The 57,671-nt window shown below is 48.3% G+C and carries 44 protein-coding genes (1 of these 44 running past the window's edge); 25 read left to right on the top strand and 19 right to left on the bottom strand.

What is annotated here, in order from left to right:
- Window positions 1–175, top strand: partial view of a GNAT family N-acetyltransferase gene (locus ACMA1I_RS16910; protein WP_337069602.1) — the 3' end only. The gene continues 776 nt to the left of window position 1, outside the view; only the last 175 of its 951 coding nucleotides appear in the window; its start codon lies off the left edge, out of view; its stop codon occupies window positions 173–175.
- A 37-nt stretch (window positions 176–212) separates the two neighbouring features.
- Here the strand turns inward: ACMA1I_RS16910 and ACMA1I_RS16905 are convergent, their stop codons facing one another.
- From ACMA1I_RS16905 to dusB, 4 genes are all read right to left on the bottom strand, one after another.
- Window positions 213–2,192, bottom strand: a complete 1,980-nt coding sequence (locus ACMA1I_RS16905; RefSeq protein WP_337069601.1) for a Na+/H+ antiporter NhaC family protein — start codon at window positions 2,190–2,192, stop codon at window positions 213–215.
- Window positions 2,193–2,471: 279 nt separating this feature from the next.
- Complete coding sequence (locus tag ACMA1I_RS16900; protein ID WP_337069600.1) at window positions 2,472–7,961, bottom strand: S8 family serine peptidase; 5,490 nt, start codon at window positions 7,959–7,961, stop codon at window positions 2,472–2,474.
- Window positions 7,962–8,331: 370 nt separating this feature from the next.
- The gene (locus ACMA1I_RS16895) at window positions 8,332–9,249 is read right to left on the bottom strand and encodes a DMT family transporter (RefSeq protein ID WP_337069599.1); all 918 of its coding nucleotides are present in this window, start codon (window positions 9,247–9,249) and stop codon (window positions 8,332–8,334) included.
- A gap of 241 nt (window positions 9,250–9,490) precedes the next feature.
- Window positions 9,491–10,474, bottom strand: coding sequence for a tRNA dihydrouridine synthase DusB (dusB, locus tag ACMA1I_RS16890; RefSeq protein ID WP_337069598.1), 984 nt, complete (start codon window positions 10,472–10,474; stop codon window positions 9,491–9,493).
- 53 nt (window positions 10,475–10,527) lie between these two features.
- On the opposite strand from dusB, the gene ACMA1I_RS16885 reads away from it, so the two are divergent.
- The 4 genes from ACMA1I_RS16885 to ACMA1I_RS16870 all read left to right on the top strand — a co-directional run bounded on the left by ACMA1I_RS16885 (window position 10,528) and on the right by ACMA1I_RS16870 (window position 14,370).
- Entirely contained in the window at window positions 10,528–11,451 is a 924-nt protein-coding gene (locus ACMA1I_RS16885) for a CPBP family intramembrane glutamic endopeptidase (RefSeq protein WP_337069597.1), read from the top strand.
- Between the two features lie 187 nt (window positions 11,452–11,638).
- Window positions 11,639–12,640, top strand: a complete 1,002-nt coding sequence (locus ACMA1I_RS16880) for a CPBP family intramembrane glutamic endopeptidase (protein WP_337069596.1) — start codon at window positions 11,639–11,641, stop codon at window positions 12,638–12,640.
- Window positions 12,641–12,706: 66 nt separating this feature from the next.
- Window positions 12,707–13,534, top strand: a complete 828-nt coding sequence (locus ACMA1I_RS16875; protein WP_337069595.1) for a phosphatidate cytidylyltransferase — start codon at window positions 12,707–12,709, stop codon at window positions 13,532–13,534.
- A gap of 152 nt (window positions 13,535–13,686) precedes the next feature.
- On the top strand, window positions 13,687–14,370 hold the full coding sequence (locus ACMA1I_RS16870) for a phosphatidylserine decarboxylase family protein (RefSeq protein ID WP_337069594.1): 684 nt from the start codon (window positions 13,687–13,689) through the stop codon (window positions 14,368–14,370).
- A gap of 176 nt (window positions 14,371–14,546) precedes the next feature.
- Here ACMA1I_RS16870 and ACMA1I_RS16865 read toward each other — a convergent pair whose 3' ends face one another.
- The 4 genes from ACMA1I_RS16865 to ribD form a co-directional block, all read right to left on the bottom strand.
- Window positions 14,547–15,239, bottom strand: a complete 693-nt coding sequence (locus tag ACMA1I_RS16865) for a hypothetical protein (RefSeq protein WP_337069593.1) — start codon at window positions 15,237–15,239, stop codon at window positions 14,547–14,549.
- Window positions 15,240–15,448: 209 nt separating this feature from the next.
- Entirely contained in the window at window positions 15,449–15,877 is a 429-nt protein-coding gene (locus ACMA1I_RS16860; protein WP_337069592.1) for a hypothetical protein, read from the bottom strand.
- Window positions 15,878–15,987: 110 nt separating this feature from the next.
- Entirely contained in the window at window positions 15,988–16,470 is a 483-nt protein-coding gene (locus ACMA1I_RS16855) for a GAF domain-containing protein (protein ID WP_337069591.1), read from the bottom strand.
- Window positions 16,471–16,780: 310 nt separating this feature from the next.
- Window positions 16,781–17,824: a bifunctional diaminohydroxyphosphoribosylaminopyrimidine deaminase/5-amino-6-(5-phosphoribosylamino)uracil reductase RibD gene (gene ribD / locus ACMA1I_RS16850; RefSeq protein ID WP_337069590.1), complete on the bottom strand. Its 1,044-nt coding sequence runs from the start codon at window positions 17,822–17,824 to the stop codon at window positions 16,781–16,783.
- Window positions 17,825–17,986: 162 nt separating this feature from the next.
- Here ribD and prmC point away from each other — a divergent pair, with 162 nt between their 5' ends.
- The 5 genes from prmC to rfbA all read left to right on the top strand — a co-directional run bounded on the left by prmC (window position 17,987) and on the right by rfbA (window position 23,272).
- Window positions 17,987–18,841 carry a peptide chain release factor N(5)-glutamine methyltransferase gene (prmC, locus tag ACMA1I_RS16845; RefSeq protein WP_337069589.1) on the top strand — a complete coding sequence of 285 codons (855 nt, stop codon included), beginning with the start codon at window positions 17,987–17,989 and terminating at the stop codon, window positions 18,839–18,841.
- Window positions 18,842–19,256: 415 nt separating this feature from the next.
- Window positions 19,257–20,279, top strand: a complete 1,023-nt coding sequence (gene galE, locus ACMA1I_RS16840; protein WP_337069588.1) for a UDP-glucose 4-epimerase GalE — start codon at window positions 19,257–19,259, stop codon at window positions 20,277–20,279.
- Window positions 20,280–20,306: 27 nt separating this feature from the next.
- Window positions 20,307–21,356: a dTDP-glucose 4,6-dehydratase gene (gene rfbB / locus ACMA1I_RS16835; protein WP_337069587.1), complete on the top strand. Its 1,050-nt coding sequence runs from the start codon at window positions 20,307–20,309 to the stop codon at window positions 21,354–21,356.
- A 13-nt stretch (window positions 21,357–21,369) separates the two neighbouring features.
- Window positions 21,370–22,377, top strand: a complete 1,008-nt coding sequence (locus ACMA1I_RS16830; RefSeq protein ID WP_337069586.1) for an SDR family oxidoreductase — start codon at window positions 21,370–21,372, stop codon at window positions 22,375–22,377.
- Window positions 22,378–22,411: 34 nt separating this feature from the next.
- A complete protein-coding gene (gene rfbA / locus ACMA1I_RS16825; protein WP_337069585.1) occupies window positions 22,412–23,272 on the top strand; it encodes a glucose-1-phosphate thymidylyltransferase RfbA in 861 nt (286 codons plus the stop codon).
- A 97-nt stretch (window positions 23,273–23,369) separates the two neighbouring features.
- On the opposite strand, the gene chrA is transcribed toward rfbA, so the two are convergent.
- Window positions 23,370–24,542 (bottom strand): chromate efflux transporter, encoded by a 1,173-nt coding sequence (gene chrA / locus ACMA1I_RS16820; protein WP_337069584.1) that lies wholly within the window; start codon window positions 24,540–24,542, stop codon window positions 23,370–23,372.
- 67 nt (window positions 24,543–24,609) lie between these two features.
- Entirely contained in the window at window positions 24,610–25,593 is a 984-nt protein-coding gene (locus tag ACMA1I_RS16815) for an isopenicillin N synthase family dioxygenase (RefSeq protein WP_337069583.1), read from the bottom strand.
- Between the two features lie 105 nt (window positions 25,594–25,698).
- On the opposite strand from ACMA1I_RS16815, the gene ACMA1I_RS16810 reads away from it, so the two are divergent.
- Window positions 25,699–26,544, top strand: coding sequence for a hypothetical protein (locus tag ACMA1I_RS16810; protein WP_337069582.1), 846 nt, complete (start codon window positions 25,699–25,701; stop codon window positions 26,542–26,544).
- Between the two features lie 655 nt (window positions 26,545–27,199).
- Here ACMA1I_RS16810 and floA read toward each other — a convergent pair.
- The 3 genes from floA to proS form a co-directional block, all read right to left on the bottom strand.
- Entirely contained in the window at window positions 27,200–28,180 is a 981-nt protein-coding gene (gene floA, locus ACMA1I_RS16805) for a flotillin-like protein FloA (protein WP_337069581.1), read from the bottom strand.
- A 9-nt stretch (window positions 28,181–28,189) separates the two neighbouring features.
- Complete coding sequence (locus ACMA1I_RS16800; RefSeq protein WP_337069580.1) at window positions 28,190–28,663, bottom strand: NfeD family protein; 474 nt, start codon at window positions 28,661–28,663, stop codon at window positions 28,190–28,192.
- Window positions 28,664–29,092: 429 nt separating this feature from the next.
- Window positions 29,093–30,571, bottom strand: coding sequence for a proline--tRNA ligase (gene proS / locus ACMA1I_RS16795; RefSeq protein ID WP_337069579.1), 1,479 nt, complete (start codon window positions 30,569–30,571; stop codon window positions 29,093–29,095).
- A 195-nt stretch (window positions 30,572–30,766) separates the two neighbouring features.
- Between proS and ACMA1I_RS16790 the strand changes: the two genes are divergently transcribed.
- The 3 genes from ACMA1I_RS16790 to ACMA1I_RS16780 all read left to right on the top strand — a co-directional run bounded on the left by ACMA1I_RS16790 (window position 30,767) and on the right by ACMA1I_RS16780 (window position 35,971).
- Window positions 30,767–31,885 (top strand): hypothetical protein, encoded by a 1,119-nt coding sequence (locus ACMA1I_RS16790; protein WP_337069578.1) that lies wholly within the window; start codon window positions 30,767–30,769, stop codon window positions 31,883–31,885.
- A gap of 18 nt (window positions 31,886–31,903) precedes the next feature.
- Window positions 31,904–33,442 (top strand): hypothetical protein, encoded by a 1,539-nt coding sequence (locus tag ACMA1I_RS16785; RefSeq protein WP_337069577.1) that lies wholly within the window; start codon window positions 31,904–31,906, stop codon window positions 33,440–33,442.
- A gap of 294 nt (window positions 33,443–33,736) precedes the next feature.
- Entirely contained in the window at window positions 33,737–35,971 is a 2,235-nt protein-coding gene (locus ACMA1I_RS16780) for a S9 family peptidase (RefSeq protein ID WP_337069576.1), read from the top strand.
- 568 nt (window positions 35,972–36,539) lie between these two features.
- Here the strand turns inward: ACMA1I_RS16780 and ACMA1I_RS16775 are convergent.
- Entirely contained in the window at window positions 36,540–37,196 is a 657-nt protein-coding gene (locus tag ACMA1I_RS16775) for an HPP family protein (protein ID WP_337069575.1), read from the bottom strand.
- Window positions 37,197–37,422: 226 nt separating this feature from the next.
- Entirely contained in the window at window positions 37,423–38,694 is a 1,272-nt protein-coding gene (locus tag ACMA1I_RS16770; protein WP_337069574.1) for a chloride channel protein, read from the bottom strand.
- A 211-nt stretch (window positions 38,695–38,905) separates the two neighbouring features.
- Between ACMA1I_RS16770 and ACMA1I_RS16765 the strand changes: the two genes are divergently transcribed.
- The 3 genes from ACMA1I_RS16765 to ACMA1I_RS16755 all read left to right on the top strand — a co-directional run bounded on the left by ACMA1I_RS16765 (window position 38,906) and on the right by ACMA1I_RS16755 (window position 40,657).
- The gene (locus ACMA1I_RS16765; RefSeq protein WP_337069573.1) at window positions 38,906–39,442 is read left to right on the top strand and encodes a sigma-70 family RNA polymerase sigma factor; all 537 of its coding nucleotides are present in this window, start codon (window positions 38,906–38,908) and stop codon (window positions 39,440–39,442) included.
- A 3-nt stretch (window positions 39,443–39,445) separates the two neighbouring features.
- Window positions 39,446–39,664 carry a hypothetical protein gene (locus tag ACMA1I_RS16760; protein ID WP_337069572.1) on the top strand — a complete coding sequence of 73 codons (219 nt, stop codon included), beginning with the start codon at window positions 39,446–39,448 and terminating at the stop codon, window positions 39,662–39,664.
- A gap of 276 nt (window positions 39,665–39,940) precedes the next feature.
- Complete coding sequence (locus ACMA1I_RS16755) at window positions 39,941–40,657, top strand: ATP-dependent Clp protease proteolytic subunit (protein ID WP_337069571.1); 717 nt, start codon at window positions 39,941–39,943, stop codon at window positions 40,655–40,657.
- On the opposite strand, the gene ACMA1I_RS16750 is transcribed toward ACMA1I_RS16755, so the two are convergent.
- From ACMA1I_RS16750 to ACMA1I_RS16735, 4 genes are all read right to left on the bottom strand, one after another.
- Window positions 40,654–41,199 (bottom strand): hypothetical protein, encoded by a 546-nt coding sequence (locus ACMA1I_RS16750; protein WP_337069570.1) that lies wholly within the window; start codon window positions 41,197–41,199, stop codon window positions 40,654–40,656. The genes ACMA1I_RS16755 and ACMA1I_RS16750 overlap by 4 nt on opposite strands.
- A 2-nt stretch (window positions 41,200–41,201) precedes the next feature.
- Complete coding sequence (locus ACMA1I_RS16745) at window positions 41,202–42,644, bottom strand: aldehyde dehydrogenase (RefSeq protein WP_337069569.1); 1,443 nt, start codon at window positions 42,642–42,644, stop codon at window positions 41,202–41,204.
- Between the two features lie 241 nt (window positions 42,645–42,885).
- Window positions 42,886–43,674, bottom strand: a complete 789-nt coding sequence (locus tag ACMA1I_RS16740; protein WP_337069568.1) for an SDR family oxidoreductase — start codon at window positions 43,672–43,674, stop codon at window positions 42,886–42,888.
- 165 nt (window positions 43,675–43,839) lie between these two features.
- On the bottom strand, window positions 43,840–47,586 hold the full coding sequence (locus ACMA1I_RS16735) for a metallophosphoesterase (RefSeq protein WP_337069567.1): 3,747 nt from the start codon (window positions 47,584–47,586) through the stop codon (window positions 43,840–43,842).
- Window positions 47,587–47,848: 262 nt separating this feature from the next.
- Between ACMA1I_RS16735 and ACMA1I_RS16730 the strand changes: the two genes are divergently transcribed.
- The 8 genes from ACMA1I_RS16730 to ACMA1I_RS16695 all read left to right on the top strand — a co-directional run bounded on the left by ACMA1I_RS16730 (window position 47,849) and on the right by ACMA1I_RS16695 (window position 57,375).
- Complete coding sequence (locus ACMA1I_RS16730; RefSeq protein WP_337069566.1) at window positions 47,849–48,376, top strand: 3-hydroxyanthranilate 3,4-dioxygenase; 528 nt, start codon at window positions 47,849–47,851, stop codon at window positions 48,374–48,376.
- Window positions 48,377–48,510: 134 nt separating this feature from the next.
- Window positions 48,511–49,599, top strand: a complete 1,089-nt coding sequence (locus ACMA1I_RS16725) for an amidohydrolase family protein (RefSeq protein ID WP_337069565.1) — start codon at window positions 48,511–48,513, stop codon at window positions 49,597–49,599.
- Between the two features lie 227 nt (window positions 49,600–49,826).
- Window positions 49,827–51,116 (top strand): kynureninase, encoded by a 1,290-nt coding sequence (kynU, locus tag ACMA1I_RS16720; RefSeq protein WP_337069564.1) that lies wholly within the window; start codon window positions 49,827–49,829, stop codon window positions 51,114–51,116.
- A 188-nt stretch (window positions 51,117–51,304) separates the two neighbouring features.
- A complete protein-coding gene (locus ACMA1I_RS16715) occupies window positions 51,305–52,765 on the top strand; it encodes a potassium/proton antiporter (protein WP_337069563.1) in 1,461 nt (486 codons plus the stop codon).
- Between the two features lie 44 nt (window positions 52,766–52,809).
- Window positions 52,810–53,247 carry a hypothetical protein gene (locus ACMA1I_RS16710; RefSeq protein WP_337069562.1) on the top strand — a complete coding sequence of 146 codons (438 nt, stop codon included), beginning with the start codon at window positions 52,810–52,812 and terminating at the stop codon, window positions 53,245–53,247.
- 227 nt (window positions 53,248–53,474) lie between these two features.
- On the top strand, window positions 53,475–53,669 hold the full coding sequence (locus tag ACMA1I_RS16705; protein ID WP_337069561.1) for a hypothetical protein: 195 nt from the start codon (window positions 53,475–53,477) through the stop codon (window positions 53,667–53,669).
- Between the two features lie 184 nt (window positions 53,670–53,853).
- Window positions 53,854–56,103 (top strand): cation:proton antiporter, encoded by a 2,250-nt coding sequence (locus tag ACMA1I_RS16700; protein ID WP_337069560.1) that lies wholly within the window; start codon window positions 53,854–53,856, stop codon window positions 56,101–56,103.
- A gap of 375 nt (window positions 56,104–56,478) precedes the next feature.
- Window positions 56,479–57,375: a mechanosensitive ion channel family protein gene (locus ACMA1I_RS16695; RefSeq protein WP_337069559.1), complete on the top strand. Its 897-nt coding sequence runs from the start codon at window positions 56,479–56,481 to the stop codon at window positions 57,373–57,375.
- Window positions 57,376–57,671: the final 296 nt, after the last annotated feature.

Genomic DNA, 57,671 nt, shown 5'->3' with positions numbered 1-57,671 from the left:
TTTAGATGCCATTATACATGAGTTGCTGACTCAGGTGTACCCGCACAAAAAATACTTCGATTTTGGCATATCCACAGAACAGCAGGGGCAGTACCTGAACGAAGGCTTGGTCAGTAACAAGGAAAGCTATGGTGCCCGTGCAGTAGTGCACGACTTTTATGAACTGGCGCTGTAGTTTTTGCAGCGGCCTTTCTATCTAAGCTTGCTTCTTTCTACTGAACAGCCGCAGGGGCAGCCTCCACTTTTGTTCCCAAAAATCGGATAATAAGCCAAAGCGCACCCGCCCCGATCAGGTATACCAGGAACCAGTGCACGCCCCAGCTCGAGAGGTTAGTGCAAATAAGATTCGCTACTAAGGCTACTGTAATGGCATAAGGCATTTGTGTTTTTACATGATCTATGTGGTTGCACCCGGAGGCAAGCGAACTTAAAATAGTTGTGTCGGAGATAGGGGAGCAGTGGTCGCCAAAAACAGAGCCCGCCAGCACCACCGAAATAATATTGTAAATAATAGGCATTGTTTCTTCCTGCGACATGCCTAACTGCTGGCACACATACCACGTTGCCGGCAGCATAAGCGGGTATAGTATGGCCATGGTGCCCCAACTGGAGCCTGTAGAAAAAGCAATAATAGCAGCCAGAAAAAAGGTGATCTCTGGCAGAAACCGTGGCGACACATTGCCTGAGAAAAGAGAGGTGAGGTATTCGGCGGTATAAAGCTCTTTGGTAACCGATGCCAGCGACCAGGCCAGCACCAAAATTAAAATAGCCGGTAGCATAGACTTAAAGCCGGTAACCAACGATTCCATGGTTTCATATAAGCTCATGATGCGCTGGCTGATTGTGAGTATGGCGGCTACCAGCACGCCCATTAGAGAGGCCCAGATAAGGGCGACATAGGAATTGGAGTCCCCGATGGTAACTGAGAGCTTCCGGAAGAAACCAAGCGAGGTGTCGTCCCAGGTGGACTGGTCGTAGCCGGTATACAAAAGTCCTGCTACTGTTCCGAAAATAACGATGAGCACCGGCAACAGGGCATTTATAGCTCTGCTGCGGTCCGGATCTACGGGGGCGAACTCTGCCATTTCCTGTTGTTGCTTCTCTTCAGATTTCTCGCTGAGGCGCACCGCACTTACAGCACCTGTACTCCTAGCCCTTGTCTCTGCTTTGTGCATGAGGCCAAAATCGCGGTTCATGAGAATGAGCATCAGCATAAATACCAGCGTCAGCACTGGGTAATAGGCATATTCCAGCGAGTTGAAAAATAAAGAATAAGCTCCCTCCTGAATACCCAGGGTGCTGGCAGCATCTTTAATATATCCTAACTCAGCGCCTACCCAGGTGGTAACAAAGGCAATAGCAGCTACAGGGGCAGCGGTGCTATCTACGATGTAGGCTAGTTTCTCGCGCGAGATATTGTGCTTATCTGTGACCGGGCGCATGGTATTCCCTACGATCAGTGTGTTGGCGTAATCATCGAAAAAAATCGCAATTCCCAGTCCCCAAGTTACAAGCTGTGAGCTTTTAGCCGACCTGGCATAGCGCGAGAGCAGGTTTACCACACCGGCCATGCCTCCATTCTTCGATATAATAGCCACCATGCCACCTATCAGCATTGAGAACAGAATTACTGATACGTGGTCAGGATCGGTAAGTGCTCCAACCAGGTAAGTATCGGCTACAGCCAGCAGACCCGTGAACATCGATTTAACAGAAAGGCCATAGATCACAAAGCTGCCAACCCAGATGCCTGCAAACAGCGCCAGCAACACCTCCCTGAAAATAAGAGCCAGCACAATAGCGAGCAGCGGCGGCAAGATGGAAACCCACATCGGAAATTCTCTTACACCGCGTTCTGTTTCGGCATTGGGCTGGTAGAGGCGTGCAATGGTATGAGTACCCAGGTTTGCGGTAACCTGAAGGAGCCTGGCTGGAACCTGCAGGGAGAGTGTTGCTTCGCCTTCGGTAAAGCTTGTTTCCTGTAACTTTCCATTAATGCGCAATGGCAGGAGGCCGTTGTATTTAACCAGGTTACCAGTTTCGGTGGTGGTGCGCACTGTAAAGGCCGTGTCGTTTACGGCCTGCAGCTTCAGTTCCTCTATTGTAGCTTTTATGTCTTCTTGCTGTGCGTAGGCCTGAAAAGCTGTTGTAAGCAAAAGCAAAAGACTCAAAACTGTCCGGAATAATATCATTTAGCAGGGATGGTAAATTTTTAACTCCTCAAATAAGTAAATAATATGCGTAAACGAAAACATAGGCCCCGCAGATAGATTATTTTCGCATACATCAGAATAACAGCCCCAGCACCAGGTAGCACAGGGGTTGTTATTGCTATTTCAGGCAAACTAAAAGACCCTAAAGGCTGAAAGGTAGGTGCAATCACAATTATTCTAATAAAATTGGCCTTCCAGAGGAAGAACAGACAAAATCAGGCTTAGGGATAACCTCAACAATTGAATTCTTCTGCAGCACTATCGCTTTAGCACAATTTTGCGTGTCTCCACTTTGTCAGCATACTGCACCTGCAGCATATAAATGCCGGAAGCTGCGTGCTTCAGGTCGAGCTTCTTCTCATAAATGCCATTAAAATCGGTCAATATTTCTTCCAGTACCACCTGACCAGTTGAGTTGATAGCTCTAATATGCACATCAGTTCTTGTCTCCAGGTTGAAAGATATGGAAAAGGCACCGGCCGTCGGGTTCGGATAAACTTCCAATGCTTTTAAACCGGCTGCAGGCTCAGGAAGTGCAGTAAGTATAGCCGGGGTCAGCACCTCCGACATAGCCGAGGCACAGCTGCCTGTTGTTACCTGCACCGTGTAGTTGCCGCGTTCTGTCATGGTAAAGGTTTGTGCCGTGGCACCCGGTATGGCAGTGCCATTGAGGAACCACTGGTTGCCTGTTGCTGCACTGGATGTTAGTTCATCATCGGTTTGTGAGATAACAGGTTTGGGAGGACTTGGTTGAATTGTTACCGCCACAGCTTCTGAAGTAGTTTCGCAGCCGCCAGCGTTTTTAACAGTAACGGTAAAGTTGCCTGCTGCCGCCACTGTTATAGCTTGGGTGGTTTCGCTGGTGCTCCAACGATAACTCACTCCTGTTGGTGCCGTCAGGGTTAAACTGCTGCCTTCGCAAAGGGTTGTGGCCCCGGAAACGATTACTGTTGCTACTGGCAAAGCAGTAACAGTAATCGTTTTGCTTATAGATGTTCTGGCATTGCAGGCATCAAAGGCAAGTAAAGTTACAGTATAGGTGCCTGGTGTATGGTAGGTTAGGTAAAGCTGGTCGTCCGTTGTTCTGGCTTCATCTGCGCCAGCATGCACCCACTCCAGGCGGGTGGCACCTGTTGTTTGTGCCGCACTAAATACCATTTCTGTTCCTACACAAACCTCTGGTTTAACCAAAGGAGCCGCTAAGGTTAAAGAAGCCGCAAACGGATTTAGCCTTCTGGAAAGAGTAGGCTGAATAAACATAGCCAGATCTGTTCCCCAACCGGCAAGCAGCGTGTTCCAGGAGCCGTCTTTTTGTTGCTCCCAGCCCTGCACTCCTTCAGCCGGTTGCTGAGTAGTACTATGCGTGGCAATAGCTACCTGGTTATCGGTTCCCTGATTTAACACAACCCCAACCATAAAATGATCAGGTACTGGCACCGCTGCATCAAATGGTACTTCTGTGGTTCTTTGCGCAGCTATGTCAGCGGCAATATCTTTTAGGTTGATATTTTTTGAGGCAATGATTTTGTCTGGTATACCACCTGATACAGACCACACCGCTACCTGCAAAGTTGCCGTGGCACCGGCAGCAGGAGCGACATAGCCAAAGCGGATGCTGGTACCCATAAGGTAAGAGTAACCTGCACGATTATAGGTAAACAGATTGGCCTTAGCCAGATGGGCACGCGTGCTGTTGCCTGTTATATAATCATCACCTGATTTGTAGGTTTCTATGGAGCCAATAAAAGGCGTATTTAACTTCTCGCAATGGTAGTCGGCTACGGAAATATATTCTTCCTTAACAAGCTGCTTACTATTTCCGGTGTTTGCTTTTTTAGCTACCAGACTCACTTTATAAGTGCCGGGAATTTTGTATGTTACAGTCGGAGATGCTTCTGTTGATGTTGTCGTTTCTGCTCCTTCAAATTCCCATTCATAGGCATCGGCACTGGTGGAGGTGTTCCGGAAAGTAATAGATGATCCTGTGAGCACAGTGGTATAGGCTGTAGTAAAGTCAGCCACAAGTAAACCGCGCACTGTCAGGTTCACATCAACTACGAGTTCAGGATAGTCGGCCTTGTCTGTTTTTACCAGCACCTTCGCCTTATACTGCCCGGCAGTAAGCTCACCGGCCTGTAGTTGCGCCTCAAAGTTAGCCTCTTCTCCGGCGGCTATGGTGCCCTTTACTGGCGTTGTTGTAAGCCAGGTAGGTGCACCCAGAGCCCTTATTTTAAAGGTGTTGGTGTTATAGGCGGTCCAGGAGGTGCCATTGGCGCTGTGAAAGCTTCGGTTTGTACTAGTGCCGCCGCCTGTGTAACCCTGCGGATATGGTACACCTGTAAAGGTAAATACTACCCAGAATACATCATTTTTTACAAATTGAAGCGGCTGCTGCAGCGGGATGGTTATAAAAGCACCTTGGTTAGCAGAAGCCTCTGACGAAAAGATTTGCTCTGCCAGCAAAGTGCCGTTAGCAGGGTTAGTACCTCCTTTATATACTTTAAGGGTTATGTTGCGGTTTATTGCGGCTTCGGTTCTGTAATAGTTCTGTACCTGTAGCAGGCTGAAGGTGGGGCTTGTAACATCAAACTTCATGGCTGTGTGGATGGTAGCCGTGGTGCTGTTGAGGCCTGTAAAACTATCGGGTGCCTGATCGGCATCGTACTTTAGAGTTTGAGAAACCTCCTGTTGTACCTGAAGCGTATAGTCAAAACGCTTATCGCCAGTGTTGCTGATGGTAACTGCTTTGGTGATGGCAGTGGCTTTGTCTTCTTCATCCAAAATTACACTCAGGGTAGCCGGTGTAACGGCTATAGGTGGCGTAGTGGCTGTGGCACTCAGGTTGATAACTGCAGTGGGAGTAGCAGGCACATTGGACGTAAGGGTAAGGGTTGCAGCCATATTGCCAACGGCAGAAGGTTTGAAAGTAACAGAAAACACCTGTTGCGAACCCGGCTTAATAGTGGCAGGAGCGGCAGGAGAGAGCGTAAAGTCTGCTGCTGAAAAGGCTCCTCCAGCAAAGGTGGCGGTGTTCAGTACCAAGTCAGCTATACCTGTATTCTGAACTGTAAACTGTTTCGTAACGCTGGCATGCGCATACAAAGAACCAAAATCCAATGCTTTATGCTCCAGGAAAATCTCTGGCTCGCCACCCGTTAAAGTAACTGTTAGTGGCCGGTTTACAACTGGTTCAATAGGGTCGTTGCTTACAATCTGTATATATGCCTGGTAGGTGCCGTTCACTTGGCCATCTGTGTCTATGGCTAGCGTTAAGGGTTGCTGTTGTGCTGCGGCAACAGTGCCAGAAGCCGGACTTAACAAGAATCCGCTTGCACTAAGTGCTCTAACTTTAAAAGCAGCTGTGGCTAAGAATGCTGCCAATAGCTGTGCATCGTTGTAGTTCTTGCCATCCCCACTAATAAAGAAGGTAGCTGGTTTTTCACCAATTTTATCGTAGCCTTGGGGGTAGTCCAGGCCTTGCGGCATTTTAAAGTCTACCCAAAACACCTCGCCAGGCTGGAACTGCTGTGGCTCCTGTAGTGTAAAAGATTGTAAGCTTCCGCCAGCTACCACCGGGCCGGATGCAGTTTGTGTAGTGAGTAAGGTGGCATTGCCTGGCGAAGTGCCGCCTTTAAATATCCGTATACCAATAGCGGCACTGGTTACAGTCGTTGTATTACCTACCACGTTTTGAACGTGTGTCAGCAGAAAGCCTCTGGGGCCTGCCACAAACTTAACAGCTGTGTAAAAGCTTGCTCCGCCAAATCCTACACTTCCTTCTGAACCAGATGTTTCTTTGTCGTGAGCAAGTATATTACTGCCCGATGCCGGTATAACCGTGGCCGTGTACTGCAGTGGCTCTGAACCAGCGTTGCCGATAGCGAGTTGTTGCGTGCCAGTTTTACCGGTTTCTCTGTTTAATGATAAAGTGATAGCCGACTTGTCGAACTGCAGCCTGGGGGCTGCCAGTGTTTTGGCGCTAATAATATTAGAGAGGGTGCCGTCGCCATAAAAAGAACGAGCCATAACGGCCAAGTAGTAGGTGGTGCCAGGGAGGAGATCTTTTACAAGAAGCTCCTGTTGCGTACCTGGTGCAGCAGGTGCTACACTGCTGGTTGTTCTGTTTGCAGTTCCAAAGTTGGCTGCTGTAATAGGTTCAAAGGCGTAGCGTACGTCATACAGGGTAGCCTTCTCCGTACTATTAACGGTAGGAGAGGTCCAGGACAATTTCAGGCTGGTAGCTGTTACGTTACTGGCAGTTAGGTTAGCAATGGCAGCAGGAGCCACTTTGTTAGTAAGCCCTTGTATGGTTTGAATGGCTTTAAGTACATTAATACGGCCGGCACCTAGCTTGCCCAAATACTTTTTATTCTGCCCGATTATATGATCAATGGGGTCTGCAGAGCTTTTTAGAATTTCCAGAACAGCCTGCGGCGTAAGATTTGGATTTTCTGAGAGCATGTAGGCAACCATACCTGCTACCAGCGGAGTGGCCATAGAGGTGCCGCTGTAGGTGGTGTAAGACCCTGCAGCACCACCGGCCACGGTGCTCATAATAGCAGAGCCGGGAGCTGTAATATCTACCCAGGTGCCGTAGTTTGTGAAGGAACTGGCCAGGTCCTTACTGTCGGAGCTGGAAACCGCAATTACATGATTGTAGGCGGCAGGGTAGGTCTTGGTTTCCACGGCTTCGTTGCCGGCAGCCGCTACTACCACTATGCCGTTGGCAGTAGCTTCGTTGAACAGGTTCTGATACGTTGTGCTGCTACCGATGCCCCCCCACGACAGACTTAGCACACGCGCGCCCTGGTTTATGGCATAAACCACGCCTTCGTAAGCACGTTCCACGGCTCTTGTGTTGACTGCCTCATCGGTGGTGCATTTCACACCCATTATCCGGATGTTGTTATGGCTCACCGCGCTAATGCCTATACCGTTATTGGTTACGGCCCCGGCAATACCGGCGCAATGTGTTCCGTGCGAAAATACTTGAGCACCGGCTGCATTTAAACCTGTAAACGGTGGTCGCGGGTCGTTGTCGTTGTTGGCTACATCATAGCTTTTTTCAAGATCTATATTAGCCGCCAAGTCGGGGTGCGACACCAGTACGGCATCGTCTATAATGGCGAGCAGTGTTTTATTAGTGCCTGTATGAATGCCAAATGCCTGTGCCGCCTTTGTCAGGTTTAGGGCATATTGGCTGTTGTTGGTAAAGTAGGGGTCGTTTGGAACAGCCGATGTTACATAGTAGGGCACCCGCTCGGCATAAGCCACGTCCGGCATTGCGTTCAGTTCAGACAAAAGGTCGTTTACCGCCTCCGGCTTTTCTACCACTACCTCATATAGTTTTCTGGTAGAGGCTAGTTTAGCAGAAACAGGCAGTGCTGATACACTGCTGGCCTCGTAGCGCTGAAACGTGCCACTGATTTTATTGCCTGCTACTTTAGGGCGTGCTGCCTTTGTTTTGAACGTCTGCAACTGAACCTCCGACTGGTCTTTCAGTTTTACAAACACCCGGTCTGGCCAATATGCCTGGGTGCTGGCATCCTGTAGTGCTGTAGCTGCTAGGTAGCTGGTTTGGTTATTGGTACTTGCGGTGCTGTTAGCTCTTTGCTGAAGCTTTGGTTGCAGAGCTGGCTTGGCTGTAATCAAGCTATCTGCTTTTTTAATAATGGGTAGCCGGGTAGGCTGTGCCATTGTTTGCCCCCACACCAAGAGCATCAGGCACAAGAGTAAAAGTTTACTCATATAAAAAAGAATATTATTAACATGAAAATGATAAAATAACCGCGGCACCCGGAACACTAAAGAATATTATGCACAGGTAGAGCCGGAGGCAAAACAGTGTTGCTTTGAATTATATAGTAAATTATATATTTAATGTAGAAGCCTTACCTTGTTGGGGAGCGATAACAGAAAACATCTTAGCCTAATGTAAATTTACAGCGATTTTTATTTAAGAAAATAATATTTTCTTTTAATACTGCATTAACCGGCGCTGTAGACCTTTTTTCTTTTTAATTTTTTGAAAGTAAGCTTAATACATGGTAAAGCCACATCCGAATTATTCTAATAAAAAGGGCCTTCCGGAAGTGTTTTTCGTAAAAATAGCGCAGTGTTATCGAGCCCTGTTCACGATAAAAACTCCAATCAGAATAACCACCATGCCTAAGTAGTGCCACAGCTGAATAGTTTCGCCATCGAGCACCCCCCACATGAGCGCTACAATCGGGATCAGGTAATTAATGGTGCTGGCGAAAACGGGCGTGGAAATATGAATAAGCTTGTTGAGCAAAATAAGGCCGATGGCGGTACTGAAGACAGCCAGCAAGGCAATGTATAGCAAAGCTTCCCAAGCTCCATCGGTTACCTGCAGCTTCAGAAAAGCATCTGTTGTGAAAAGGTATACCGCTGCCATAGGGCCAACCGTAAGCAAAGCCATACTCGACATAACCACCGGGTGGATGCCCTGCAACCGGAATTTAATGATGTTTGCACTGCCGCCGTAGCAGATGGTGGCAATTACGATAAATAACCCATAAAAGGCATTGCTCGTTTCGTCATTTCCGTTTCCGGTAAAAATGAGCATGGCAGTGCCTGCTATGCCCACTAAAATGCCTGCCATACGCAGCCAGGTAATGCGCTGCCGGAAAAGGGCTGCTCCAATCAGCAGTGTAAACAGGGCCGTGAGCGAATTGAGCACACCCGCCAGTCCGCTTGCCAGCTCAGTTTCGGCATAAGCAAACAAAAATGCCGGTAGTAAATTGCCCAGCAGGCCGCTCAGCAGCAGAAACTTCCAGCGATCTGGGGCTATCTTGCGCAGGTTTGCAATGGCAAAGGGCAGCAGCGAGAGGCACGCGATCACGATTCGGAGTGCGCCCAGTTCATCGGAGGCAAAAACAACGAGCCCTTTCTTTATCAGGATGAAAGAAGTGCCCCAGATAAAGGTGAGCACAATAATGAGCAGCCAGGTAAGTGCCGGTACGGTGGCTTTGTCCTGTACGGGAGGAGGCGTAGTGGTTTTGATGGAATTCACTTTTTTAATTCAAAAGAAAGCAAAATAGATAATGCCGGTTGCGCACCCATTGGCGCAGATGACCTGCAGGAATTATTCTAATGAAAATGCCCTTCCAGGGCCCAAATGAATAGTTTAGGGCTCATGCCTCCTGCCTGTTTTCAGGAAAACTCCTCCTGGCCAACAAATGGTCAGGACTGATTAGAAGCCGAAACACCTCCGGAAGGGCATTTTGATTAGAATAATTTAAAAACAGCCTAACTTATACGAAACTCATGGTTTGCGCAATCTCCTCCAGCGTATCGTAAATTTCGTTAATGTCTTCGGACTGCACCAGGCGCATGCGCAGCGGCTTAAAGTGCGACAGCCCTCTAAAGTAATTGGTGTAGTGGCGGCGCATCTCAAAAATGCCCAACTTTTCGCCTTTCCACTCCAGCGAGTGCGTGAAGTGCTGGCGACAAACAGCTACACGCTCCTCCAGTGTTGGCCCTGGCAGTTGCTCGCCGGTGGCCATAAAGTGCTTGATCTCGTTAAAGATCCAAGGGTAGCCAATGGAGGCGCGACCAATCATGATGCCGTCTACGCCGTAGCGGTTGCGGTACTCCAACGCTTTTTCAGGTGTGTCTATGTCGCCGTTGCCGAAGATTGGGATCTTCATGCGCGGGTTATTCTTCACTTCAGCTATCAGGCTCCAGTCGGCTTCGCCTTTGTACATTTGCACGCGGGTGCGGCCGTGTATACTGAGGGCTTGTATGCCGATATCCTGCAGGCGCTCGGCCGTTTCTACAATATTCTTGGTGTTGTCGTCCCAGCCGAGGCGGGTTTTAACGGTAACGGGCAGGTGCGTGGCTTTCACGATTTCAGAAGTCATTTGCACCATTTTCGGAATATCGCGGAGCAGGGCAGCACCGGCGCCTTTGCAGGCCACATTTTTCACGGGGCAACCGTAGTTAATGTCAATCAGGTCGGGGCCTGCCTGTGTCGACACAATGGCGGCTTCGCGCATCGAGTCTATCTCGGAACCGAAAATCTGAATGCCGATCGGGCGCTCGTAATCAAAAATATCGAGCTTCTGCAGACTTTTAGCTGCATCCCGAATCAAACCCTCCGACGAGATAAATTCCGTATACATCAAATCAGCGCCATTTGCTTTGCATACCTTCCGGAACGGCGGATCGCTTACGTCCTCCATAGGTGCCAGCAGCAGCGGAAACTCGCCAAGTTCTATGTTCGCTATCTTTACCAAAGCTTAATTTATTTTTTCACGTAAATTTACATCAATTAAACCTAAACTTCTCCATGAAAGGTTTCATCCTGAAAGAAACAAGTCCATTTTTGGTACTGCTGCTGTTAATGGCTTTTGTTTTAGGAGGGGCTTTTATAGCTACTTTTGTATATGCCGTGTTAGGCGAGCTGTTGTTCGGGGTGAGCCTATTCGAGCTGGAGAAGATCTTCAGAAACCCAGCTGAAATTACGCAAGGGCGTGATACGGTTTTGTTTTACCAGGGTATTATGGCATTTTGTATGTTCGTGCTGGCCCCACTTTTGCTGCTGCGATCGCTACACTTAGAGGCAGACTATTACCTGAACTGGAAAAACCGTTCTTCGTTAGGACTTATTCTGCTCAGCGGCCTGCTGGTTATTTTTATTATGCCTGTCAACTCGCTTATTATTGACTGGAATGCAGAAATAAGCTTTCCGGAATCGATGAAGGCATTTGAGCAGTGGACCCGCGCAAAAGAAAGCGAAGGTGCCGAGCTTATAAAAATGTTCGTTCAATTTAACTCTTTCACAGATTTTTTAATAAGTCTGGTCGTAATGGCTGTTATAGCAGGAGTTGGAGAAGAGCTCATTTTTAGGGGTGTGGTGCAAAAGCAGCTTCAAGGCTGGCTCGGAAACCAGCATGCAGCAATCTGGCTTGCCGCCATTGCATTTAGTCTGATCCATGTGCAATTACTACGGTTTTGTGCCCCGGGTGGTGCTGGGAGCGCTGCTGGGTTATCTTTACTGGTGGTCCGGGCGTATTATAGTGCCTATTTTAGCGCACTTTGTGAACAACGGTTATCAGGTGCTGCTGTTGTACTTGTACCAGACAGGGCGCTTAAATACAGATATTCACTCAAGAGAGCCGATGCCTTCTTATTATGTAGTGCTGTCGGTGCTGATAAGTGCGGCCACTTTATACTACCTGCACCAGCAGTTTATGCGGGTGCCAGCGCGTAGGGTGCCTTTGGCAGTCGTGTCAGGAGAGGGATAGCGTTTGTAGCAGGTTAGAAAGAAGCCTTTTTATTGTATCGCCTTTGCCTTTGCACATCTGGCGTTTTAACTGCCTGGTAGTTCTGACGCGGAGAATCGAAGAGAAGCCTGGGCGACTTTATTTTTTACACCAATTAAACCTAAATTTCATTCTATGAAAGGTTTCGTTAAGAAAGAAACAAGTCCGTTTCTGGTACTGCTGTTACTAATAGCATTTGTAATAGGTGGGGCTTTTGTAGCCACTTTTATATATGCCGTTTTAGGCGATATGCTGTTTGGAGTAGGTATGTTTGAGCTGGAGAGAGCGCTCAAGAATCCAACTGAGTTTCCGCAAGGGCGTAGTGCCATTATGTTTTACCAGGGTATTGTGTCGCTCTGCATGTTTGTGTTTGCTCCTTTGCTGCTCATACAGTCGCTGGGCTATAACCTGGGCCGCTACCTGAACTGGAAAGACCGCCCTATGCTGGGTCTGGTGCTGCTGAGCGGCCTGCTGATTATCGCCATTATGCCAGCCAACTCCTTAATTATATACTGGAATGCCAATATGTCGCTGCCCGATTTTATGCAGCAGTTTGAGGATTGGGCACGACAGAAAGAGGAATATGCTGCCGAACTTACTAAACTGTTTGCCAAGTTTACCACTATTCCGGAGCTGTTAGTGGGGCTGCTCGTTATTGCCGTTATTCCGGCCATAGGCGAGGAGCTGCTGTTCAGAGGAGTGGTGCAGCGGCAGATTCAGCGATGGTCCGGCAATGGGCATGTAGGTATTTGGGTGGCTGCCATTGCCTTTAGTGCTATACACGTGCAGTTTTTCGGGTTTGTTCCCCGCATGGTGCTGGGTGCTTTGTTTGGGTACCTGTATTGGTGGTCGGGCAGAATAAGTGTGCCTATTGTGGCACACTTCGTAAACAACGGATTTACGGTGCTGCTCCTGTATCTGTATCAAACCGGCTCCATAGAGGCCGACATTGAGTCGTCGGAGCCCATGCCTGTTTACAGTGTTGTTATGTCTGTTGTGCTGAGTGCAGGCTTGCTTTACTACCTGTACAAGGAATTTATGAAGCTGCCCCTCTTGCAGAAGCAGGAAGCAGAGCCAGAGTCAACCAATAATTTTACCGATGCCCCTAATCTACCCGGTAGAACGGACGGCTTATAAGTTTTTGGCATTCTCTATTTAAATCCTATTTTTGCCACAGTCGCACTTCGGAGCCATACACACTACATGAGTCAAAAATTATCTTCTCTTAACAATTTGCAGCAGCGTGTCATCGTAGGGGTGCTGGGCGCAATTCTTTTTATCGGTGGCATTATTTATAGCGAGTGGACGTATTTTCTTCTCTTCCTGGGGCTCGCTTTATTGGGTATTCTGGAATTTTACCGGCTGGTGGCAACGCAGGGCATTAAGCCGCACCGAGGCGTAGGTGTAGCTTTGGGCAGCCTGCTCTATGTGAGCGTTTTTATGGTTGAAAAGAGGTTTGTCGCTCCCGAAGTGCTTTTCCTGTTGCCACCTGTGCTGTTTATGGTACTGGTGCTGGAGCTGTACCGCAAGCATGCGCAGCCATTTACCAATATTGCCTTTACCATGCTGGGTGCACTTTACATTGGTGTTCCATTTGCGCTGCTGCACTTGCTGGGTTATCTGCAGGGCGACTATAGCTGGCAGCCTATACTGGGTACACTGCTCCTAATCTGGGCTTCTGACACAGGAGCTTATGCCTTTGGTAAAAGCTTTGGCAAGCACAAGCTGCTCCCGCGGGTTTCGCCGGGTAAAACCTGGGAAGGTTGGGCCGGAGGTGTGGTTACATCTGTTCTGGCGGCATACCTGATGTCGTTATTTTTTCAGGACCTGGAGCTGTACCAGTGGATAGGCACTGCCATACTTGTTTCCGTGTTTGGGGTGCTGGGCGACTTGGTAGAATCTATGCTTAAACGTAGCCTGGGCGTAAAAGACTCCGGTACTTTGCTTCCGGGCCATGGCGGTATTTTAGACCGGTTTGACAGTCTTTTGCTGGCTATTCCGTTCATTGTGGCCTTTCTTAAAATATTCTAGCAAATATTTCGCAAAGAGAATATGTGCAGATGCTAATAATTTATTGCCAAATAAGGCAAAGATTGTCTAATTTTAAACCCGATATTGGTTTGCTCTGGAAACAGGTAGGCTATTACACACTATAGAAGCGCCTGCGGCTAATAAAAACACGGATGAAAATTCATAAGGAAGGAAGAAGAATACTTTTTTTTACGTTGCTGACCTTGTTGGTAATTAACCTGTTGCTCTACAACTACAATGCAGCCAACATGACGTTTAACAGGATTTTCTCTGGCATTTCAGTGGTCGTTTTTCTCTTGATCCTGCAGTTTTTCCGTAGCCCCTACCGCAACCTGCTCCTGCACGAAGACCTGATTGTGGCCCCTGCCGATGGGAAGGTAGTGGTAATAGAAGAAATTGAAGAGCCCGAATACTTTAAAGAGAGACGCAAGCAGATCTCCATTTTTATGTCACCAATAAACGTGCACGTAACTCGTAATCCGGTTTCTGGCATTGTAAAATATTTTAAGTATCACCCGGGCAATTACTTTGTGGCCTGGCACCCAAAATCCAGCACACAAAACGAACGTACCACAGTAGTGGTAGAGTCTACGGCTGGTCCTGAAGTGCTCTTCCGTCAGATTGCCGGTGCCATGGCGCGGCGCATTGTGTGGTATGTAAAAGAGAATGATGAGGTAAGCCAAGGCGAAGAGTTTGGCTTTATTAAATTCGGCTCCCGCGTAGACGTGTTCCTGCCCCTCGATACTGAAATTAAAGTAGAACTCGGCCAAAAAACCAAAGGCGGCGAAACTGTTATTGCCCAACTCAAAACACCAACACCTTCGCTGTTTTCATAGGATAGCTTAAAAGAGCAGTAAAAACAGGGGCGGCGATACTATATGTATCGCCGCCCCTGTTTTTAAGGAATGATGATGTCCTTTTATAATGAGGTGAGATTTGCTAACGTGCTGGTATAGCGGGTTGCAAGGCGTAGCCGTAGCATAACTGCTATACTTTATTGTATGACGTTGTCCTACTTTTGGAACTTCACATCAACTATTTTTTTCTGAGGGTCTTTTGCATCGACCGTTACGCTAAAATCAGTATGCTGCTTCTCTCTTGTTAGTACTCCTGATAGCTTAAGTAAATCTGTATACCTACTCCCAACTTTGCCTTGGGAAAATGAATAGCCATGTATGCTCAAACCTGTTACTTTACCATAAGCAGAATCAACTTGGGCAAAGGTATTTTCATAGCCACCTATTTCAGCACGATAGTTCTTTTCCAGAAGCTCCTCTAAGCGTTCATACTTTTCGGTCTTGAGTATTTCAGCAGTTGATTCAAATACGGGCATGGAGCTGGACACTAACTCCAACTCTTGAGTCGGGTATTCAACTACTTTCTCCTTGCCGTTATAGTCAACAATAACTCTTACAAAGTCATAGCTGTTCTTTTCATCAGGAGCTAATGAGGAATAGAACAGGTAGGCAATATTAGAAGCTGGCATGCTAAGGTACTTATAGCTGCTTAAGTCTGCATCTGATAGTTTTATTTCAAAAAACTTGCCTTGAATTTCTTCATCATCTGTAGAAGCGTTCCGACCAATACTCCACTCTGCTCTTCCCCCGTAGAACATCAGTATATTGTCTATTGCAGCACTTTCTTGTTCTGAGGCACAGGCTTGTAAGAGAAAGATGGCAATAAAGAATGTGTATATTTTTTTCATAATCTTCAATGGCATACAACTATCAGACAAACCGAATACTCACTTTATCTGCACTATGTATAGAGGCTTCACCTTTATTTAATTCATGGTCAATATAAAGCATTTTTATAAACTACGCAGGTGCAGCATTTACAAAATAAAAAGAAACAGGCTGCTTCACTTTCGTTCGGCAGCCTGTTCTAAGCTTTGAGGTAGTATACCGGTAGGCACTACTTAAAATCTTCGGCAGTAAAAACTTTTTCCAGCACCATTTTGCCTTGCTCCAGTTGCCTATCGGTGTAAATCTGTACGCGGCAGGTATCCAGGTTCTGGTTGCTGATATTCTCGATAGCGCTGATGGTTTCGTCTGCATAGGCGCTCATGCTGTAGCGGAACTTAGTTTCAGTAAAGCAGTTATCGGTGGCAGTTGAATCGGCAGTTAAGGGGCCAACAGTGGTATAGCGGAGGCTGTCTTTCGTAATAAATTGAATAGAATAAAAATACTGCTTCTCTGGCGGCAGCGGCTTGTCGAGGCAAATGCTGAAGTTGCGACCCTGCGCGACCTCTACCTGCTCTACATCAAAAGGCTTTTTGGAGCACGACACCGTTAAAAAAACAGCTACAGCAGCCAGTACTAGTAAAAGATTATGCTTGATCATAGGGTTAAGCTAGAAAATACACTTGAGTAAACCATGGGTTAAATTATTCTAATAAAAATGGCCTTCCGAAGGGTTGCAGCCAGTTAAATGAACAAGGGTAGCTGCTGCTCTTAATACCAGCTGGCTACCAGTTCCATGAGCTGCTCCAGGTATTTCTGGTCGGTTTCGTCGAAGTCGTTGATTTTGTCGCTGTCGATGTCGAGCACCAGTTTTACTTCACCATTTTTTATCACAGGCACTACAATCTCAGACTTTGAGTCGGAGCTGCAGGCAATGTGGCCCGGAAATGCCTCTACATCGGGCACCACCATGGTTTGCTGTTGGGTATAGCAGGCACCGCAAACACCTTTATGGTAAGGTATGCGCGTGCAAGCCACCGGCCCCTGAAAAGGCCCCAGCACCAGCTGCCCCTCTTTGTTGAAATATACGCCCACCCAGAAAAAGCCCATAGCCTGCTTCAGTGCGGCCACCAGGTTCGAGATGTTCGCGATCAAATCTGTTTCGCCGGTAACCAGGGCTTTTATTTGGGGTAACAGCGTTTTATATTTTTCCTCTTTGCTGAGAGTTGCGTCTATTAAAAGTGATTCAGCCATCTTTATAAATTATGAGTTTTTGAATAAATGATTGAGTGAATGTTTTCTACTTAAGAATTTTGATTGATAGAATGAGTGAATGCTAATAAAAATAATCTTTGATTGTGTGAACGGAGGTAATGGAGCTTGTTTAAAATCTTGCAGCTCTACAGATCTTTTGTCTTTCTGCTTAATAGAATTAGGAGTGAACAGGTTTGTATCCGCTTTTCCGTTAAATGCTAATCACTATATAGTCAACTTCAAATTACTGAAATCAACAGTGCATAACTACTTTTCATTCACTCAATCACTCATTCACAATTAACTTCACTCATTCAGAATTACCAAACTGGAACAACAAATCTGAACCAAAAGTTTGCGCCTGCTTCAGTTTTCCAGAAACCATAGCGGGTGCTTTTATGCCTGCTCCAATTGTTTTGTCTGTGTTTTTAAAGATAAAAGCTTCGTCCCAGAGGTTGGCTTGCAGCAGGCTTTCCAGCAGGTAAGTGCCGCCTTCTACCAAAACCGACAATACATTGCGCTGGTACAAATCCTGGAATAGTTGTGGCAGCAGGTCTTGCTGCTCCTGTAACTGCACAAAGGTTAGGTCCTCTTGTGCCTGCTCCTCTTTCAGGTAATTGTATACCAGCGTTGGCTGGCTGCCGTCGAAGAGGTGGAGGTGTGGCGATAACTGTAATTTTCTGTCTATGACAATGCGCAGTGGGTTGCGGCCGGGCCAGTGGCTCGTGTCCAGGTAAGGGTTATCGTGGAGGGCGGTGCGGGTGCCAACCATAATGGCCTGCTCCTCTGTGCGCCATTTGTGCACCAGTCGTCGGGCTAGCTTCCCGCTTATCTGAATACGCTCACAGGCAGGGCCCGCCAAAAATCCGTCGGCTGTTTCAGCCCATTTTAAAATAATATAAGGCCGCTTCAGGTTCTGAAAAGTAAAAAAGCGCTTGTTCAGTTCCAGCCCCTGTGCCTCCAGCAAGCCTGTTTGCACCTGAATGCCTGCCTCTTGCATCTTTTTGATGCCACGACCAGCCACCAATGGGTTAGGGTCGGTGTTGCAGATAACTACGTCACGCACGCCGCTGTTTATAAGCAGATCGGCGCAGGGCGGTGTTTTACCGTAGTGGGAGCAGGGTTCCAGTGTTACATACACCCGGCTTTGGGGCAGCAGGCTTTTGTTCTGGACAGCCCGTATGGCATTTACCTCAGCATGCGGACCACCATACTGCCGGTGCCAGCCTTCCCCAATAATAACTCCATTGTGCACAATGACACAGCCCACCATTGGGTTCGGACTGGCAGCATTACGGCCTAGTGCCGCCAGCTCCAGCGCACGGCGCATGTATAGTTCATCGGCTGATGTCATGGTAAGTTTGTAACTTTGGCAAAGGTAAGTAATAGGACACAAGTAGCAAGCCGGCTGGCCAGCAAAACGTTCAGAAGCTCTATAAGACGCTTTGCGAAAAGTCTTCGTTGGCTACCTTTGTTTACGACAATTTACAATCAGCAACCATCAATTAAAAAGCCTGTGGCCACCATTCAGCAAACAATCAGCAATATCAAGACATCTTTATCCGAACTTTATCCTGGCCCTGAGGCAGGCATCATGGCGGAGCAGGTGGTAGAGCATGTGCTTCAGAAAACAAGGGTGGCGCTAAGTCTGGCGCGGGAGCAGGAGGTAAAAGCGGCAGAGGCCAACACTATATCTGGCATTGTAACGCGCCTGTTGCAGCAGGAGCCGCTGCAGTATGTGCTGGGTATAGCCTATTTCTACGACCTGGAGCTGTACGTAGATGCGCGCGTGCTAATACCAAGACCCGAAACCGAGGAGCTGGTGCACCTGATCCTGCAAAAGCATAAAAACCGGCTGCACCTGAAAGTGCTCGATATTGGCACCGGTAGTGGCTGCATACCTATTGCGCTGGCCAAAAACCTGCAACAGGCACAGGTGTACGGCCTGGATATTTCATCAGATGCCTTGGCTGTAGCAAGAGCGAATGCCGAAAAGTATCAGGCTGCCATAACCTGGCTACAGCAAGATGTGTTTGAACCAATCACCACCATCCCGTTGCACTCCCTCGACATCCTGATAAGTAACCCGCCCTATGTACTGGAATCGGAGAAGGAGCAGATGCGTGCCAACGTGCTGTCTTACGAGCCACACCTGGCGCTGTTTGTGCCAGATAACGATGCCTTGCGGTATTATAAAAGAATAGCAGAGGTAGGGCAGGAGCTGCTGAAGCCGGGAGGCAACCTTTATTTCGAAATAAACGAGCGCTACGGAAAGGCCACGCAAGACATGCTATTGCGGGCAGGCTACCGACAGGCTGAGGTACTGCACGACCTGTTCGGCAAAGAACGCATGGTGGAAGCAATAGTATAGAGAGCAGTTGATCAGCTAAGAGCAGCATACTGGAAGAGCAGCAAGCTTATCTGAATTCTGCTAATAAAAATGGCCTTCCGGAGGAGTTTTAGTTGTTCTTATGCCTTGGGTTACCTTTAACTTTACATATTATAGTTGCCCCTGCGTTAGTGCAAATCAGCTATTAGCAAGAATTGATTGAAAATCTTACCTTTGCGAGCGTTAGTGTGCTCATTACCATAGAGCTGGCTATAAGCCAAGAGCAGTAAAAGCAATAAGCAAACTAGAGGCAATACATTAAATTTTTAATGAACTGTTAAAAATAATTTGGATGTATTACGAGCAGGACTGTAATTTTAGTAGATTTAAAAGTCTTGTATCGAGATGTGATGAAGGGGCTGGCCTAATCCAGTCTTTAACTATAAAGTAAGTGAACTTGAAAAAGATTTTGGTAACCGGAGGAGCAGGTTACATTGGCTCCCACACTGTAGTTGAACTCATAGAGGCTGGCTACGAACCTGTAATTGTAGATAATTTCTCAAATTCAGAGCAACGTGCCCTGGCTGGCATCGAAGCTATTGTAGGTCGGCAGGTGCGTTGCTATCACATAGATTGTACCGATGCTGCCGCCATGCGCGATGTGTTCCAGAAAGAACCGGATTTGGCTGGCGTTATTCATTTTGCTGCTTATAAAGCAGTAGGCGAATCAGTAGAAAAGCCCTTGAATTATTACCACAACAATGTCGGGTCGCTGGTGCTGCTGCTACAAGTAATGGCTGAGTTTAATGTCACCAAACTGGTTTTCTCTTCTTCCTGTACTGTGTATGGCATTCCGGAAAAACTGCCGGTAACCGAGCAGACGCCGGTACAGAAGGCCAACTCGCCGTATGGCAACACCAAAAAAATATGCGAAGAAATTTTAACCGATGTTGCTAACAGTGGCAGCTCCATCAGTTCTATCGCCTTGCGTTATTTCAACCCTATTGGAGCGCACGCCTCTGCTAAAATTGGCGAATTGCCATTGGGTATTCCGAGCAACCTGGTACCCTTTATCACCCAAACTGCCATAGGCATGCGGGAGCAGGTAACTATTTTTGGCGACGATTACGATACGCCAGACGGCACCTGTGTACGCGATTACCTGCATGTAGTAGACCTGGCTAAGGCTCACGTGATGGCCATCGCGCGTTTATTAACTGATGCTGGCGAGCCGATAGAGTTTTACAATGTAGGAACAGGAAATGGTGTAACCGTGCTGGAGGCGGTGCAGGCTTTTGAGCGTGCTACCGGTGTAAAACTAAATTATAAAATTGGGCCGCGCCGTGCCGGTGATGTGCCTAAAATATATGCCGATGTAACCAAAGTACAGGAGGTTCTAGGCTACAAAACCACTAAGACTCTCGAAGAGGCTATGAAAAGTGCCTGGGATTGGCAGGTATCGCTGCAGGAGTCCAGATAAGTTGAAGTAATCAAGTTAAAGACATTCATGAAAATATTAATAACCGGAGGTGCCGGCTTTATTGGGTCGCACGTAGTAAGGCTGTTTGTTACCAAATACCCACAATACCAGATCTTCAACCTCGATAACCTGACCTACGCCGGTAACCTGGCAAATCTATCGGATATAGAGGATAGAGATAATTATACCTTCCTGAAAGGAGACATTGTAGATGCAGCATACTTAGAAGGTATTTTCAGCGAACATAACTTTGATTCAGTTATTCACCTGGCAGCAGAGTCGCACGTAGACCGTTCCATATCTGATCCGTTGGCCTTTGTGTATACGAACGTAATCGGTACGGTAAACCTGCTGAACACAGCCCGTAAGCACTGGAAAGACAACTTGCAGGACCACTTGTTCTACCACGTGTCTACCGACGAGGTATATGGTTCGCTAGGCGAAGAAGGTCTCTTTACAGAAGAAACTGCTTACGACCCACGTTCGCCATACTCGGCATCTAAAGCCAGTTCTGACCACTTTGTACGAGCCTACTACCATACCTACGGCTTGCCGGTTAAACTTTCGAACTGCTCTAACAACTACGGCCCTAACCACTTCCCCGAAAAGCTGATTCCGCTGGCTATTTATAATATCCAGAACGAGAAGCCGGTGCCTGTATACGGCAAAGGCGAAAACGTGCGCGACTGGCTTTTTGTGCTGGATCATGCCCGCGCTATCGACGATGTTTTCCATAAAGGTAAAATAGGCGATACCTATAATATTGGTGGCGTAAATGAGTGGCGCAATATCGACCTGATAGAATTGCTCTGCGACCTGATGGACGAGAAACTGGGCCGCCCTGCCGGGCAGTCGAGAGGGCTGATCACGTTTGTAAAAGACCGTGCCGGCCACGACCTGCGCTATGCCATCGACTCCTCCAAGCTTATGAACGAACTGGGCTGGGAACCTTCTGTAACCTTTGAGCAGGGCCTTAGCAAAACGGTAGACTGGTACCTGGAAAATACAGAGTGGCTCGATAATGTAACCTCTGGCAACTACAAAGCTTACTACGAGCAGCAATACACGCACCGATAATAGCTTACTTATTTTGTATAGTACCTCTTTCCACTCCAAACCGATCAGCCATCTTACCTTTCTGGTAACCGGTGGCGGAGGTTTTATAGGATCTAACCTGGTAGAGTACCTGCTGCAGCATGGAGCAGGTACTGTGCGGGTGCTGGATAATTTCTCGACCGGCTTCCGGCGGAACCTGGAACCCTTTGCAGCAAACCCGGCACTTGAAATTCTGGATGGAGATATTTGTGAGCTATCTGTTTGTAGAACAGCCTGTGAGGGAGTTGACATTGTGCTGCACCAGGCCGCGCTTGGCTCCGTGCCACGGAGCATCCATAACCCGGCATTGAACAACGAGGTCAATGTAGGTGGTTTTGTAAACATGCTTACCGCCGCCAAAGAACAGGGCGTAAAGCGAGTGGTATATGCTTCCTCTTCCTCAGTCTACGGCGATAACCTTGCCTTGCCAAAGGTGGAGGACCAGGTAGGAAACCCACTCACTCCCTATGCAGTAGCTAAACGAACCAATGAACTATATGCCAATGTGTTTGCCAGAACCTATGGGATGGAGATTATAGGGTTGCGGTACTTCAATATTTTCGGGAACAGACAAAGCCCTGAAGGACAGTATGCCGGTGTAATTCCTTTGTTTATGGAGGCTTTGTTAACTGGGCGCCCGCCAAAGATCCACGGCGATGGCTTGCAGACAAGAGACTTTACCTACATAGAAAACTGTGTCCAGGCAAATATAAAAGCTGCTTTGGTAGAAGATCCGGCAGCATTAAATCAGGTCTATAATATTGCCACAGGTGTCCGAACCACCTTATTGGATTTGTATCGCACCTTAGAAAAAGCAGCAGGCCTAGCCTTAGAGCCACTGTTTAAGCCTGAGCGAATTGGCGATACAAAAGATAGTCTTGCCGATATATCAAAAGCTCGAAAGTTGTTGGGCTATAACCCACAGGTGAGTATGGAGGAAGGGCTGAAGCAAACATTTGAGTGGTTTAGAAAACAAAATAACATAGTGGAGCAGGCGCACTAGCAGGCTCTAAATACTTAACTATTACCGAAAACCAATGAAAGGAATTATTCTTGCCGGAGGCTCTGGAACACGACTCCACCCTTTAACCCTGGCTGTAAGTAAGCAGCTGATGCCTGTGTACGACAAGCCCATGATCTATTATCCGTTGTCTACACTCATGTTGGCTGGTATCCGGGAAATCCTGATTATCTCCACGCCGCACGATATACCGCAGTTTCAGCGTTTGTTGGGCGATGGTGCCAGTGTAGGGTGCAAGTTCAGTTATGCAGTGCAGGAAGTTCCTAACGGGTTGGCGCAGGCGTTTGTGATAGGAGAGGAGTTTATTGGAGACGATAAAGTAGCACTGGTACTTGGCGATAATATTTTTTATGGCTCTGGTATGAGTAAGCTGCTGCAGCAGAACAGCAACCCGGATGGTGGTGTGGTGTATGCTTACCATGTGCATGATCCGGAGCGCTATGGAGTGGTGGAATTCGATGATAATTTCAAGGCTGTTTCTATTGAAGAAAAGCCAAAAGAGCCAAAATCGAGCTATGCCGTACCTGGCCTTTATTTTTACGATAACGATGTGGTGGAAATGGCAAAAAACCTCGAGCCTAGTGCACGTGGTGAATATGAGATCACCGATATCAACAAAGAGTACCTGCGCCGGGGCAAGCTTAAAGTAGGCATTCTGGACAGAGGTACTGCCTGGCTCGATACCGGCACTATTCAGTCGCTGATGCAAGCTGCTACTTTTGTGCAGGTAATAGAGGAGCGACAAGGGCTTAAAATCGGTTCTATAGAAGAAGTGGCCTATCGTATGGGCTTTATCAATGCCGAACAACTTAGGCGAGTAGCAGAGCCGTTGCGCAAGAGCGGCTATGGCGATTACCTCCTGAACCTGCTGCGGTAAGTTTCTAAAACCTAATTAAAAAGCCGATTCGAAAGAGTCGGCTTTTTAATTAGGCGAAAATTTAAACTACAGGTAGTTGCTTCCTGCACTCTTTTCTTTAGCCAAACACGAATCCCATTATCAGGCCAGTGAGAATGAGCACAGGGGGCGGGACTTTTGTAAACATGAGCAGGCAAAAAGTAGTAACCACCAAGCCAAAGTTCAGGATAGTGTTATCGATGGGGTGGTAGAGCATAATGGCGGCGGCTACCACCATGCCCGAACTTACAGCGCTTACTCCCTCCAGCGAAGCCCGCACGACTCTAAACTTTTTCAGGCCATCCCAGAATCGGATTACGAAGAAGATGAGGAAGGTGCCAGGCAGAAAAATACCAACTGTGGCAACAAAAGAGCCAAGTAACTGCCCCGGAATGCCGTATCCGCGCATGGCCAGGCTACCAATGTAAGAGCAATAGGCGAAAACTGGGCCAGGCAGCGCCTGCACCATAGCAAAGCCTGAGAGAAACTCTTCGGCGGTAAGGTATTTTTTGAAATCGACAAACTCGGTGTACATAAGCGGAATGAGCACCTGACCGCCTCCAAATACCAGGCTACCGTTGCGGTAAAAGTTCTCGAACAACCTGATCGGAAGCAAAGAGGTGGCACCACCTAAGACTGCTGCCGTAACCAGCACACCCACATAGAGCACAAAATTAGCCCATTGAATCTGCAGTTTTTGCCCTTTCTCCTGGGGGTGCTGTTTAAACCGAAAAGCCGTAATAACGCCTCCACCTATCAGGAGCAGTGGGTAAACCCAAGGCGAATTGTAAAAATAGCCAATAATGGCCGATACCACCATCAGGCCTACAGCCAGCTTCGTATTTACAACTTTAGAGCTGATCATGTAGGCAGCATAGGCCACAAAGCCTACTGCCATGGGTTGAATAAACTTCAGGAAGTTGAGAGAGATATTGTTTTGCTGCAGGTAAGAAATACCCAACCCGGCTAGCGTCATGATAGTGGCTGCAGGGGTAATCCAGACCAGGAGCGTGAGGTAGGCCAGGTTAGGGCCACCGATTTTGTAGCCGAGAGCAGTAATAGTTTGGGTGGAGGTGGGGCCGGGTAAAATCTGACAAAGGGCGTTGAGCTCTATTAGTTCTTTCTCCGAAATATAACGCCGTTTGTCGACCAGCATCTTAAACATCATGGCCATATGCGCTTGTGGCCCTCCAAAAGAAGTAAGGGCTAGTACCAGGACGTCTTTAAGAAAGATGTAATAGCGCAGGCTCATGCTAGCAGATCAAAAAAATAGAGAGACCGCCAGGGCAGGCAATCTCTCTATTCAGGAAACAGATATATCAGACCTTCTTCAATCCGAGCTCTACCAGTCGCTCATTCAGGTATTCGCCTGCGGTAGCGTCTGGGTAGGCTTTCGGGTTACGCTCGTCTATGCAGCTCTCCAGGCAAGTAAGGTCCATTTCGGAGCGGGGGTGCATAAAAAACGGAATAGAGAACCGGGAGGTGTGCATGAGCTCGCGCGGTGGGTTTACTACCCGGTGTATCGTAGACTTTAACTTGTTATTAGTAAGGCGGGCCAGCATATCGCCCACGTTTACTACTACCTGCTCCGGAAGGGCCGTAATCGGAATCCATTTACCGTCGCGGCGCAGCACCTGCAGGCCATCGGCGCTGGCACCCATGAGCAGGGTAATCAGGTTAATGTCGCCGTGCTCAGCTGCTCTCACAGCGTCAGCAGGCACGCTGTCTGGGTCTTCTATTGGGAAGTAGTGAATGGCCCTAAGAATGCTGTTGCCGTATAATACTTTGTCGTCGAAATAATTTTCTGGGAGCTCCAGCAGAATAGCCAGCGCTTTGAGTACTTCTTTGCCAGCAGCCTCTAGTTTGCGGTAAGCCTCTAGGGTTACTGCCTCGAACTCTGCAACCTCGGCTGGCCACACATTGGCTGGATACTCAGCTTTAATAGGGTCGCTGTCAGGGATCGTGCTCAGTTCTTGGCCTACATGGTAAAACTCTTTCAGGTCGCCGGTGTTAAAGCCTTTGGCTTTTTCCTTACCTTTGCCAACGTAGCCCCTTTGCCCGGCAAGCCCAGCAATTTCATATTTTTGCTTTACCTCGTCGGGCAGTGCAAAAAACTTTTGGGTGGCAGCATACAGCTTTTGGGTTAGTTCGTCGCTCAGCCCGTGGTTGCGTAAAGCAATAAAACCAATGTTCTGATAGGCCTCACCAAGCTGCTGCACAAACTTAGCTCTTCTTCCTTCGTCTCCTGATGTAAAATCGGCCAGGTCTAATGAAGGGACTTCATCAAACAATATCTCGCTCATAAATTAATTTGCTGTATACTTTTTACTAATACTCACGTAGTTCGCAATATACAAAATTTAAAATGCTAATTTAGTTTCCAAAACCAACCAAACCATAATAAATAAATGAAAAATTCTTACTTATTTCTGGCTGCTGCCTTACTAGTGAGCACCTCTGCTTGTGATACTGCGCGGCAAACCCAGGAAAACGAAGCACAAATGGCCTCTAGTGTAACTGGCGAAAGAACAGGTCCGACACCAAGCGGCGCAGTTATGTCTAAAGATGGCTTGCGAGTATATGCTTTTGACGATTCTCCTGCCTATCCGGAGTCGCAATTGCGCCTTAACTCGCCGGCAGCCGGTAGCACGGTGCCAGCAGGAGCGGTTGAGTTTTCTTATGACTTAAGCAATTTCCAGTTAACCCGCATGACCTCGCACAGCAACTCGGGCCACATGGCAAATTCTGAGAAAGGGCAGCACATTCATAACATAGTAGATAACCAGCCTTACACAGCACATTACGAAACGGAGTTTACTAAAGAGTTAGCAGAAGGCGATCATGTGGTGCTGTCGTTTCTGTCGCGTTCTTACCACGAGAGTCTCAAGCACAAAGGCGCTTACGACCTGCGCATGATAACTGTAGGAAGACCACAGCAACGCATGGAGTTCGATATGAACGCGCCGCACATGTTCTATAGCAGACCAAAAGACACTTATACTGGTGCTGATGCAGAGCGTGTGATGCTTGATTTTTACCTGGTGAACACGGAGCTTTCTCCAACCGGAAACAAAGTGCGCGCTACCATTAACAACACTGTGTTTACGCTGGACAGATGGTTGCCATACATTATCGAAGGCATGCCAATGGGCGAAAACACCATTAAGCTGGAGCTGATCGACAATGCCGGCACGGTAATACCCGGACCTTTCAACACCGTAACACGCACCTTTACCTTAAGCGAAAATTCTTAATTTTTAAGAAACATAAATTCTGAAAAAGACCTCATGCAGCCGTAAAGGTGGTAATGAGGTCTTTTTTTTGGGGATAAAGGTGCTGGGTTTAGTAAGCAATGCTTCTTCAGCTTTAATGGTTGTCTGGACGGCGTAGCTGCTTTTGCCTCTCAATTTTACAGCATGTTATGCAGCTCAGCTACCCGGGCCATCCTCAGCTTTCATTGGCCGCTTCTGAGGATATCATATTGCATTAAGGGTAGCCAGCCCTAAGGGTTTTAACCGTAGTAAAGCCTCCGGAAGGCCATTTTCATTAGCAGAATTCCAATATACAGCCCAACCCTAATGGTGAGAGTTAGCTTCCTGTGCTTTAGGCGTAGGAGGGCGTGCCGGTGGGCTGTGCAAGCCGTTGGGCTCTCGCAGCTCGCTCTTTTGCTCGTGCCTCCTAAAAGGAGCTTAAACAACTGCTCCATCCTTCACGCATCCTGCTGTTGCATTTATAAAAATCCTGCTAATGAAAATCGTCTTCCAGAGCATTTTTGCTTTTAATAGTGCCTAGGCTTTTGGTTTTGCAAATAAAATTGCTCGCACACAAGAACGCCTTCCGGCGGTACATTAGGCGTACCACGCGGAAGGCGTTCTTGTAGGAGATTACTAAAATCTTATTTATGAAATCCTATTTGGGTTTGTTCTGCCCAGGGTTTGGGTCAGCTATGGAGTTGCGCATGTCGGTGTCGGACTGGATGTTCTGCATGCGGTAATAATCCATTATACCGAGGTGGCCGCTTCGGAAAGCTGCTGCAATGGCCTGTGGAATTTCTACCTCCGCTGCAATTACAGAAGCACGGGCTTCCTGTGCTTTAGCTTTCATTTCCTGTTCTACGGCTACGGCCATGGCGCGACGTTCTTCGGCTTTGGCTTCGGCTACTTTCAAGTCGGCACCTGCCTGGTCTATCTGCAGCTTGGCGCCAATGTTCTCGCCTACATCAATATCGGCAATATCAATAGATAAGATCTCGTAGGCAGTGCCGGCATCAAGGCCTTTCTGCAGCACCAGCTTCGAAATAATATCCGGACTCTCCAGTACTACTTTATGCGAGCTGGATGAGCCTATAGAGGTTACAATGCCTTCGCCTACACGGGCCAGAATAGTTTCTTCGCCGGCACCACCCACCAATTGGCGAATGTTCGCGCGCACGGTAACACGGGCACGGGCCAGCAACTGAATACCGTCCTGAGCCACAGCAGCTACACTAGGGGTGTTAATTACCTTTGGGTTAACAGAAGTGGTTACAGCCTCAAATACATCGCGGCCGGCAAGGTCTATGGCAGTGGCCTGCTTAAAGGTTAGCGGAATGTTGGCTTTGTCGGCAGAAATGAGTGCTTTGATTACGGTTGGCACATTGCCGCCTGCCAAATAGTGTGTTTCGAGTTCGGTGGTGGTGAGGTTAATGCCAGCTTTGGTCGAGTTGATCATGGAGTTTACGATCAGGCTGGGTGGCACCTTTCTGATGCGCATAAATACCAGTTCCAGCAGGCCCACACGCACCCCTGAAAACAAGGCTGTGATCCAGAGACTGATCGGTACGAAATATAAAAATATCATGAGCAGGATAATACCACCTGCAATTAGAAACAGCACTGAATAATTTTCCATGGGGTTGATTTAACTTATTTCTTCTACAATAATTTTGTTTGCGGATAATTGAATGATGCGAATGGCTGTGTTGGGAGCAATAAACTCACCTTGTGTCTGCACTTCGTGGTGCTGGTCCTGAAACACAGCTGTACCTTGAGGGCGAAGGGCAGAAATAGTTTTGCCTTTGTTGCCTACCTGCAGCGTATGCAGCTTGTCGTCATTTACCCTGCCGGAGTTAGTGTCTTTCAGGGCAAAGCGCGACCAGGCATCTGTGCGGAAGCTATAGAAGACAGCAATGCAGGTAGTAAGTACCGCTATTGCCAGAATAATATGCCCTATAGTGGTGCCTAAGGCAGCATACCCGATCCAGACGCCAATAGCAGCCAGCACAAAACCCAGCACTCCGACAATTGTAGTTCCTGGCACAAATATCAGTTCTATGATGATCAGAATCAGGCCTATCCCGATTAGCAGTATTACCGTTATCCAATCTAATAACATAGTGCCTCCATGCATATTTAGTAAATATAGCAATTTGATTATCAAATACCCCTTCGGGCTGCTTTTAAATTAAAGGTCTCTTCCCGGTTTCGGTGTGCCTTTGGCTGTCTTTTTTTCAAATTATGCGAATGGAAATGCCCTTCCGGAGGCAAAAAGAGATGTAAGACACAGGGTGCCAGGTACAAGACATATAAATTATCTGAGAGGCAAAAGCTAGGTTTTGATAATTCTAATTTGTGAAAAGCTTCCGTGTCCTCAGTTCCACCATTCAGCAGTTGAGCCCTTTAACCTTTCAACAACCAGCACCAAATTCTCCTAATGGAAATGCCCTTCCGGAGGCATTTTGAGCTACATAGGGTTTAGGTATAAAAAAGGAAGCCATTCTTCCAGGAGAGGAAGAATGGCTTCTATAGAGGTAGGTTTTGCGTGCTAGTATGCCTTGGCAAAGTATACCCGCCGTTTAGATGGTTTACCTGAAAGCATGTCTACACCGTCTTCTTCGGCTGCATCGAGGGCAATGCAGCGGATGGTGGCCTTTGTTTCTTCTTTTATGCGTTCTTCAGTTTCTGGTGTGCCATCCCAGTGGGCCAGCACAAAACCACCTTTATTTTCAAGCACTTGCTTAAACTCCTCGTAGCTATCTACTTTGGTGGTATGTTCTGCCCGGTGCTGGAGCGCCTTGTTAAAGATGCTGGCTTGTATTTCTTCCAGTAGAGCCGGAATGTAGCTGCCCAGGCTGTCGAACTGCTGGGTGCTTTTCTCTTTAGTGTCGCGGCGCGCCACTTCGGCGGTGCCGTTTTCGAGGTCGCGGTTACCAATAGCAATGCGCACCGGTACGCCTTTCAGTTCCCACTCCGCAAATTTAAAGCCCGGGCGTTCGGTGTCGCGGTTGTCGAACTTCACGCTGATGCCTTTGGCCTGCAACTCTTTCTTCAGTCGGTTTACTTTTTCGCTGATCTGCGCCAGTTGCTCCTCGCCTTTATAAATAGGCACAATAACCACTTGTATAGGCGCCAGGTTCGGAGGCAGCACCAGGCCTTCATCGTCGGAGTGCGTCATAATCAGAGCACCCATTAAGCGGGTACTCACACCCCATGAGGTTCCCCAAACATATTCTAGTCCGCCTTCTTTGGTGGCGAATTTCACGTCAAAAGCTTCCGCAAAGTTCTGACCTAAGAAGTGCGAAGTTCCTGTTTGCAGCGCCTTGCCATCTTGCATTAAACTTTCAATGCAATAGGTTTCAAGGGCACCTGCAAAGCGTTCGTTAGGTGTTTTTATGCCTTTTACAACTGGCACTGCCATATAATTCTCTACGAAGTCGGCATATACGTGCAGCATCTGCTCCGTTTCGGCAATGGCTTCTTCGGCAGTGGCATGCGCCGTGTGGCCTTCCTGCCACAGGAACTCGGCTGTGCGCAGAAACAGGCGCGTACGCATTTCCCAACGCACCACGTTGGCCCACTGGTTTACGAGCAGGGGCAGGTCGCGGTAGCTTTGGATCCAGTTTTTGTAGGTGCTCCAGATAATAGCCTCTGAGGTAGGGCGTACAATCAGTTCTTCTTCGAGGCGGGCCGCCGGGTCTACGCGCAGTTTGCCTTTGTTGTCGGGGTCTGCCTGCAGGCGGTAGTGTGTTACCACCGCGCATTCTTTGGCAAAACCTTCTGCATTCTGCTCTTCTGCTTCAAACAGGCTTTTAGGCACAAACAAAGGAAAGTAGGCGTTTTCGTGACCGGTGGCCTTAAACATATCATCTAACACACGCTGCATTTTCTCCCAAATGGCATAACCATATGGTTTGATTACCATACAGCCGCGCACAGCAGAATTTTCAGCTAAACCAGCCTTTTTAACCAGCTCATTGTACCACAGCGAATAATCCTCGCTTCTCTTAGGTAGCCCTTTGCTCATGTTTTATGTATTCTTAAGTTTATTGTTACTAATTAACCCTAGTTTGGAATAGTTTTTGTAAGTATAACACTAAATAAAACTATATCATTCTCCCACAAAATTACGTTAATAAATAATACTATAAGTAAGATTTTGTATGAATGTGTGTTATCTTTGATATAGTGTTATTCGCACATCAACTATTACAGGAAGCCCATGAAAAAGATAAATTTATTAACCATAGCCCCTGCTCTATGTTTGTTGGTGGTGAGCTGCAATAGCCCTATAGCGTTGCAGTCTTCCGAGTACGACGATATGTATTATTCGTCGTCCGACCAGACAGTGTATGCAGAACCAGCTCCTGAGGCAACCATGGGAGACTTTAGATCCGGATCAACTGCTGATGCCGGAGACGAGTATGTGGCCGAGGGCACTGAAGATTATTATGCAGACGAGTATTACGACGGACGTGCGTATAATCAGCGTAATAATATCAATCATTCCTTTGTAGATCCTTATTGGGGAGCAGCTGTTCACCCAGGTTTTGGCTACAGCAGGTTTGGATCTGCTTTTTATGATCCTTTCTTTGATCCGTTTTACAGCCCTTTCAGACCTTATAGCCGGTTTAGCATGAGCTTTGGCTTTGGTATGGGCATGGGCCGCTACTATAACCCATACATGGATCCCTTTATGATGGGAGGCATGGGAATGTGGGGGAACCCATACATGATGGGCTGGGGCAACCCTTATATGGGTATGGGCAGATTTGGAGCCTATAACAGCTTCTATAACGGCTATTACACTGGGTTAAACCGTGGCTTATATGCTGGTGGCGGGTACTTTTATGATGCCCCAGGCCAGACAAGGCGCATACAGTATGGGCCGAGAGTCGACAGAAGTACTGTTGGGGCTCAGCCTGCTCGACCTAGCGGAGCATCCGGAAGACCAGATCGTGAAGGCATGTCTAATGAGCAGCGTGCTGTGATGCCTGGTGGTGGAAATGCAGTTAGCCCTGCACGCCCGGCCAGACCATCGCGAGGCAACCAATCTATAGGTGGTCAGCAGAGCCAGGAGATTAAACAGACGTTGCCATCCAGACCAGAAACGCCGGCCACACAGCCAGCCCGTCCGCAGCGTACTACAAGAGAAGCTGCGCCTGCCAGGCAACGTATCCAGCAGCAACAAAATATACAACGCAGTACGCCAAGCTACGAACGTAGCACACCAAGCCGTACTTTTGAGCGTAGCAGCTCTCCAATGCAAAGTAGCCCTGCTTCCCGACCATCACCATCACGTGGCGGCGGTGGCGGCGGCCGACCGATGAGAGGAAATTAAAACTAGCTTCAATTAATTATGTTAAATAAAATAGTTTCAGCCAGCTTAGCTTTACTGCTAGGCTGGAGTGGAACCGCTTTTGCCCAAAGTGAGGTAGATGCACTGCGGTATACCCGCTTAGGCGTTTCCGGTTCTGCTCGTATTCAAGGTATTGGTGGGGCTCAGTCTGCACTGGGTGCCGATATCTCCAGTATGTTTGTGAACCCTGCCGGTTTGGGCATGTTTCGTAGATCTGAGATAACCATAAGTCCGGGCTTTAGCACAGCTAACGCCAACTCCCGTATAGCAAACCCGGATACTTATTTTGGACCAAGCGTATCAGATAACCGCAATTCTTTTGGTATACCGCAGGCAGGTATTGTTTTTGCAGACAGGAGAGGCGATAACGATGGAAGCGACTGGCGCGGTACCAATATTGGCTTGAGCATCACCCGCCTCAATAATTTTAACTCTCAAACTGCCTATAATGGAAATACCCAAGACTGGACCATTGTAGATTATTTTGCGGAACAGGCCAATAACAGAGCAACCATGTCTAACGGGCGCACCCTGATTAAAGACGATCTCGATGCTGAATTCAACAACTACAGCACCCTTGAAGGCATGGCATACGGCACATACCTGATTGATGTGTATGAAGATGATGATGGAGAGTATGCCGCTCCTGTTGACAGGGCCCTGGATGTAAGCTTTGGAGAAGAGGTTTTGCGAAAAGGCTCTCAAAACCAGTTCGACATTGGCGTAGGTACCAGCTACCGCGATAAAATTTACCTGGGTGCATCGGTAGGTATTGTCAGCACCAATTACTCACAGGTACGTATGTACCGCGAGTCAGATGCTGATCCGTCTACTACATTTAACAACATGCAATTGCGTGATGAATTTACTACGAGAGGGGCCGGTATCAATTTAAAACTGGGTGCTATATTCAGGCCTGTAGATGCTTTGCGTATTGGAGCTTCGGTGCAAACGCCAACTTCATACAGCTTCGACGAAACGTATGCGACCTCCCTTAATGCCAACTTTTCTGATATAGGTAACCAAAATGCCGTACAGGCCCCTGGGCAGTTTTCTTACGGTCTTACTACACCGTTTCGTGCCACAGGTGGTATTGCTTACTTCCTGAACAAACTTGGCTTTATTTCGGCAGATGTAGAGTATGTGAACTATGCTGGTGCCAGGTTCCGCGAACGAGATAGCGACTTTGGCGGCAGCGGCAATTACTTTGGAAACATCAACACGCGCATCAGAGAAACTTACCAATCGGCTGTTAACATCAGAGTAGGAGCCGAAGCCCGTTACGAGGTGTTTAGGTTCAGGGCTGGTTACGCACATGGTGGCGACCCTTATAAAGGAGCAGAGCTTGACGGCAGCACCAGCACCATTTCGTTAGGTACCGGCGTTCGGCTTCAGAACTATTTTGTTGATGTGGCTTATACTTCTACCAGCATGCAGTCGGCTTATTCGCCTTACTCTTTTAATACAGGAGTATCGCCACAGATCAACACCGATAATAGGCTAAACAATGTGGTATTTACAGTAGGATTCAATTTCTAACAAAAAGATTTTTCCTGTTTTTATTGATGAAGAGGCTGTACGGGAGACCGTATCAGCCTCTTTTTTTGCTTCAGGGCAGAACAGGTGCTATTTTTGGATAATATTTAAATTCCCGGCATAAGGAAGAATCATATTATTATGATAATTTTAAAATGCTCTGCTGAGATAACAGCATGCAGGAGCCTACCCCAAGGGTTTCGTTTGGGCATGCTTTACCTGAAACAAACCAGTCTGTTATAGATGCAGCCGATTTTGAATGCAATGTTCTTTTATAATAACTCTAAAACTACACTAATGCCGTTACAAGTTAGATCGGCCGTTCTGGCCATAGTGCTTTGCTGCCTTGCCCTTAGCACGCAGGCACAGCAGAAAAAAGAAGTTGCCCTGGAAGATATTTATCAGAAAGGCACGTTTGCCGCAAAATCGGTTTATGGTGTAAACTGGATGAACGATGGCCGCTATTACAGCTCCCAGGTGCCAGATCAGGCAAACCGTGTGTATGATATCGTGAAATACGACGTAACCACCGGGCAGGCTGTGGCTACCATTATAGAAGGAGAGGACCTGAAGCCAGCCGGAAGTAACCAGCCCCTGCAGTTCGACGATTACTCGTTTTCTTCTGATGAGCAGAAGGTGCTGTTTGCTACCGGCACTGAACAGATCTACCGCCGCTCTTCTAAAGCAGACTTTTATATTTACGACATAGCTGGTAAAAAACTCACCAGGCTGAGCAGCGGCGGAAAACAGCTGTATGCTACCTTTTCGCCAGATGCCAAGCGTGTGGCTTTTGCCCGCGACAACAACATGTTTGTGGTAGACCTGGCTACGATGCAGGAAACCCAGATTACCACCACTGGCAAGTTTAACGCCATCATCAACGGCTATGCCGACTGGGTATACGAAGAAGAGTTCAGCTTTGCCCAAGGTTTTCACTGGTCGCCCGATGGCTCTAAAATTGCCTACTATACCTTTGATGAGAGCCAGGTGCCGGAGTTTAACATGCAGATGTGGGGCGAACTTTACCCTCAGGACTACAAGTATAAATACCCTAAAGCCGGTGAGGCAAATTCAATTGTAAGCGTATCGGTGTATCATGTAAGCAACGGCCAGACTATAAAGATGGAGACTGGTACAGAGCCCAATATGTACCTGCCGCGCATGAAGTGGACGAACGATAGCAATCTTCTCTCTGTCCAGAGGATGAACCGCCTGCAGAACACCCTGGAGATTTTACACGCCAATGCGACAACCGGCAAAGCCAATGTGGTACTCAAAGAAACAGATAAAGCGTACATCGACATAACAGATGATCTCACGTACCTGAAAGATGGCAAGAGCTTTATTCATTCCTCGGAAAAAGACGGTTACAACCACTTGTACCTCTACAACATGAATGGCAAACTGCTGCGACAGATTACAACTGGTAAATGGGAGGTAAGCAGCTATGTAGGCTTCGACGAAAAGAACGACGTGCTTTATTACCTGTCTACAGAAGTGTCGCCGCTCGATCGGCACTTGTACAGCATTAGTAGCAAGGGTAAGAATAAGAAGCGGCTCACACCTGCTGCCGGTACGCATACCATCAACATGAGTCACGATTTTAAATATTACCTGGACTATCACACTGCTGCCAATGTGCCTGTAACCGTCAGCCTTCACACCGCTAAAGACGGCAAGCTGATAAAGGTGCTGGAAGACAACCAGAAGCTGCGCAACACTCTGGATCAGTATCAGATTGCCAAGCAGGAGTTCTTTACTGTAAATACCGCCGATGGCACGCAGCTAAACGGCTGGATGATAAAACCTGCCAACTTCGACCCGAAAAAGAAATACCCGGTGCTGATGTTTGTATATGGCGGCCCAGGCTCTCAGACTGTTACCAACAGTTGGGGCGGTGCCAACTATCTGTGGCACCAGGTGCTAGCCAGCAAGGGAGTTGTAGTGGTGAGTGTAGACAACAGAGGCACAGGTGCCCGTGGGGCAGCCTTTAAAAAAGCCACTTATGCTAACTTAGGTAAATACGAGATAGAGGACCAGATAGAGGCAGCCAAATGGCTGGGGCAGCAGGCGTATGTAGATAAAAATCGCATCGGAATCTGGGGCCATAGCTTCGGAGGTTACATGGCGCTGCTTGGCATGACCAAAGGCAACGGTATTTTCAAAGCTGGTATATCAGTGGCACCCGTTACCAACTGGCGCTTTTACGACACCATTTATACCGAACGCTTCCTGAAAACACCACAGGATAATGCAGCTGGCTACGACGATAATTCGCCTCTACAGTTTGCTGATAAGCTGCAGGGGGAGCTGCTCCTGATACACGGCACCGGCGACGATAATGTACATTTTCAGAATGCGGTAGCCATGCAAGATGCGCTTATTAGTGCTAACAAACAGTTCGAGAGCTTCTATTATCCGAACCGCAACCATGGTGTAGGTGGAGGCATTACGTCGCTGCACCGTTTCCGCATGATGACGAACTTTCTGGAGCGCAAACTGATAAACACTGGCTTAGAAGAACAGCTGTAAACACAGAGTAACAAATGCAAAAGGCCCACCTATTGGTGGGCCTTTTTTAGTAGAAAGAAGCGCAGGTACTCCTTAAGAAAGCTGCCTATGCTTGATCAACCATGCGTATCCAAAGGCAAAAACACCTCCGGAAGGGCAAATTCATTAGAATAATTTGGTTGTTGATTGCTATTAGTAGTACAATCAGCTATTGATACATTTTTTTGCACATAGTAGCTAAAGCGCAGACCTATTAGCCAGGTGTACTTAATGACGCTAAACTGTCTGAGCGTTCAGCGAGTTTTTCGCGTCTTGATTTTTTTGGTTCTTTTTGTATCAAGACAAAAAGAACAAGGAAGCAGGCAATGAAACAGCCTCACGCAATTATCACAGTAGCAAAAGCAGCTATGCGAACTTAAACTAAGAAGCTTTCTACTCCCCAAAAGATCATTTCAAGAGGATAAAAAGAGAAGAAAGTACTCTAAGCTGATACCTACACTACAAATGAATCGCATTACCTACTTCACCACTTTCATAGAAGGATTGGTTAGTAAGGGCTCCTTCAGAGAGTGCAGGAGCATATACCTACTTACAGGTCCATCTGAGTGAGCTCTTCCTGCTGCTGATTGGCACGAGCAGCTGCAGACTTCTGGTGCTTAATCCTTTTTCTCCAAGAGAATAAGGCTTTGTAGCTGTTATAAGGATAGGTTCTGTTCTTCGGAATATTGTTTACCAGAACAGCCACCAGGAACAGTACCAACACGCCAAACAACACGGGGTTTAGCACATAGTAGAAACCAAGCGCTTTAATTTTTTCTGAACCAATATTGGCAATAAGCGCTGTTGCACCTCCCGGTGGATGCAGCGTTTTAGTAATCTGCATCAAAACAATAGAAAAAGAAACAGACAACGCAGACGAAAGCCACATAAGCTCCGGATTACCAAAGAGCTTGTATACTGATACCCCCACCAATGCACTGATTAAGTGGCCGCCGATTAGGTTGCGGGGCTGTGCCAGGGGGCTGTTAGTGGCACCGTAAATTAACACAGCCGAAGCACCAAAAGAACCAATAAGAAACAATTGATCGGAACTCGATACAAATGGATTTTGAGTCTGTACAAAGCCAATAATTCCGATGCCTAACAAAGAACCAATAAATGTCCAGATGTGGTCGGTAGGGTCGATGATAGTCTGCCGGTAAACTACATACTTAGCTATTCTATAATTACGCTTTATTTTTCTCATTATTACTTCAGGTCCTAAGGCTCTGCTGGCCGTACACGTTTAGGTAATAGCAATACCTGTTAGGCATTTAAAGTTCCTGCAAAGATAGCATCACTTCAACGAGCCCTGCAAATGGCCAGGTTAGTTATACCAGGTAATAAGACAGGAACAGCTTTGTAAAGTTTCGGAGTCAGGAGCTGTTGCAATAACTTTTAAGGCCAACAAAAAGCTGCCAAAGCGACTATTATTACTCCCGCAGCCCCAGCTGCGCATTTATTAGCGGTGTTTTGGGAGCCAGGAAAAAGCCGGTAAGGCTGGCAAACATAATCGGTATAAAATGGTGGAAGCCGGTTAAGGTGGCGAGTAGAATAATGGTGCTGATGGGAGTGCGCGTAACACAGGCATTAATGGCGGCCATGCAGCTAACCAGAATGAGCGGGAGGTTCTGCCCCGGAAAAGCGGCATTTACAATCATGCCCACCGTGGCACCCACAAAAAAGAGCGGAATAATAAAGCCGCCACGCCAGCCCGAAGTTACGGTTAAGCTAATGGCTAAAATTTTAGCAACCAGCAGCAGTACCAGAAACTCCAAAGTAAACTGCTCCTCAAGGAGCACATTTAACTCATCGTGGCTAAAGTACCGCGACAGAGGCACGTAGTAAGCAATTATGCCTATAAGCAATCCACCGGCAGCCATTTTTATGTAGATCGGCACATTCAATTTCCGGAAGAGGTTCCGGCAATGGCGCACTGTGAAAATAAACAGCCAACCGGCCGCTGTGCCAGCTAAAGCATACAGCATGGCATAAAAAAAGTCGTTTAGCTCGGGTGTGGAATAAACCGGGAAGTTCCAGGTGGGGCCAATGCCAATGTGGGTAATCAGAATAAAAATAACGTAGCTGGAGCAGCTGGCAACAAAGGCAGGAATCAGGGCCTGGTAATACTCCACCACATGCTTGTGGTGCAGAATTTCGAGGGCAAACAAAGTGCCTCCAAGCGGAGCACCAAAAAGGGCCGTAAAGGCAGCAGCCATACCGGCTATGGTCAGAGAGCGTAGGTCTTCTCCTCTAATTTTCAGTTTTTTAGCAATCCAGGTTCCCGTAGAGCCAACCACCTGCACCAATGGTGCCTCCGGCCCTGCACTTCCTCCGCTCGCTATACATAGCCACGACGACAAAATCATGGCAGGGTTGTTTTTAGGTTCCAGCCGCCCGCCTTTAAACCGGATGTTATTTACGATCAGGTCCATTTCGCCGGGGTCGCCCATATAATGAATAACCAGGCCGGCCAGCAGACCAGCCGTAGCCATCAGCGGAATTACATAGAGTCCTTGCACCGGCGCCAGAAAATGTAGAAAACCTTCGAGCACCATCCAGTAAAGGCCTGCTATAACGCCTCCAACAATTCCAACAGCTACCCATAACAGAAATATCTTACTAAAAACAAAGGGGTTAAACTGCAAAGGGTAGTTTATCTGGTTCCGAAGCGTAACGGCAAATCTTCTTGTTTTAAAATCCATATTACAAAGGTAAAAAGTTTTTATGCGAATGGAGAACCTGCTGCACCTGCTTTTCCTGAAGGGGGTATACCTACTTAGCTGGTATAATTCGTTATAATGAAATATAGAAACGAGGAACGGCTTCAAAAATATTTTCTAAGGGCAAGGGTGATATGGAAGGCTTGTGCCGGATAAACAAAAAAAGCAAATGCAGACACTAGAACAACCTTTGATGGCTACAGATCTACGCGAGGCGCTGATAGAGCACCGCGAAGAAGCTCTGGAGAAAATTTATGCAAAAGCGTACCCCATGGTGCTGCACTACGTAAAGCAGCAGCACGGTTCCCCCGACGATGCCAAGGATTTGCTTCAGGAGGCTATGATCTTGTTTTATGAGAAAATAGTGCACAAGGAACTGACCTTAACAGCAGCTCCTACCACCTATATTATGGCTGTTTGCAAAAACCGCTGGCGCCGCGAACTGGAAAAACGTAGCCGCCACCAGGAGCTTTCGGCCGCGGTAGCCGAACAGCTACCGCAAGAGGCAAATGCAGAGGCACCAGCTGCTGACCTGGCAGCCTTTGTAGAGCAGCTCGGGGCGAAGTGCCGCGATATACTGGTCTCGTTTTACTACCTGGGGCAGCAACTGGAACAGATAGCACAGCAGCACCAGTACCGAAATATTCGCTCGGCCACCGTGCAAAAATTTAAGTGCCTGGAGCGTCTGCGCAAGTCGGTGTCGGGTTTTGGAATACATCATTTCAAATAAGCGATGAGACCGGAATTAGACGAAATTAAACTGCTGGAAGCGTTTTTGAGAGGCAACTTGCAAGAAGAGCAGGAACTGGAGCTAGAGATTCAGCTGCTCTGGGACCAGGAGTTGCAACAGAAAGTAATGCTGCAGCAGGTATCGTACCAGGCGATACAGGAGGCTGGCAGGCAGCAGTTGCGACAGGAACTGCAGGCTATACACCATCGATTATTTGGCTAAGGCCCTATATGCCTTTTTTACAAAGAAGGCTCCGGAAGGCCATTTTCATTAGCAGAATTTGACTTCTATTTAATTGTTAAATGGCTAAATTGTTAAATAATAGGCTTACAAGTGCAGGAGTTCATGCTGCACCTTTTATTTCTAAGCTATTCAAGATGTCTAGCATCTGGAATCAACTGAAAAAAGAATTTCTATCAATTCAAAAAGTAAACCGACCGCTTTAGATTTGAAAAAATCTTGTGTCACTTTTTCTTACCTTTAGATAAAACATAGACCATGAATAATTCAGAATACAACAAAAACGAATTTCGCAAGTATGCTGTGCAGGGGCGAGGCATTAGCGGCTCAAACATGGACCGGTATTTCCGCCAGGTCGAAAATGCGGCAGGCATTCACCGCATAGAGGGCATGACGCGTTCTGTTATCGAGGAACGTCCAACCAATTTCCGTGAAATAGATGTGTTTTCGCGCCTGATGATGGACCGGATTATTTTCCTGGGAACGCAGGTAGAAGAAAACATTGCCAACATTATTACGGCGCAATTGCTGTTCCTGGAGTCTACGGATGCTAAAAAGGATGTGCTGCTTTACATTAACAGCCCGGGCGGGTCGGTGTACGCGGGTCTTGGCATTTATGATACCATGCAATATGTAGCTCCCGATGTAGCTACTATTTGTACTGGTCTGGCTGCCTCTATGGGAGCCGTACTGCTGTGTGGCGGTGCAGCTGGCAAACGCTCGGCTCTTCCGCATGCCCGTGTTATGATTCACCAACCATTGGGCGGCGTGCAGGGGCAGGCAACCGATATCGAAATAACGGCCCGCGAAATCCTGAAACTGAAGAAAGAACTCTACGATATTATTTCTAAGCACAGTGGCAAATCTTACCAGGAAGTACACGACAACTCCGACCGCGATTACTGGATGAAAGCCGATGAGGCCAAAGCATATGGCATTATAGACGAAGTGCTGGGACGGGAGAATAAAGATTAAGCTACCGTTAGCACCGGCAACTTTTGCCTTGCCATTTGTTTTAGAGTTACTAATGTGGCAGCGTTTATTTCTCTGTCAGAAAAAGACCACGCATGGTAGGGGCTGTCCTGAAACAGGTAAACGGTATTTTCATCTTCCAGGTATGCTTTAAACTCATGCCACAAAACAGTAAACGTTTTGTTGGTAAGTAAAAAGCTCACTGCCTCGCCTGTAATTAAGAGCCTGGCTTCCGGATCTGTTTCTGATACAAAAGTAGAAGCAAGGTCTTTAAGTGTAACAGTTTGCCTTTTGTGGGTTTTCCATTTCAGGTAGAGCAGGTAAAGGCCAAAAAACAGCCATAGTACAGGTGCTAATACCAAGCCCACTACACCAAAGTTACTATCAGAAAAAAAGAAGAGAGCTACAATGGCTGCTGTAAACGCAAGGTAGAAGAAGACCCTTTTCAGAATCTTCTTTCTTAAGGCAGCAACAATAAAGTTGTCGATAAAGAGCAGCTGCCTATACGTTTCCTCAAAAGATGTATGCACAGGTACAGGCTCCATAGCTACAGCTTCACACAAACATTCTGCGGCTCGGTAAAGAACCGCAATGCCTCAAAACCTCCTTCGCGACCTATACCAGAATTCTTCATGCCGCCAAACGGCGTGCGCAGGTCGCGGAGGAGCCAGGTATTTACCCACACAATGCCGGCGTGCACCTGGTGCGCCACCCGGTGGGCGCGTGCAAGTTGCTGTGTCCAGATGGTGGCAGAGAGGCCGTAATCGGTACAATTGGCGTACCCAATCACTTCTTCTTCGGTATCGAAAGGAGTGAGAGTAACAACTGGCCCAAAAATTTCTTCGGTATTGGTGCGGGAGTTGTAGGAGAGGCCTTCTATTACAGTGGGTGCTATAAACCAACCGCCTGCGCAGCGTCCGGGCACTTGCACTTGCTGACCTCCCGTTAAAATAGTGCCACCTTCTGTCTTTGCCAGTTCAATATAAGAAAGAACCTTCTGCAGGTGCTGCTCCGACACAATGGCTCCCTGATTCGTGCTTTCCTTTAACGGATCTCCTACTACCATAGCGTTTACCTTTTCTACAAAGGCAGCTTTAAACTGCTGATACAGCGGCCGCTCCACAAAGATGCGGGAACCGCAGAGGCAGATCTGCCCTTGGTTGGCAAAAGCGGCTCGAACAGAGGTTGCTACGGCCTCATCAAAATCACAATCGGCAAATACAATATTCGGGTTCTTACCGCCTAGCTCCAGCGATAGCTTTTTGAACATAGGGGCAGCTGTGGCGGCTATGGTACGGCCTGTTGTAGTGCCACCTGTAAAGGAAAGAACAGGAATTTTTGGGTGAGTCACAATAGCAGCCCCTACCTTATGCCCATAGCCATGCACAATGTTCAGCACCCCCGGCGGGAGCCCCGCCTCCTGGCAAAGTTCCGAGAGCAGGTAAGCCGTCATGGGAGTGACTTCAGAGGGTTTGGCCACTACGCAATTGCCGGCAGCCAGGGCAGGCGCTATTTTCCAGGTAAAGAGGTACAAGGGCAGGTTCCAGGGCGAAATGCAGCCTGCTACCCCATGCGGGTGTCGTACTGTGTAGTTTATGGCTGAGCCTTCCGTAACATGTGCCTCAGACGCAAAGTGCTGGATTGCGGTGCCAAAAAAGCGCATGTTGCTGCTGGCACGCGGTATATCCATGGTTTTAGCCAGAACAAGCGGCTTGCCTGTATCTATTGCTTCTGCTTCTGCCAGGTAGTCGAGGTGCTGGTCTATAAGGTCGGCGAGCCGGAGCAGCAGCTGCCCACGCTTCTGGGCTGGCATGGCCGCCCAAGCCGGAAAAGCATTCGATGCCGCCTGCACCGCCAGTTCCACATCCTGCTCGTCAGAGTCGGGCAGGAGAGAGTAAACCACGCCAACAGCCGGTCTGTAATTGCTGATGTACTGCCTTGCGATTGGCTCCACCAGCTCTCCGTTTATATAATTCTTCAGCTTGAGCAAAGTCCTTTTAGATTATAGATGCTAGATTATAGATATTAGACTTTCTGAATTGCTGAGAGTCATAAGACTGATACCAACTATCGATTCAATCATCCTCTCATTCATTCAATAAACTTCCTCTGCTGGATACAGGCTCTAAACTGCGGATTCTATAGCGGCCAGAGTACGCGGAATAGTACGCACGAAAAGGACGCTCACGCCATCATGCTTTCTAATTTCTACCTTGGCGAAGTTCCCTCATCTAAATAGCTCCTGTTCTGCCACCGTCTACAGCCAGGCTTACACCGTTTATGTAAGCGGCAGCGGGTGTGGCCAGAAAGGCAGCGGCAGCGGCTACTTCTTCGGGTTCGGCAAAACGACGGGCAGGTATGGCATTTTCCATTTCCTGCTGCACCTCTTCTTTGCTGCGCCCGGCTTTCTCGGCCCGGCTCTCGACCAACGCATAAATGCGGCTGGTCTTGGTAGACCCCGGAAGTACATTGTTCACTGTAATTCCAAACTGTCCCAGCTCATTCGCCATAGTTTTGGCCCAGCTGGCTACTGCTCCACGCGTGGTGTTCGACACACCAAGACCTGGTATAGGTTCTTTTACGGAAGTACTGATAATATTGATTATGCGGCCATAGCGTGCTTTTTTCATTAGCGGCAGCACCGCCTGTACCAGTTGGTGGTTATTTACCAGGTGCATGTTAAACGCCTTCAGAAACTCTTCCTGTTTTGCTTCTGTGATAGGGCCTCCTGCCGGGCCACCGGTATTGTTTACCAGAATATGTACAGCCTCCTTTTGCTGTATGTAGGTTGCTATTTCCTGCTGTACCTCTTCCGGGCGCGCAAAATCGGCGACAAGATAGTCGTGCTGCTGCCCGTCAGACTGTGCCAGTTCCTGCACTACCTCTTTTAGGCTTTCCTCGTTGCGGGCAACCAGTGTAATGTTAGCTCCCAGCAGCGCTAGTTCTACTGCTATGGCTTTGCCTATACCCTGCGTACTGCCACATACAATAGCTTGTTTATTTTTCAGGTCTAAATTCATGGTTTGATAATTAATTTATAATGGTAGGGCCGGAACACAGGAGTGCCAGCTTTACCTCATGCTGTTTGTTGATCTCTAAATATAAGCAGTTCTTTTAAATCTTACCTGTTCGGTGTGGGGCAATAGAGGTATGTTCCCTCCCTTATGTATTCCTGCTTCTGTTTATTAAAAGTAAAAACCATGCTGAATATTAACAAAGGAACCTTGCGGAGAGTGGGCCACAGTGCCGGACAGAACAATACGGTTGAAGAGAGAAATCCAGGCGCCACCACCATAGGCACTGTGCCAGCCACCGGTATGGTTCACGCGGGTCCAGACGCGGCCGCTGTCGTAAAGGCCCAGTAGGCCTACTTTGCCGGGAAAGAGGTAGAGGCGGTAATTAAACAACGAAACGCGCATCTCCAGATTAGCATAGAGGCTCCTGTCGCCAATAAACCTGGACCTGTAGTAGCCGCGAAGGTTCTGACTGAAGTCCGGCAGAACACCGCCTCCCAACATGCTGCCTTGGTAAAAGCTAAACTCGCCTGTATTTACAGAGCCGCCCAACCTGCCGGCAAAAGTAAGCTGGAATGGCAGTGTAGGACTCATATAGTAGCGTACCTCATATTTGTAGCGGCTGTAGCGGCCTATGCCGCTATTTAACCCCATCAGCCAGTTAGCCTCCAGGTTGATAACTAGACCACGCATTGGGTTGTATTTATTGTCTTTTACATCTGTCCGGAAAAAGGCGCTGGCACCAAAATAGTTTTTATGGCCAAACAAGCGCTTATCCTGCTCTGGTAAGTAATTGGATACCCAACTGTTTCGGCGCTGGCTCAGATGGTAATACTCGTACAGGGGGCCTGCGCCTATGGCAAAAAAGGAGCCGAAAGGCTTTTGCAACGCACTTGAGAGATGTATGTTTCTAAATTCTACCTGTTGTGGTGATTCAGGAGCAGCAGCAGTAGCAGGGTTATTGCCGTAGCCACTGAACCTCATGCTGTAGTAAGGAGTGTAGGCCCAGGCAGTATTTACCATGTCGAGGTCGTAGGCAAAGTTTTTGAGTTCGCTCTGGTAAAACAGGCGACTCATGCCGGTGGAGAGGGCGCGTTGGTAGAGGAGGGTGTGCCGCGAGCCATACGGGTTGCTCCTGAACTTATAAGAACGGTACTGCACCCCAACACCCGCCACTAAGCCATCGGCTTGGTTATACAACAGGCTCATGCTGGGGCCAACATGGGTGTAGAAAAACCTGTCGGAGGCGGGACTGTTAATTAAATCTCCTGAAGTAAAGTCTGCTTCTGTTTCAGTGGTGTTGTCTTCGACCAACTCATCGGTGCTGGCATTGTGAATGGTGTAAAGCTCCGTATGTGGGACGGCCAGTGTATCGCCGGAGTAAGTATATTGGTAGCGGCCATGCCCTCTGTGCCCAATTATCCGGATCAGAATATCTTTACGGGTCGGGCGGCGGCCGCTAATATGGAACTGGTCTTTGCCGCCCAGGCCATACAAGCGTACTTCTTTTGTTTCGGATGGGGAGAAGGTGCGACTGTAAAGCAGTGTGTCGGCTTTTGTTCCGGCTGTGTACATGCGCACGTGTGTAGTGCCATCAGGTTTACGCTCTACCTCAAACCGCTCTTCCTGCTCGCTGCCATACACATCAACATAATGGGCCAATAACTTGCCATAGCGCTGTGCCACCTCCTGCAGCTGCATGCGCCGAGCTTTTAGTTTAGCGGCTATCTCACCGCCATGGTAGCTGAAAACCTCTGCCGGCATTTGATGCACCGCCGAGTCCAGCACCTCGTCTGTAAGCGCCTGCTGTAGCGAGTCGGCGATAGCCACCCAATCGGCAGGGGTGAGGCTACTGAGCAGGCGACGGTCCAGGTTACGGGCGGCGCTGTTCAGGCCTTTCAGGTTGTCGATTTTATGGCTGAAGTGTTGCAGCTCCCGCACTCCCCAGCCCCTGTTGGCGAGCCAGGGTAACAGGCCATTAAAGTAGAAAAAGGCATTGTCGCGGTCTTCCGGAATGGGCAGGTACACTGTTTTGCCCTTTTGTTGCTGCTGTGCCCAGGTGTACTGTGCCTCGTGCCGGTCCCAGTCGCCAACGAGCATGTCGAGGAGGCGGGCTTTGGCAAAGGCACGCGCATTTACCTGGTGCTGGTGGTTGCGCTCGAGTTCCAGCACTAAGCTATTGTAGCTAAGTACTGGGGGAGAGGCTATGGGAGCCAGTTCTTTTGAATGATAATCTTCGGCATCGGGTTCCAGGTATCCCATTTTGTTGGCGAACTGCTCCTTGTAAGCGCCCAGGCAGTTAAGGTCGGGGAGGAGGTAGAGTTGCGGGAATGGCGTTAGCACACCAGCTGCTTTTTCAAGGTGCCGTACTACCAGCGGTGCATACGGGTGCTGCGACGGTAGCCAGGTTTCGCGGAGCTGTTCTATGGAGCTGGCATGCCGGTAGCGGGTGGGTACCGTGAGCAGCGAGTTTCGCAGCAAGGGCCTGAAGCTATACTCAAAGCCATCGGCATTGCGCAGGCGTAGCAGGTATTTGTCCTGGTTTTCTTTAACACCAAAAGGGGCGAGGCTGTGGCTGGTGGTGCCGAGGTCCAGCAAAGGAACCTGCACCGGAGTGTTCCATTCCTGCTTGTAGTGGCTGCGAAGCAGCAAGCCCGACAGCGGGTGCAAGTCGAGTTTGTTAGGGCTGGGGGTGCGGGTAGCGTGTGTTTTCTGTACAAGGGTTTCCGGGCATATGGTCTCCACATCTGGCGCCTTGCGATTATAGAGTTTCTCGCGGTAGTTTACCTGCCCCTGCGTGCCGTCACCTTTCGGTGTCCAGAACTCGGTCCAGGCATCGCCATTTGTGTAGTAGAGCAGCTTTACAAAGCCTTTCTCGTTATGCACAAAAGTAGCGTTGTTGCCTCTTTCGGTATGGTTCGATTTGCAGCCAGAGCCGCTGATAATGTGCACGAACTTCTCGGTGCGGTGCAGCTGCAGGTTGTGGTCGTGGCCGGCGGTGTAAATAATGTTGTCGTAGCGGACAAAGATGCGGGTAAGTTCATTAATGAGCTGCTGGTAACGGAAGTGCGGAATGTCTTGGTCTACGCCGCCATATTTCCGGAAGAAGGGATAAAGCGACCCAATAACTGGCAACGGCACGTAAAGTCCATCGCGGATAAGGCGCAGCGGGAACAGGTGGTCCATTACCGAGTAATAGCCGCCGTGGTTGCTGTTGCTGAAGAAGGGGTGGTGCGCAGATACCACCACATGTTTGCCTTTGTTCTCTTCCAGAATCTGCTCTATCTGCTGTAGCATTTCTGTTTCGTTGGTGGCCTGGCAGCCGCTGGTGGGGCCATAAGGTTTTTCGTGCCGGTGCAGCCACCACTGCGAGTCGAATCCGATAAACACCACATCGTTGTGCAGGCTTACGGTGAAGGGGCCGGGGCAGCCGTTGTCGGGCACAAACGTATTGCCACGGTTTAACTTCTGCTCGATGTACTGCTCCTGCCTGCGTATTTTTTCGAGGCCTTTGGGTCCCATATAATCCCAGTCGTGGTTGCCGGGTACAAAAAATACGTTCCCTTGGTAATCTGCAGCCAGGTTTACCTGGTCATCCAGCCGCTGCTCCTGTATGTCTCTGCCTGTTGCGCCTTCTTCAGATAAGCCGTTGTGGTACAGGTTGTCGCCAAGCACAACCAAGGTGCTGTTCGGGTCGCGGTCCAGTTGCGACTTCAGGAGTTTAAAAGTAGGTTCTCCTGGCTTGGGAGCCCCGGCATCTCCCAGCAAGTACACCGTGTAAGCAAGTGTGGCAGAGTCGGGTAGCTGCTGCTCCTGCCATTTGCGTGCATCGGGGCCGTAGTATATTTTGCTGCTCCGACAGGAGTAAATGGTAAGTCCGGCTAAGAAAATAAGTAATCCTTGTAAAGCGTGTTTCATGGGTATAGTAGCAAGTCTGCTCTGTTGCGGCGTGTAAGAGCCAGGGCAGTTTTGTAAGTACGACGAAGAAAGCCAGGACCCGGCCCGCATACTTGGTTTGCATATATACTTTTAAACCCGGGTTGAGTTTTAATTTTTCCAAACAGGGCAGATCTTGCTCCGGAAGAAGTTTCCATTCTAATTATTTGCTTCTCAAAATGCTGCTGTTGCCTTAATCTGGCGCTTTTTCGTAACTTGGGTTATCAACAAAAGAAAAAGAACAATGGCTATAACCAAACCTTTCAACTTTAAGCAGTGGATAGAAGAGCACCGTCATCTGCTGAAGCCGCCTGTTGGCAACCAGCAGGTTTTTAAGGGAAACGACGATTTTATAGTGATGGTGGTGGGCGGCCCCAACGCCCGTAAAGATTACCACTACGACGAAGGCGAAGAGTTTTTTTACCAGCTGGAAGGTGACATTGTACTCAAGATTATAGAAGACGGCAAGCCAGTAGACATTCCTATAAAAGAAGGAGAAATTTTTCTGCTTCCGCCAAAAGTGCCACACTCTCCCCGCCGCCCCGCTAACTCCATTGGCCTGGTGATAGAGCGTTATAGAAAAGCCGGAGAGAAAGATGGTTTTCTGTGGTTCTGCGAAAACTGCGGCACCAAGCTCTACGAAGAATATGCCGACGTAACCGATATTGTGGGGCAGCTGCCTGTTATCATGAACAACTTCTGGGAGAACGAAGAGCGACGCACCTGCAAGAACTGTGGCGAAGTAATGGCACCGCCTGCCAAGCCTGCCTAAACCTTAGGTACTTTTGCGCTGTTTTTGGCTCCGGAAGGGCTTTTTGATTAGAATAATTGGTTTATCCTAATCAATTGTTGCTTCAGCGGGTACATTTCGTATAAACTTCAGTAGCCTTCCCTCCGGACCACAGCATGCAAAAACAAACTTCTCCCATACCGCCAGCACCTGATCTCTTAAAGATCGATATACACACGCATATCCTGCCTAAAACATGGCCGAATTTGCATGATCGCTATGGCTATGGCGGTTTTGTGCGGCTGGAGCACTATAAGCCCTGCTGCGCCCGCATGATGATGGATGGCAAGTTCTTCCGCGAAATTCAGGATAACAGCTGGGACCCGGCCGTGCGCCTGCACGATTGCAACGGTGCAAAAGTGGGGGTGCAGGTGCTGTCTACGGTGCCGGTTATGTTTAATTACTGGGCCAGGCCGGAGCATACCTACGACTTGTCGCGGATGCTCAACGACCATATTGCCGGCGTTGTAGCCGATTACCCCGACCGCTTTGTTGGCCTCAGTACCTTGCCCATGCAGGATACCGACCTGGCAATAAAGGAGCTGGAGCGGAGCATGAAAGAACTGGGCATGGCCGGTATCCAGATTGGCACCCATGTAAACGACCTTAACCTCGACGCCCCAGACCTCTACCCAATTTTTGAGGCAGCAGAAGAACTGGGTGCTGCCATTTTTGTGCACCCCTGGGATATGCTTGGCAAGAAACGCATGACTAAGTACTGGTTCCCGTGGCTGGTTGGCATGCCTGCCGAAACTACCCTGGCCATCTGCTCCCTGATTTTTGGTGGCGTACTGGAACGGCTGCCGAAACTGCGGGTAGCCTTTGCCCACGGCGGAGGTTCGTTTGCAGCTACGCTTGGCCGCATTGCACATGGCTTTGAGGTGCGCCCCGACCTGTGCGCCGTAGATAATAACGTGAACCCGAAAGAATACTTGGGGCGCTTCTACGTAGATTCATTGGTGCACGACCCGCTGGCGCTCGATTTTCTGCTGCAGACAGTGGGGGCCAACAGCATCGCCCTCGGCTCAGACTACCCTTTCCCATTGGGTGAGGCCGAGCCTGGTAAATTAATTGAGTCGATGCCTTACGAGGCGACAGTAAAAGAACGCTTGCTGCACGGCACAGCGCTGGAATGGCTCAACCTAAAGAAGGAGCAGTTTGTGCGGGTAGGCAGCAGCTCCAGGAAAAGGAAGTCCTGGTCCTGATGCCCAAGGCCTTTGCTAGCCAAAGATACCTCCGGAAGGCCTTTTTCATTAGAATAATTCGTGCGCTGCTACATGTACGAAGCAAAGTTTAGGTGCTGAGAGACTCGGTTCAGGCAAAAGTCAGATGGCTTATTTCGACTTTAGAAGCCGTCGTTATTAACTATATTAGCAGGATTTGGTACTTAACACATCTTGCAAAACAATCCTACCACTATACCTACTACGGAATGAACTATAGCAACACGCTTGCCTTTGCACAGGAGCAGGACCAGAAAGACTCGCTCCGACATTTAAAAGATCGGTTTTACGCACCTCAGATAAACAAGCAAGACGCTATTTACTTTTGCGGAAACTCGCTGGGTCTACAGCCTAAATCGGCACAGGCTTTTCTTGACCACGAAATGCAGAACTGGGCCGATTATGCCGTAGAAGGTCATTTTAAAACGGATACACCCTGGCTGCATTACCACGAGCTGCTCACTGAGGCTACAGCGCGTGTAGTAGGTGCCAAACCATTGGAGGTGGTGGTCATGAACCAACTCACCGTAAACCTGCACCTCATGCTGGTTTCGTTTTACAGGCCGCAGGGCAAACGCTACAAAATTATTACCGAGGGAGGCGCTTTCCCATCAGACCAATATGCGCTGGAGTCGCAGGCCAGGTACCACGGCTATAACCCAGATGAGGCCGTAGTAGAGCTCTTCCCGCGCGAAGGAGAGCACACGCTCCGCACCGAAGACATACTGGCCAGCATTGCGGAGCACCAGGAGGAACTAGCGTTGGTAATGATGGGCGGCATTAACTATTACACCGGCCAGGTATTCGATATGGAGGCTATTACCAGAGCAGGGCATGCAGCTGGTGCAGTAGTAGGCTTCGACCTGGCGCATGCTGCCGGCAACGTGCTGTTGCAGTTACACGACTGGAACGTGGATTTTGCCGTATGGTGTACTTACAAATACATGAACTCCGGACCCGGTGGCACTTCCGGCGTGTTTGTGCACGAGCGCCACGCCCACAACCCTGATCTGCCACGTTTTGCCGGCTGGTGGGGACATGAGGTTAAAGAACGGTTCCAGATGAAGAAGGGCTTTATACCCATGGCCGGTGCTGCTGGCTGGCAATTGAGCAATGCCCAGATTCTGCCCATGGCCGTGCATCGCGCCTCACTAGAACTCTTCGAGGAGGCCGGTATGGAAAACCTACGGGCCAAGAGCAAACAGCTTACTGGTTTCCTGGAGTTTCTGATAGATGATATTGGAGCAGATAAAAGCTTGCTGGAGGTTATTACACCGCGCGATCCACAGGCACGGGGGTGCCAGCTGTCGTTGCTGGTAAAGCAGAACGCCCGTCAGCTCTTCGACCTGCTCATGGAGGCTGGCATTATTGTAGATTACCGCGAGCCTAACGTCATCAGGGTGGCACCAACGCCGCTATACAACACATTTGAAGAAGTATACCGATTTGCCGAAGTTCTGCGGGTTTGCCTTACCGGCGAGCTACGGGCGCAGCAGTAAGCATCTGCCAGAGCGGCAGGCCTAGGCTTATATCAGGAAGAAAAGTCTCTGGAAGGCTGTTTTCATTAGCAGAATTTATACAATACGATTTTTTACATGTTGGCATATTAAAATCCGGAAGAGCGTAATTTAGGAAGCATTTATTGACGCAAGCAATCAATCTATTACTGTACTTCAACAGTTAGCATATGAATTTTACCATCGAAGACATATTGCTAGGCGTTTCTGGTTTGCTGCTAATCAGCATAGTTATAACCAAGAGTTTAGGCAGGTTAGGCATACCGGCGCTTATCCTGTTTCTGGGTGTAGGCATGTTGGCTGGCTCCGAGGGTATAGGCGGCATTTACTTCGACGATCCGTTGTCGGCGCAGTCGATCGGGTCTATTGCGCTTACCCTTATCCTGTTTTCAGGTGGTCTCGACACGCGCTGGGAAAGCATTCGGCCAGTGCTATGGCGAGGGGTTTCATTATCTACACTGGGTGTTTTTATAACGGCCGTGCTGCTGGGGGTGTTTGTGTCGCTGGTGTCGGATTTTACCTTGCTGGAGGGGCTGTTGCTGGGCTCTATTGTGTCTTCTACCGATGCTGCTGCTGTTTTCTCTATTCTCCGCTCCAAGAGTATCGGCCTGAAAAACAACCTGCGGCCAACGCTGGAGCTGGAGTCGGGCAGTAACGACCCGATGGCTTACTTCCTGACTATAAGTATTACCTTTTTGCTTGTAAATCAGAACGCCGGTATATTGGAACTGGTGCCGATGTTCTTTCTGCAGATGAGTATTGGTGCGGTTATGGGCGTTGTTTCGGGCAGAATTATGGCCTGGGTCATAAACAAAATAAAGCTGGAGCAGGATGGCTTGTACCCGGCTCTCACGCTCGGCATGGTTATTTTTACCTACGCCTTTACCAACCTCATCAGTGGCAATGGCTTTCTGGCGGTATATGTGTCGGCGGTTATTCTGGGCAACAGAAACTTTATACACAAAGGCAGCCTGCTTAAGTTTTATGACGGAGTGGCCTGGCTCATGCAGATTTTGATGTTCCTTACCCTGGGGCTGCTGGTTTTTCCGTCGCATATTTTACCTGTAATGGGTACAGGCGTGCTAATTTCATTGTTCCTGATTTTTGTGGCCCGCCCTATCAGCGTTTATGTGAGCATGGCTTTTTCCAAGGCATCGCACAAGGAGAAATTATATATCTCCTGGGTGGGGCTAAGAGGGGCGGTACCTATTGTGTTTGCCACTTACCCTATGCTGGCGGGTATCGAAAAGTCAGACATGATTTTTAACATTGTGTTTTTTATTGTGCTTATTTCTGTGATGTTGCAGGGCACTACCCTTACGGTGGTGGCAAAGTGGCTGCACCTGGGCGTGCAGGATAACAGGCCAAAGAGCATCCGGTTAGGCGAGGAAATGGGCTACGATGCCAAGAATGCACTTGTGGAGTTGCAACTGATAGATGGGTGTACAGCTGTAGGCAAATCTATTGTGGAGCTGCAGTTTCCTAAAACGGCTTTAATTGTGCTGATAGACAGGGGAGAGAAATTTGTAACGCCCAACGGTGCCACCGTGCTGGAACAAGGCGATAAGTTACTGGTAATGGTAGACGACGATGTAGAATTGGAGAAGGTAAACCAGGCGCTAGGTATTTAAGTGCTGTGCCCGCTCCGGCTGCACTTGCAAACCTCCCTTTCTTTTTGAGCCAGAAAATCGTACTTTTGCATCCAGAGATGCTAAACCTGAAGAATATACGCTATTTACTACGCTACCCTCTCATGGCGGTTATGCTGCTATGGGCGCTTACACTGCCCGGGCAGGAGGTAGAAGTCTATAGCTTTCTGGTAAAAACAGCCGCTTCCAGTACCTCTCATTGCCAACCTACTGCCTCCACCAGTGCCGAACACAAGGGCAACCCGGTTGTAGAGCAGCAGGCAGTGCACGCTTTTCAGGATGCCAAAACATCCTCAGTTATTGTAGTTGGCCTGCAGCAGGCGGCGGTACACAATCCGTTGTTGCTCCTGGTCTCTTTTACTCTGGCTGCAAATAGGCTGCTTCCTGAGCGTCCGGTGGCCATAGGCGGCGCACAACCGTTAACCAGTTTGCTGGCGGTGGTGCTGCAGCCCAATGCTCCTTAGCTTTTTTAATCCTACTGCTTTTATGTTGTAGTGCCCGCTGGTTTGCAGCGCACTATTCCTATCCGGTTTCGGCATGGGCATATCCGGTTTGCTGTTGCTGCAATTGCGGTAACAGCAGCAATAGGTAGTGTGTCTTATGCTTTTCCTTAAACGCCTTCTAGCCTGTGCCGCCATCTTCTGGTGTTGTGCCTTTTCACAGGTTCAGGATTTATCAGCTAGTAACTAACATGACAGATTTTTCAGTTCTGATCTCATGGCTCTCTATTTTAGGAATCTTAGTAGGCTTGTTTTTCCCCGATACCAGCCTCTTCTGGTTCTACGGTAAGCGGAGCAGAACCAATGTAATTATTATTTACAGTTTTTTCCTGTTTCTATCGATTCTTGTGTTTGCCGTTTCGCATAACGCACCTGTTATAGAGTAGAGAGCAGCGTACGCAGTAGCCGTAAAACAAATGGCCGCCACTGCAGTAAAATCCCGGAGAGTTGCCGGTGCTGTAATTTGGCGCTTCCGGAAGTGCTGTTGCTCCTGCGGCATACGCCTGCTTCCGTAATTTTAGAGTATCTTAAGCACAAATTTCCTTATTAAAAAAACAATACGATCTATACATGGCACATTTACCACACTTGGTTACAGATTTAGGACTTATACTCGGGGCCGCCGGTGTAATGACGCTGCTGTTTAAAAAGCTAAAGCAGCCACTGGTGTTGGGTTATATTATTGCGGGGCTTCTGGTGGGGCCACATATCGCGCTTTTCCCAACTATTATTGAAATCGAGAACATTAATATCTGGGCCGAAATCGGGGTTATTTTCCTGCTTTTCAGCCTGGGTCTGGAGTTCAGTTTTAAGAAGTTGGTAAAGGTAGGCGGTGCTTCCTCAGTTATGGCGCTGGTAGAGGTGGTGGTGATGCTGGTGTTAGGTTACCTGGCCGGCAAGCTCATGGGTTGGTCTACCATGGACAGTATTTTCCTGGGCGGTATTCTATCTATCTCTTCTACTACTATTATTATCAGGGCGTTTGATGAATTGGGCGTAAAGTCGCAGCGGTTTGCCGGGCTGGTGTTTGGCGTGCTGATTGTGGAGGACCTGGTGGCGATCTTGCTTATGGTGTTGCTGTCTACTGTGGCAGTAAGCCAGCAGTTTGCCGGCACCGAAATGCTGGCAGCGGTGCTCAAACTGGCCTTCTTCCTGATCGTGTGGTTCCTGGCAGGCATCTTCCTGATTCCGACTTTCCTTAAAAAGGCAAGTAAGCTCATGAACGACGAAACGCTCCTGATCGTGTCGATAGCGCTTTGCCTGCTTATGGTTATCCTGGCGGCACAGGTTGGGTTTTCGCCGGCACTGGGTGCTTTTATAATGGGTTCTATTCTGGCAGAAACCACCAAAGCCGAAAAAATTGAGCACCTGGTGGCGTCGGTAAAAGACTTGTTCGGAGCTATCTTTTTTGTGTCGGTGGGTATTCTCATAGATCCGGCCATGATCGTAACTTATGCCGGGCCAATTGCCATTATTACGGTAGTAACGCTGGTGGGCAAGTTCCTCAGCATTACCGGTGGCGGGCTTATAGCTGGCCAGGGTTTAAAAACCTCCATCCAGTCGGGCATGAGCGTTTCGCAGATCGGGGAATTCTCGTTTATTATCGCTACGCTAGGGCTTACCCTGAACGTGACCAGCGACTTTCTGTACCCGGTGGCGGTGGCGGTGTCGGCTATCACCACCTTTACCACTCCTTATATGATCCGGATGGCAGAGCCGCTGCACAGGTCGGTGGAGGCGATATTACCCGCCAGGTGGATTAGTAAGCTAAATGAGTACAGCTCCGGCGCCCAAACCATTGGTACCACCAGCGACTGGAAACTGGTGCTCCGGTCTTACGTCCTGAACCTGGTAATTTATACAGTTATTATTATTGCCATTGTTTTGCTTTCGGCCCGATACCTGAATCCGTTTATTTCAGAAAATGTAATGAACGGCAACCTGGGCGATATGATTACCTCGGCTATTACACTCATCCTGATGGCGCCTTTTCTGTGGGCATTAGCTGTGCACCACACCCAAAAAGAAGCACAGGGTCGCATATGGGCCAATAGAAATTACCGGAGCCTGATCATTGTACTGGAGTTTGCCAGAATTGGTATTGCCATTCTGTTTGTGGTGTTCTTGCTGCACCAGTTTTTCTCGGTGCAGGTAGCTATTCTGATAGGGTTGGTCATTACGGTGCTCATGGCGATATTCTCTAAGAGGATACAAAGCTTTTACATCAGAATCGAAAACCGGTTTATGTCTAACCTCAATGCCCGCGAAATTAACGAGGCTGCAAAGCTCCATCACACCCTTACCCCCTGGGATGTACACCTGACCAGTTTCGAAGTGTCGGCGTGGTCGGTTGCGGTGGGCAAGTCCTTGGTTGAGCTGCAGGTGAGGGAGAAGTTTGGCGTAAATGTAGCGGTAATTGAACGGGGAGACCGCACCCTGATGGCACCTACACGGCACGAGCGCATTTTGCCGGGCGATAAGGTGTATATTTTCGGAACAGATGAGCAGTTAGAAGCTTTTAAAGAGTTTATAGAGTCAGAAGCAGTGCCGGCCACAGACGGAGCCTACGACAAAGAAGAAATTAAGCTGCAAGGGCTTGTGGTTTCTGCTGACTCAGTGCTGCTGCACAAATCTATTCGGGAGTCTGGTGTGCGCGAAAAAACAAAAGGCCTTATTGTTGGAATCGAGAAGAACGGCGAGCGCATACTAAACCCGGACTCTGAGCTGGTGTTTGAAGAAGGCGACCTGCTCTGGATTGTGGGCAGCCCCTGGCGCATAAAGCAACTGGAAGCCACAAAACATAAAGAACACATAAATTAAGGCAATCAGAGTTTCTGTTCTATGGCTTTAGGCATTATCAGCAGTGGCATTTGGTATACATAGATCAGGCATAATGGGCATTTTAAAAGAGAAGTAACAGCCCTTGCAAGTATCCGGAACATAGCCATAAAGTTTTAAGTAAGTATAGGAGCAAAATAGACTTGCTAGCCACCTTGTAAAGAAATTTTGGAAGCAGGTAGGAAGTAACCAGGAATTGAATTTTTGAACTTTAAAGTAACCATTAAACAGTTTCGCTGTGTACTAAGTACAGGCAGCTATGGGGTAACGAGGCAGTACCACTACCTAAACCGCCCTGCTGCATTTAAACTCCGTTGGCAGCATAAAACAAGGTAGTTCTAAAAAAAGGTAGAATGCATGCGCAGAATTGAACATTGGATAGAAGAAGTACTAGGCCTCACGCCTTCTATTCAGGAAGATATAATCTCGTCGGTTTTCGTATTGTTCGGGCTGTGGATAATTAGCCGGTTGCTGCTGCGGGTTATAGCAAAACGACAGACAGATTCCCGCAAGCTCTATCAGTGGAAAAAAACCACAAACTACGTGGTAACGGGCCTGGGCATTATGGCGCTGGCTAATATCTGGTTCAATGGCTTTCAGTCTATTGCCACCTATTTGGGCCTTTTATCTGCCGGCCTGGTGGTAGCCCTTCGCGACCCTATCATGAACATGTTTGGCTGGGTATTTCTGATCTGGAAACGCCCGTTTAAAGTGGGTGATCGCATCAAAATAAACGAACATACCGGCGATGTAATAGACATAGCCTTCTTTCAGTTCACGCTCAACGAGCTCGGGCAGTGGGTAGATTCTGAACAGGCGACAGGGCGGGTTGTGCACATTCCTAACAGCCACATATTTAATAGGTCGCAAATTAACTACAACTATGCTTTCCCGTTTCTGTGGCACGAGCTGCAGGTGCGGATTACGTTTGAGAGCAACTGGCAAAAAGCAAAAGAAACGCTCCTGGTAATTGCTGCCAAACACACCGTGCAACTTAGCGAGGGGGCGCAGGAAATTATCCGGAAGAATGCGCAGCACCACCTCATTTTCTACAAAGACTTTAAGCCCCGTGTTTTTTCCAAAGTAAGAGAAAACGGTATCCAGCTCACCATCCGTTACCTATGCAACCTGAACGGCCGCCGCGAGAGCGAAAATAAAATATGGGAAGAGGTGCTGACGGAGTTTTTAGCTAGCCCCGACATACACTTTGCCTACCCAACCACCAGGTTCGTGCAATCCGATGGGGAGGAGTAAGCCATCTCAGCACTCTTATGCTCATTATACCCTGAGATGGTTTTAAGCCAAAACACCTCTTGAAGGCCATTTTCATTAGAATAATTTGTACAGGAATTCTTAAACAGCCTAATTAACATTTTCATTAGAATAATTTGTACAGGAATTCTTAAACAGCCTAATTAAAATCCGAACGTGAACTCGGGAATTAATTTGGTTTAAGACAGGCATTTGCGCAACAAAAAAGGCTAAGGATTAGGTAGAAATATTGTCCGATGTTTCACCTAACTCCTTAGCCTTATGCACTTTATCATAGA

The organism is Pontibacter sp. 13R65 (genome assembly GCF_047525655.1).
Classification (GTDB): Bacteria; Bacteroidota; Bacteroidia; order Cytophagales; family Hymenobacteraceae; genus Pontibacter.
This window is presented reverse-complemented; position numbering and strand designations above follow the sequence as displayed.

Excerpts from the sequence above, each read along its gene's own strand:
- ACMA1I_RS16715 (WP_337069563.1), top strand. The coding sequence starts at position 51,305 with ATGAATTTTACCATCGAAGACATATTGCTAGGCGTTTCTGGTTTGCTG.
- ACMA1I_RS16875 (WP_337069595.1), top strand. The coding sequence starts at position 12,707 with ATGAGTCAAAAATTATCTTCTCTTAACAATTTGCAGCAGCGTGTCATC.
- kynU (WP_337069564.1), top strand. The coding sequence starts at position 49,827 with ATGAACTATAGCAACACGCTTGCCTTTGCACAGGAGCAGGACCAGAAA.
- ACMA1I_RS16810 (WP_337069582.1), top strand. The coding sequence starts at position 25,699 with ATGAAAAATTCTTACTTATTTCTGGCTGCTGCCTTACTAGTGAGCACC.
- ACMA1I_RS16905 (WP_337069601.1), bottom strand. The coding sequence starts at position 2,192 with ATGATATTATTCCGGACAGTTTTGAGTCTTTTGCTTTTGCTTACAACA.
- rfbB (WP_337069587.1), top strand. The coding sequence starts at position 20,307 with ATGAAAATATTAATAACCGGAGGTGCCGGCTTTATTGGGTCGCACGTA.
- ACMA1I_RS16900 (WP_337069600.1), bottom strand. The coding sequence starts at position 7,961 with ATGAGTAAACTTTTACTCTTGTGCCTGATGCTCTTGGTGTGGGGGCAA.
- ACMA1I_RS16800 (WP_337069580.1), bottom strand. The coding sequence starts at position 28,663 with ATGTTATTAGATTGGATAACGGTAATACTGCTAATCGGGATAGGCCTG.
- ACMA1I_RS16785 (WP_337069577.1), top strand. The coding sequence starts at position 31,904 with ATGTTAAATAAAATAGTTTCAGCCAGCTTAGCTTTACTGCTAGGCTGG.
- ribD (WP_337069590.1), bottom strand. The coding sequence starts at position 17,824 with ATGACATCAGCCGATGAACTATACATGCGCCGTGCGCTGGAGCTGGCG.
- ACMA1I_RS16815 (WP_337069583.1), bottom strand. The coding sequence starts at position 25,593 with ATGAGCGAGATATTGTTTGATGAAGTCCCTTCATTAGACCTGGCCGAT.
- ACMA1I_RS16860 (WP_337069592.1), bottom strand. The coding sequence starts at position 15,877 with ATGATCAAGCATAATCTTTTACTAGTACTGGCTGCTGTAGCTGTTTTT.
- ACMA1I_RS16885 (WP_337069597.1), top strand. The coding sequence starts at position 10,528 with ATGAAAGGTTTCATCCTGAAAGAAACAAGTCCATTTTTGGTACTGCTG.
- ACMA1I_RS16735 (WP_337069567.1), bottom strand. The coding sequence starts at position 47,586 with ATGAAACACGCTTTACAAGGATTACTTATTTTCTTAGCCGGACTTACC.
- ACMA1I_RS16855 (WP_337069591.1), bottom strand. The coding sequence starts at position 16,470 with ATGGCTGAATCACTTTTAATAGACGCAACTCTCAGCAAAGAGGAAAAA.
- ACMA1I_RS16755 (WP_337069571.1), top strand. The coding sequence starts at position 39,941 with ATGAATAATTCAGAATACAACAAAAACGAATTTCGCAAGTATGCTGTG.
- rfbA (WP_337069585.1), top strand. The coding sequence starts at position 22,412 with ATGAAAGGAATTATTCTTGCCGGAGGCTCTGGAACACGACTCCACCCT.
- proS (WP_337069579.1), bottom strand. The coding sequence starts at position 30,571 with ATGAGCAAAGGGCTACCTAAGAGAAGCGAGGATTATTCGCTGTGGTAC.
- floA (WP_337069581.1), bottom strand. The coding sequence starts at position 28,180 with ATGGAAAATTATTCAGTGCTGTTTCTAATTGCAGGTGGTATTATCCTG.
- ACMA1I_RS16740 (WP_337069568.1), bottom strand. The coding sequence starts at position 43,674 with ATGAATTTAGACCTGAAAAATAAACAAGCTATTGTATGTGGCAGTACG.
- ACMA1I_RS16870 (WP_337069594.1), top strand. The coding sequence starts at position 13,687 with ATGAAAATTCATAAGGAAGGAAGAAGAATACTTTTTTTTACGTTGCTG.
- ACMA1I_RS16760 (WP_337069572.1), top strand. The coding sequence starts at position 39,446 with ATGAGACCGGAATTAGACGAAATTAAACTGCTGGAAGCGTTTTTGAGA.
- ACMA1I_RS16780 (WP_337069576.1), top strand. The coding sequence starts at position 33,737 with ATGCCGTTACAAGTTAGATCGGCCGTTCTGGCCATAGTGCTTTGCTGC.
- ACMA1I_RS16880 (WP_337069596.1), top strand. The coding sequence starts at position 11,639 with ATGAAAGGTTTCGTTAAGAAAGAAACAAGTCCGTTTCTGGTACTGCTG.
- ACMA1I_RS16750 (WP_337069570.1), bottom strand. The coding sequence starts at position 41,199 with ATGGAGCCTGTACCTGTGCATACATCTTTTGAGGAAACGTATAGGCAG.
- ACMA1I_RS16790 (WP_337069578.1), top strand. The coding sequence starts at position 30,767 with ATGAAAAAGATAAATTTATTAACCATAGCCCCTGCTCTATGTTTGTTG.
- chrA (WP_337069584.1), bottom strand. The coding sequence starts at position 24,542 with ATGAGCCTGCGCTATTACATCTTTCTTAAAGACGTCCTGGTACTAGCC.
- ACMA1I_RS16695 (WP_337069559.1), top strand. The coding sequence starts at position 56,479 with ATGCGCAGAATTGAACATTGGATAGAAGAAGTACTAGGCCTCACGCCT.
- ACMA1I_RS16730 (WP_337069566.1), top strand. The coding sequence starts at position 47,849 with ATGGCTATAACCAAACCTTTCAACTTTAAGCAGTGGATAGAAGAGCAC.
- ACMA1I_RS16770 (WP_337069574.1), bottom strand. The coding sequence starts at position 38,694 with ATGGATTTTAAAACAAGAAGATTTGCCGTTACGCTTCGGAACCAGATA.
- ACMA1I_RS16700 (WP_337069560.1), top strand. The coding sequence starts at position 53,854 with ATGGCACATTTACCACACTTGGTTACAGATTTAGGACTTATACTCGGG.
- ACMA1I_RS16725 (WP_337069565.1), top strand. The coding sequence starts at position 48,511 with ATGCAAAAACAAACTTCTCCCATACCGCCAGCACCTGATCTCTTAAAG.
- ACMA1I_RS16705 (WP_337069561.1), top strand. The coding sequence starts at position 53,475 with ATGACAGATTTTTCAGTTCTGATCTCATGGCTCTCTATTTTAGGAATC.
- ACMA1I_RS16865 (WP_337069593.1), bottom strand. The coding sequence starts at position 15,239 with ATGAAAAAAATATACACATTCTTTATTGCCATCTTTCTCTTACAAGCC.
- ACMA1I_RS16775 (WP_337069575.1), bottom strand. The coding sequence starts at position 37,196 with ATGAGAAAAATAAAGCGTAATTATAGAATAGCTAAGTATGTAGTTTAC.
- ACMA1I_RS16765 (WP_337069573.1), top strand. The coding sequence starts at position 38,906 with ATGGCTACAGATCTACGCGAGGCGCTGATAGAGCACCGCGAAGAAGCT.